Consider the following 51575-nt stretch of genomic DNA (forward strand, 5'->3'; position numbering starts at 1 on the left):
CGCCCAGCGCAACGGCCGCCTGCACGCAACCGCCGAGCACACACCGGTCACGGCGGAAACCCTGCGCGTACCGTTCCCGCGCAACTGGCCACCGGACACACCGACTTGAGCGGGAAAGTCGGAGGACGGCGGGGGTGAAACGGGCGTGGCGGTGCGTACACCCGGCGGTCGTGTTCGGCGGGTCGCACGCACAGCTTCTTCACGCAAATGAGGGCCGTAAGATGTCTAAAAATTCAAGCAGTTGGGCGTAGGGTCCGATCATGCACGGCCCGAACGACTCCAGTTCGTCCCCCCGCCTCGCCGATCTGGCGAACCTGCTCCGCCTGCCCGCAGCCCTCAGCGTCCCCGGCGACGTCCTCGCCGGAGCCGTCGCGAGCGCCGGGACACCGCGGCCCCGCATCCTCGCCACGATGGCCTCGTCGGTCGCCCTCTACTGGGCGGGCATGGCGCTCAACGACTACGCGGACGCGACCGTGGACGCGGTGGAGCGGCCCGAGCGACCCATACCCTCCGGTCGAGTTGCCCGCCGCACCGCGCTGGCCACCGCCTGCGGACTGACCGCCGCGGGTCTCGGCCTCTCGGCCCTGGCCGGCGGGCGCCGGGCGCTCGGCGTTGCACTTCCGCTGACCGGACTGGTCTGGGCGTACGACCTCCGACTGAAATCCACCCCCGCCGGCCCCGCCGCCATGGCGGGCGCACGCGCGCTGAACGTGCTGGCCGGAGCGGAGCCCGGACGCAGGACCTCCGCCCTGCCGGCCGCCCTGCTGACCGGCGCGCACACCTACACCGTCACAGCACTCAGCCGCCACGAGATCTCCGGGGCACCCCGCACACTGCCCGCCGCCACCCTGGCCGGCAGCACCGCAACCGCCGTGGCCGCAGCGGCACTTCCAGGTCTACGGCGCCGTAGCAGAACGGCCCGGATCGGCGCGGCGGCCGGTGCGCTCGGCTATCTCGCCTCCTACGGCACGGCCCAGGCACGCGCGGCGCGGGAGCCCTCCGCGGCGAACGTCCGCACGGCCGTCGGGACCGGCATCCTGTCGCTGATGCCCCTGCAGGCGGCGCTCACCGCGGGCGGCGGAGCGGCCGGCCTGGCCGGGGCCCTGGCCGTGGCGCACCCGCTGGCGCGCAGACTCGCCCGGAAAGTGTCGCCCACATGACCCCGATACCCCCGCCCGCAGGCCGACTTCGCTACGGCTTCGGCACCAACGGCTTCGCCCACCACCGGCTCGACGACGTACTGTCCGTGCTCGCCGACCTCGGCTACGACTCGGTCGGCCTGACCCTCGACCACGGCCATCTCGACCCCTTGGCCGCCGACCTGCCCGCCCAAGTCGCCCACCTGGCCCGGCGGTTGGACCGGCTCGGTCTCGCGGTCATGGTGGAGACCGGGGCGCCGTATCTGCTGGACCCATGGCACAAGCACCTCCCCACCCTGATGTCCGCCGACGGCACCGAGCGGCGCGTCGACCTGCTGGTGCGCGCCGTGCGCATCGCGGCCGACCTGGGCGCCCCGGCCGTCCACCTGTGCAGCGGCCCGGCGCCCGAGGGCGTGCCCGAGGAGGAGGCCTGGAAACGGCTGGCCGCGGGCTGCGAAGAGGTCCTGCCTCTTGCCCAACAACACGGTGTGGCCCTGGGGTTCGAGCCGGAACCGTACATGTTCGTCGACACCGTGCAACGAGTGCTGGAGCTGCGCCACCGGCTCGGCGACCCCGACCTGTTCGGCATCACACTCGACATCGGCCACGCCCACTGCGTCGACGACCTGCCCCTGCTCGACTGCATTGCCCTGACGGCACCGCACCTGGTGAACGTGCAGATCGAGGACATGCGGCGCGGTGTGCACGAACACCTCGAACTCGGCACGGGCGAGATCGACTTCCCGCCCGTCCTGGCCGCGCTGAAGGCCTCCGGCTATCAGGGGCCGGTCTCGGTGGAGATCCAGGGCGCGTCCCTGAACGCCCCCGAAGTCGCCCACCGCTCCCTGGAGTTCCTCAAGGCCGCCGAGCCGTTCTGAGCCTTCGGCCCTTCATCGCCACCGTCAACTTCCCATTCAGTACGGCTGTTGTCGTACATCCATCCCATCAGGAGGTATGTGCCGTGGATCCGCACATCTCCACCGCCCTCAACCGACAGCTCACCGCCGACGCGCAGCGCTGGCTGACGGAGGCCGTCGCCCGCGTCGAAAAGGACCCGGCAGCCGTGCGCTCTCTCTTCCCGGCCGTCGGCCGGCGCTGCGGGCGCGGACCGCTCGCCGCCGGCTGGACGGTGGCGGACGCCGCCCGTGTCCGGCTGCTGGCCGCCCTGCCGCTGCGCGGAGCCGCACTCGCCGAGGAGGTGACCGCCCTCCACCGGTTCGGCGACGCCGGCGAACAGCGGGCGGTGCTGTGCTCGTTGGCCCTGCTGGAGGATGCCGATGCCTCCTTCGGCGACCTCGGGCTGCCGTTGGTGCGCGCCGCGTTGCGGGGCAACGACACGGACCTGATCGAGGCGGCCCTCGGCCCGTACGCCGCACGCCACCTGGACTACGACGGCTACCGGCACGCCGTACTGAAGTGCGTCTTCAGCGGCATCCCGCTGGACCGGGTCGCGGGCCTCGAGGAGCGCGCGGACCGTGAACTCGCCCGGATGCTGGCCGACTTCGCCCATGAGCGGGTCGCCGCCGGTCGTGACGTACCCACCGACGTATGGCCCGTCGTACGCGCCCACCCCGGCACGCTGGAGGCGTCCGGCCTGCCCGCCGAAGCCCACTCACCCGTGCCCGACCGCCGCGCCGCGGCCGTCCGGGCCCTCGCCGTCTTCATCTCCACCGCGCCCGCAGGAGCAGCATGATGCGCATCTTCGACCCCCACATCCACATGACTTCCCGCACCACCGACGACTACGAGGCGATGTACGCAGCCGGCGTCCGGGCCGTGGTGGAGCCGTCGTTCTGGCTCGGCCAGCCGCGCACCTCGGTGGACTGCTTCACCGACTACTTCGACGCGCTGCTCGGCTGGGAGCCCTACCGCGCCGCCCAGTTCGGCATCCAGCACCGCTGCACCATCGCCCTCAACCCCAAGGAGGCCAACGACCCGCGCTGCACAGGGGTGTTGGACGTGCTGCCGCGCTACCTCGCCAAGGACCGGGTGGTGGCCGTCGGTGAGATCGGCTACGACTCCATGACCCCCGAGGAGGACGAGGCGCTGGCCCGCCAGCTCGAACTCGCCGTCGAGCACGAGCTGCCGGTGCTGGTCCACACCCCGCACCGCGACAAGGCGGTCGGCACCCGCCGCACCCTCGACGTGGTCCGCGAGTCCGGCATCCCGCCCGAGCGCGTCCTCGTCGACCACCTCACCGAACTCACCGTCGCCATGGTCGCCGACAGCGGCTGCTGGATGGGCTTCTCCATCTACCCGGACACCAAGATGAGCGAGGACCGCATGGTGCGCATCCTCCAGGAACACGGCACCGAGCGGAAACTCGTCAACTCGGCCGCGGACTGGGGCCGTAGCGACCCCCTGAAGACTCGAAAGACCGCGGACGCGATGCTTGCCGCCGGTTTCGACGACGACACCGTCGACCAGGTCATGTGGCGCAACCCCGTGGACTTCTACGGCCAGAGCGGCCGACTCGACCTCGAGGACGTCAAGGCGGACGACACCACGCTCTACGAGGGCAACTCCATCAAACGCGGCGGGGAGTGATCCCGCGGTGCGCTTCCGACACCCCGACGGTACGACCGTCCACCTCGCCTACTGCAGCAACGTCCACCAGGCAGAGGACCTCGACGGAGTGGTCGCCCAACTCGCCGCCTACGCCCAGCCCGTACGCGAATCGCTCGGCGCCGACCTGCTCGGCATCGGCCTGTGGCTCGCCCGCGACGTGGTCACCGAACTCTGCGCCCGGCCCGATGCCGTACACCGCCTGCGCACCGAACTGACCGCACGCGGCCTGGAGACCGTCACCCTCAACGCCTTCCCCTACGGCGGATTCCACCGCGAGGTGGTCAAGAAGGACGTCTACCTGCCCGACTGGACCGACCCCGCCCGGCTGCGCTACACCCTCGACTGCGCCCGGGTGCTGGCGGGTCTGCTGCCGGACGACGCCCGGCGCGGCAGCGTCTCGACCCTGCCGCTGGCCTGGCGGGCACCCTGGCCGACCGCCCAACGTGACGTCGCCCGCCGGGCCTTGGACCAACTCGCCGTAGAACTCGCCGACTTGGAGCGCGAGACGGGCCGTACGATCAGGGTCGGCTTCGAACCCGAACCCGGTTGCGTGGTCGAAAACACCGTCCAGGCAGTGCGGGAACTCGAGGGAGTGGACCCCGAGCGGCTCGGGATCTGCCTGGACACCTGCCATCTCGCCGTGCAGTTCGAGGAACCGGCCGCGGCACTGCGCCGCCTCACGGACGTCGGCCTTCCGGTCGTCAAGGTGCAGGCCTCCAGCGCCCTCCAGGCCGACGACCCCGCCGACCCGAAGGCGCGCCGCGCGCTCGCCCGGTTCGCCGAACCCCGCTTCCTGCACCAGACCAGGACGGCGCACGACGGCGAGATCATCGGCGTGGACGACCTCCCGGACGCGCTGGCCGGAGGACTGGACGCGGGCTCCCCCTGGCGGGTGCACTTCCACGCACCGCTGCACGCCGAGCCCGACCCTCCCCTGCGCACCACCGCACCCGAACTGACCACCGTACTGGGCGAGTTGCTCGGCGGCCCGCAGGCACTCTGCGACCACATCGAGGTCGAGACCTACACCTGGTCCGTCCTGCCCGAACAACTGCGGCCGCACGATCGCGAGGGCCTCGTCGCGGGCCTGGCCGCCGAACTGGCCTGGACCCGCGACCGGTTCGAGGAACTCGGCCTCAAACCCCACTCACGAACGGAACCCGTCTCATGACAAGACTGGTCGTCCTCGACATCGTCGGCCTCACCCCCCGCATGCTCCGCCACATGCCCGCCGTCTCGGCGGTCGCCGGACAGGGCTTCCAGGCCCGCCTGAACACCGTGCTGCCCGCCGTGACCTGCTCCGTACAGTCCACCCTCCTGACCGGTGCACCGCCCTCCGAGCACGGCGTCGTGGGCAACGGCTGGTACTTCCGCGACCTGGGCGAGGTCCTCCTGTGGCGCCAGCACAACGCCCTGGTCGGCGGTGAGAAGCTGTGGCACACCGCCCGCAGGAGCAGGCCAGGCTTCAAGGTCGCCAACGTCTGCTGGTGGTACGCCATGGGCGCCGACGTCGACCTCACCGTCACCCCGCGCCCGATCTACTACTCCGACGGTCGCAAGGAACCCGACTGCTACACGTGGCCACCGTCCCTCCACGACGAACTCACCGACCGGCTCGGCCCGTTCCCCCTGTTCACCTACTGGGGTCCCAATGCGGGCATGCCCTCCAGCCAGTGGATCCTCGCCGCCGCCCGCCAGATCTTCGACGAGCACCACCCCGACCTGACCCTGGTCTACGTACCGCACCTGGACTACGAACCCCAGCGCTCCGGCCCGGACTCCCCGCAGTCCGCCCGCGAGGCCCGCCGGCTCGACGACGCCCTGCGCCCCCTCCTCGACCACTTCCGGCGCGAGGACGCCACGGTCGTGATCCTCAGCGAGTACGGCATCGCACCCGCCTCCCGCCCGGTCGACATCAACCGCGCCCTGCGCCGCGCCGGACTGCTCGAGGTCCACACGCAGGACGGCATGGAGTACCTCGACCCGTGGACCTCCCGCGCCTTCGCCGTTGCCGACCATCAGATCGCCCACGTCTACGTCCGCGATCCCGCCGACACGGACGCGGTTGCCAAGGTCATCGCCGAACTCCCGGGCGTGGACCAGGTGTTGGACGCCGGAGGCAAGGCGGCCCACGGGCTGGACCACGAACGCTCGGGAGAGCTGGTCGCCGTGGCCGACTCCGACGCCTGGTTCACGTACTACTACTGGCTGGACGACGACCGCGCCCCCGACTTCGCCCGCCAGGTCGAGATCCACCGTAAGCCCGGCTACGACCCCGCCGAGCTCCTCTACGACCCCACCGTGCCCGGCGTGAAGGCGCGCGCCGCCGCCCAGGTCGCCCGCAAGAAGCTCGGTCTGCGCTACCGCATTCAGACCGTCCCGCTGGACCCCTCCGGCGTCCGCGGCAGCCACGGCAGGCTGCCGGACGACCTGCAGGACAGCCCCGTGCTGCTGTGCTCGCGCCCCGGCCCCGCACGCGACCAGATCGACGCGACCGACGTCAAGGACCTCCTCCTCGACCTGGCCGGCATCACCACCCCCTGACCGTCTGACCCCGTAACTCGCACTACTGGAGCCCCCCACATGCACGCGACCGACCCCTCGCCTCCGCCCCTGCCCAGCCACCGCCCCCCTCCTCGATCCGGCCGCCGAGTACGGGCGTTGGACGGCGCGGCCGGAATCGCCGACGCGGTCACGGCCGGCGTGGACGGGATCGAACACTGCACCTTCATCACCCGCTCCGGGGTGCGCCCCGATCCGCGAACCATCGACGCCATGGCCGAGGCGGGCGTCTTCGTCGGCTGTACCGTCGTCGAACCGATGGACGGGATGCCCGCCGAGGTGCTGGCGGTTCTCGAACCCATGTGGCAGAACATGGCGGCCATGCACGCGCGCGGCGTGCGCGTCGTCTGCTGCACCGACGCCGGGGTCGGCCCCTTCAAGCCGCACGACGTCCTGCCCAGGGACCTCGTCCACTTCGCCTCGCGGGTCACCACCAACACCGCCGCACTCGCCTCCGTGACCTCACCGGCGGCCGACTCCTGCGGCCTGGGGCACCGCAAGGGACGGCTCGCACCCGGATACGACGCCGACCTACTGGCCGCGCCAACCCGGGGCACGACATCACCGCGATACGGGACGTCCGGGCGGTGTACCGGGCCGGCCGTCGAGTCGACCGGTCGCAACCGGCCACCTGAACCAGGCGGCCGGACAGAGCCAGGCCCGCAGGACGCACCGTAGGGCCGCCGCTCGGCACAGACCGACCTGCGCGTCCCGTACGCTGCCCCCTGTCGGTGTGCGCAGACCTTGCAGCCATGCCGGTTCTCCGGATCGTGGCTCGGCACCCGTTCCTACATCCGGCTCGGCCAGGGTGCCGTCTGCGCCGTCATCGCCCTCGCTGCATACCTCGTCCGCATCCCGCTGGACAGGCTCAACGTGCACGGTGGGGCCATCGCACTGGGGCATCCGTTCGGTGCGACCGGCCCACGCATCATGACCAACCTGATCAACGGGCTGCGCACGCGCGACGCACAGTGGTGCGTGGAGACCATGCGCGTCGGAGGCGGGCAGGGCATGGCCATGGTGCTGGAACGCCTCAGCAGCAGCCCGTCGCCTACCTGGGGTCACCTGTCAGTCGGACGGCCTCAGTCGGACGCAGAAGCAGACGCAGACGGGCGCAGCTTGCCGCACCCGCCCGCACGATCCTCGCGTGGAGCTCCAAAGGGAGGGCCCGGGGAACGCACCATCCACCCCTTCATACCCGACGAGACGAACCGGTCCTGCCGCCCGGCTGCTGTGCCGGGCCGGGAGGCGCGACATCGGTCGGCAGCGTCTGTACGGCCCGGGCGACGTCCGCGCGGAGGTCGTCGAGGCTGTAGTCAGGGCCGAGGACCATGCGCCGCAGCTGGGGCATGGCGATGCTCCAGCCGGCCAGAGCGAGGGTGAAGAACACCCGCGTGCGAGCGTCACCGCCAGGACCGGCGGACGCGGCGGCGTCGACCTTGTCCTGGTAGTGGCGGGTGCGGGCCTCTTCCGCGGCAACGGGCTGGTCACCGATCTCCAGGGCCTCCCACATGACCAGGCGCAGGGCCTCGGGGTGGGCGCGATGGTAGTCGAAGAGACGCTCGGCGTAGCCGGGCAGGTCGTCGCTCGGCGGGACGGCCTCGGCAAGGTCGGCCAGCACGCGTTCGAGGACGACGGCGAAGAGCTTGTTCTTGTCGCCGAAGTAGTCATAGATCGCACGCTTGTTGGCCTTGGCCTCGGCGGCGATACGGTCCACCCGGGCACCGGCGACCCCATGCGCGGCGTACTCCGCCGTCGCCGCCGCGAGGATGCGTTCTTTGGTCGCAGTGGAGTCGTATGCCATGCGTCCCAGGGTAACGAACTGGTTCGTTTGACCAATCCAAGGCCGACATGCCAGCCTCGTAATCGAACCATCCAGTTCGTTCGGTTGGAGAGGAACGATGTCCCGCAAGCTGCCCCTGCTGATGGCGCTGGCCTGTGGTGTCGGCGTCGCGAACGTCTACTTCCCCCAGGCCCTCACCCCGCTCATCGCCGACGGCCTGGGTGTCGCCCCGGCCACCGCGGCGATCGTGGCCACGGTGACACAACTCGGCTACGCCGCCGGGATCTTCCTGCTGGTGCCCCTCGGCGACCGTCTGCCCCGCCGTCCGCTGATCACCGGGCTGCTCGCCACGACCGGCCTCGCCCTCCTGGTCGCCGGTCTCGCCCCGGCCACCGGCCCGCTGCTCGCGGCCGGGGCCGTGGTGGGCATCGCGACGGTGGTCCCGCAACTCCTGCTGCCCATGGCGGCCGGTCTGGTCGAGCCCGATCGACGGGGCAGCGTGATCGGCACCCTGCAGGCCGGCCTCATCGGCGGCATCCTGCTGGCCCGCACCTTCGGCGGCGTACTGGGTGAGCACCTGGGCTGGCGTGCACCGTACCTGGTCGCCGCCGTGCTGACCGGGCTGCTCGCCGTCGTCCTCCGCCTCGCCCTGCCCAACGACGCCCCGGCCGTGCACGATCGCTATCCGACCCTGCTCGCCGACACCCTGCGGATGCTGCGCACCGAGAAGGAGCTGCAGCGCTCCGTGCTCTTCCAGGTCACCGTCTTCGGCGGGTTCAGTGCCGCCTGGACCGCACTGGCCCTTCTGGTGACCGGCCCCCGGTACGGCATGGGCACCCAGGCGGTGGGACTGCTGGCCCTGGTCGGGGCGGGCAGCGTGTTCTGCGCGCCCGCGGCCGGACGCTGGGTGGACCGGCTCGGCGCCGACCGGGTGAACCTGTGGTGCATCCTGGCCGCCCTCACCGCGGCGGCGGTGCTCACCGCGGGCTCGATGGGCGGAGCGGCGGGCCTCGTGGCGCTGGCCGCCGGCCTGCTCCTGCTGGACGTGGCGGTGCAGTGCGGTCAGGTCGCCAACCAGGCCCGCATCTTCGCCCTGCGGCCCGAGGCCCGCAGCCGTCTGAACACCGGCTACATGACCTGCACGTTCCTCGGCGGCAGTGCCGGATCGTGGCTCGGCACCCGCGCCTACGTCCAGTTCGGCTGGGGTGCCGTCTGCGGCCTCATCGCCCTTGCTGCACTCCTCGCCATCGCCGCATACCTGGTCGGCCGTCACGGTCGGCAGGACGTCCGGGACGCCCATCCCGAGCCGATCGGAACAGCGCGGTGAACACCCTTGCTTCCGGTTCCCTTCCGCGCGACTCACACAGAAGGGAACCTGTCAGATCACGCGTTGAAGCGGTACGAGCCCGCCCGGGCCCGGTAGACCTTGTAGGGCGCGCTGCCGGAGGTGTCGTCCCGGACGAAGGCGGCACCCCGTGGCGCGGTGACCGGCTGGTCCTGGGTCGGGACCCAGATCTCGGCCTCGGTGTTGTACGGGACGGTGACCGCGAGGTCGATCCGGCCGTCCGGGCGGCGGTGCCACGACGAGGACACTCTTCCGCGCACGGTGTCGATCGAAGCGCTGACGTGGTCGAGGGTCGCGGGCGCCAGGTCGGTGTCCTCGGTGTTCTTCGGGACTCGGCTGTTGACCGCGGCAGAGGGGATGTACGGGCGGATGCGCAGCGATTCGTAGGCGGTTGAGGTCGGCTTGATGCCGGCCAGGCTCTGGTAGAACCAGGTGGCCACGTTGGAGCGGTAGTGGTGGTCGACCGAGAGGCGGTCGGTCCACTGCTCCCACAGGGACGTGGCGCCCTTGGCGATCTGGTAGACGTAGCCGGGCACGCCGGTCCGGGTGACGGCCTTCAACGCGACATCCGTATAGCCGTACTCGCTGAGGATGTTGAACTCGTAGCGCGAGCCGTACATGTCGTTCTGGATGTGCTGGTCCGCGGCCACGATGCGGTCGGCGAGCAGCTTCGCGAGGACCTTCTTGTTCTCCGCGAGCGTCTTCGTGCCGGACAGGTGGCGGGGGTCGTCGGGTCCCAGGTCCGAGCCGGGGACCAGGTCGAAGGCGATCGCCAGGGCGTTCTCGCTGGAGATGCTGCCCTGGGTGAAGTGGCCCTGTGCAGCGTCCCAGTAGTTCGCGATGAACGCCTTGCGGAGGGTGCGCGCCAACTTCGCGTAGTGGGCGGCGCGTTCGGTGCGGCCGAGGCTGCGGCCCACCTCGTCCATGTAGTCGCAGAAGTGGATGTAGAAGGCGAGGCTGATGACGGCATTGCTGCCGGGGCTCTCCGCGCCGGAGTAGGCGCCGAGGGAGGCCTCGAACTTGTAGTCGTTCTCGGGGGTGAACAGGGTCTCGTAGTACTTCAGGAGCGTGTCCTGGTGGTCGTACAGCTCGGCGAACAGGCTGCTGTTGCCGTAGTACGTGTACAGCTCCCTCGGGATGACGAAGAACGCCGAGTCCCAGGCCGGCACCGCCTTCCACGCGGCGTTCCAGCCGGGGGTGTGGTCGTAGCCGTAACCGCCCTTGGCGACGGGGACGAACATGGGCAGTTGGCCGGTGGAGATCTGGGTGTCGGGGAAGTGGCGCAGGTAGTTGGTGAGGACCGCGTTGACGTCCCAGGTGAGGGACTGCGACTCGGAGCTGGCCATGGCGTCGCCGGTCCAGCCGTTCTTCTCGCGGGACGGGGTGTCGGTGGGCTTCTGGACGAGGTTGTTGCGCTCGGCCCATTCCAGGTTGCGCTGAAGGCGGTTGAGCAGGGCGTTGTCGGTGGTGAAGGTGCCGGTGCGGGCGAAGCCGGTGCGGGCCACGTCGACGGTCAGGACGTCCGCGTCCTGTTCCACGTCCGGGGCTCGGCCGAGGGCCGTCTCGAGGTTCATCACTTCCAGGTAGCGGAAGCCGAAGTGGCTGAACTGCTGTTGCCAGGTCTGCGTCGACCGTCTGCCGAGGGTGTAGTAGTGCGTCTGGAGGTTGGCGTCGTGCTGGAAGTTCTCCTCCTCGACGGAGAGCGGGGAGGCGGCCGAGCCGTCACCGGCGGCGATCCGGTTGCCGCCGCGGATGCGGAGGGTGAGGCCCTCCTTGTCGGGGCGTATGCCGGTGAGTTGCAGGCGGACGAGGCCCGTCAGGATCTGGCCGTAGTCCAGGACCCAGGTCCCCGAGCCGGGCGCCGTCTCGGTGATCGAGACCGGGCGCAGCGTCTGGCCGACCAGCACCGGCTCCGCCTCGTGGGCGCGCAGGGCGGCGGGCTCGAAGCCGTCGGGAATCATCGTGGCGGGCAGCGCGCCGTGGTACTTCGGTGAAGGGCCCGAGCAACTGCCCGGTGGTATCAGTACGGTGGCCGGGCGCCACTCGCGGCCGGTGCGGTAGCCGACCGAGCGCCACTCCCCCAACTCCTCGGCACGCCGGGCGTCGTACTTCTCACCCGAGTACACGGAGTCGAACGTCGTGGGCCCGTCCACGCCGAGCCAGTCCTTGTCCGTGATCAGCGTGGTGGCGGAGCCGTCGGTGTGGGTGACGACGAGCTTCGCGCGCAGGCGGGGCTGGCCGGCGTAGGGGGCGAGCTGCCAGTACCACTCCTGAGGGGTCGTCACCCCGTACCAGCCGCGCCCCAGTTCGGCGGCGAGCACGTTCCGCCCGCCGGCCTCCAGCAATTCGGTGACGTCGAAGGTGTCGTACAGGACGGTGCGGTCGTAGGTGCTCTGGTCGGTGAGCAGCCGGGGCACGTTGGTCCGGCCGCGGTTCGGCTGCTTGCCGTCGACGGTGATCGGGGCGCCGTTGACGGTGAAGGTGACGTTGCCCGCGGCGCTCAGGTGCAGGCGGGCTTTCGCGATGCGGCGCCCGCGGGGCAGGGTGAACGCGCGGCGCAGCAGCGGGGCCGGGTTGGCGATCGGGAGCACGCTGTTCTTGGACGGGATGTAGGGGTTCTTCGGCGGGAAGGTCAGACCGGCGAGGGTGGCGATGCCGTTCTCGAACGGGTTGCCGCCCGTGGTCAGGTCGGCGGCGAAGTCGCGGGCGCCGGTGCCGGTCACCTTGACGCTGCGGACGGTGGCGGAGGTGCCGCCGGCGAAGCCGAAGCTGCCGTGGCGGCGGATCTGGTCGCCGGTGAGCGTACGGCTGTCGACCTCGACGCCGTTGACGGTGGTGGTCACGGTGAGCCCGACGGCCGCGACCTGCACGGTGTGGTCGCGGGTGGCCCACGTGTCCTTGGTCAGGCCGGCGGCGGCGGGGAGGGTGACCGTGCCGACCGGCACGCTGCGGGTGCCCGCGGTGGTGGGGTTGGTTTCGCTCTGTGGGTCGTAGAAGTCGACGCCCCAGTCGGGCTCGGACGTGCCGTCGTCCACCCAGGTGTTGCCGGCGTAGTGACTGGTCTTCATGACCAGCTGCATCTCCTCGCCCGCCTGCTTGACGGTCCAGTTGAGGCCCTCGCCCCAGGTCTTGCCGATCGGTTCGGCGCGCAGCAGCAGGGACAGCCCCCCGGCGGTGTCGGGGCCGCCGCGGAAGACGACGGTCGCGGTCAGGTCCTTCCAGTCGTGGTCCTGCGCCTCGCGTCCACCGATCCACCGCGCACCCGACCAGTCCTTCTCACCCTTCAGCAGGCCGGTCTCCCACGTCGCGGGTGCGCTCCAGGGGCCGGGTGCGTCTGTCTCGTCCCAGGTCCGCACCCGCCAGGAGTAGGCACGCCCCGAGTGCAGCGGCCCGCCCTTGTAGGCCACCTCGGTGCTGTTCGAACTCGCCACCTTGCCGCTGCGCCAGACGTCGGCCCTGCCCGGACCGGAACCGACCTGGATCTCATACGCCGTCTGCCGGGCCACCGGAGGCACCCAGCTGAACGCCGGTGCGGTCTCCGTGCCCAAGGGGGCCACCCGCGAGTTGACCTGCAGGTCCGCCGGTGCAGCGCGGTGCCCGTCCGCTGCCGCCGTGCTCGCCGCCTCGGCGTCGGGCGCTGCGGCGAGCGGGAGCGAGGCCCCGGCCGCCGCGGCCGTCATGATGCCGAGCACGTGTCGGCGGCTCAGCGCACGTCTGTTCTCCTCGGTCACGGCTCAGATTCCCTTCGTAAGCGCACAGCGCCGGAACAGGGGTGTCCCTTCCCCCGCAAGTTATTGAAACGTTTCAATACCTTCCATGTGGAAAGCTTACGAACAGGTTCGGCCAAAGCACAATGGTCTGGCGCGATGGCTCACGGTGCGGAAGCCGGTCAGTGCGTCGGCTCGGTCAACTCGGCCTTGGACGCCCACGCTGTCTCCACCGCGTCCGCGAGGGCCTCCCCCTTGGCGAAGCCGTAATACGCGGCGAACTGCAGCACGATCTCGTCCATCTCCTCCTTGCCGAGGTCTCCGGAGTGGAGCGCGGCCCTGACATGCGTCTGCAGGAGGACAGGCGAGTCGTCGAGGGCGACACTGGCGACCGTGATGATCCGGCGCTCGCGCCGGTTCAGCCCGGGGCGCTGCCAGACGTGCCCGAACACGAAGTTGAGAATGCCGGCGTGCTGGTACGGCGAGTTCATGGGCGGTGCGGGCGTGAGGTTGAGTCGATGAACTCCTCCACGCCGCGTTCGAGCCGTTCCGTCCCAGGCGGCGGGACGGAGGGCGTCGTTGCCCAACTGCGGCCAGGCAGTGGTCTGTTCGCCGCGTTCGCGGTGGATGCGGTCCCACTGCCGGGCGATGGCCCCCTCCACATGGGACGCCTTGGGCCAGCCGCAGTACACCGCGAAGTGCAGGACGAACTCCAGCATGGCCTCAAGGCCGATGTCGCCGCTCGCGAGTGCCGCGTGGACGTGGTCCTCGATGGGCTGGGGCGAGTCGGCGGCGGCCACGCAAGTGAGCGTTACCCAGCGGCGATCCCGGCGGCTCAGGCCGGGGCGTGACCAGACCTCGCCGTAGAGGAAGTCTCGTGCGGCGCGGCCGAACGGGGTGGCAGCCGAGGGTGCTTCGTGGGCGGGCAGGACCTCTGCCAGGGTGCGGACCGCCTGGGTGACGTCCATGAGGCCTCCGTAGGTTGTTGGGTGGCCCGGGCGGGCCGGATGTGGCTCCGGATGTGGCTGACGAGGTCCTGCCTTCAGTGACCGTCCGGTTCTTTGGGGCGCCCCGACTGCTGATGGAGATGTGCGCGGCATGTGCGGTCGCTGATCACGGAGATGGCAGCGGGGTGTTCCCCCGGGACGACGGCACGCTGTGCGGAACGAGGAGGGGGGGAGTGAGTCGCTGAGAGGCCGTTGCCAGAACGACGAGTCGGCGATCCTGACCTCTTGGGGCCGCATGGGCGTGCCGCTTACGCGCGGATGAAGACGTTCTTGGTCTGGAGGAACTCGTACAGGCCCTCCTTACCGCCTTCGCGCCCGTAGCCACTCTGCTTGTAGCCCCCGAACGGAGCGCCCGGTGGCTGGCCCAAGGCGCCGTTGACGAGCACGGTGCCCGACTGGAGGTGTGGGACGATGCGCTGGACGCGGGACACATCGTGGGGGTGTATGGCGGTGCCGAGGCCGTAGGGCGTGGAGTTGGCCAGTTCGACCGCCTCGTCCTCGGTCTCGAAGGGGATCAGGGACAGCACGGGGCCGAAGACCTCGTGCTGGCCGACCTCGCTGTACGGGTCGACGTCGGCGAGGACAGTGGGGTCGATGAAGTAGCCGTCACGGTTGTCCGGGGGCAGCGTGGACGGGTCGGTGGCGCGGCCGCCGGCGACGACACGGCTGTCCTTGGCGGCGCGTTCGATCATGCCGAGGATGCGTTCGTGGGCCGCCTTGCCGACGACCGGACCGAGGGCGGTCGTCTGGTCGAAGGGATCGCCGACGCGCAGGGTGGCGGCCGCCGCGGCGGTGACCATCTGGTCGTACACCTCGCGGTGGACCAGCATCCGGGTGGTGAGGTTGCAGCCCTGGCCGGACAGGGTGCAGCAGGAGCGGACGGTCTCGGCGACGGCCGCGTCGAGGTCGGCGTCGGGGAGCTCAAGGAGGGGTACGCCGCGGTGGGCGTCCGGCGGGTGGCCCGCGAGGCCGAGGTCGCGCCCGCGCTGGTGCTGTACTACTTCCGCACCCTCGACGACCTCTTCCTCGCGGTGCTGCGACGACGGGGCGACGAGAAGTTGGAGCAGGTGGTCCGTCGACTGGACGGCCCCCAGCCGATACGCGCCCTATGGCAGGACACCAGTCACCCGGGGAACGCGCTGACCACGGAGTTCAACGCGCTGGCCAATCACCGCAAGGCGATCCGCGCCGAGCGCTACCGCGAGGTACAGCTGGAGGCGCTCACGTGACGGCTCACGGAGACGGGCGTCGAACTGCCGTCGGAGGTGTCCCCCGCCGTGCTGCTCATGCTGGCCAACGCCCTCGGCCGGATCCTCATGATGGGCATGACCACACGGCACGCGGAGGCCCTTGAGTTCGTGGAACAGTTCCTCCAGCGCTACGAGGGCGCCCCCGGCGACGACTGAAGGGCACGGCTGGCTCCACCGGACGGCGCAGAAGTCGCTGTCTTCACCCGTGCGGTGCCGTGGCCGCACTCCGAGGGCCCCAGGGGCGGTTTGAGCCATCGCCGGCTCCCCTGTTCGACGGGCGGGGGCGAGACGGACATCGGCGGCCGGAGGGACGACTGCCGCCACGCCGCCACGCCGCGCGACAGTCCGCCGACCGGGTCGGCGACCGGGTCGGCGACCGGGCCAACGACCAACTCTTACCGCGCGGTTGGTTTCTATTCAGACGTTAGACCCGTGCGGCAGGCAGGGGAAGGGGGCGATCGGCCTTCGCGGCCGGCGCGTCGTCCGTCGACCGCTCACAACTGGACCAGGGCGCAGACGCGAATCCTGACCATATGGGAAGCTTTAAGGGCTCAGCAGCCGCATAGGACCCTCCCGGACCGGGCTTCATCGAGGAGAGTGAACGCACCGTGGGCCAGGCCAAAGCGCGTGGACCGTACGCCAAGACACCGGCCCGCAGGACGGAGATCGTACGAGCGGCACGCGACAGTTTCGCCGAGAACGGCTACGCCAAGGCCTCCCTGCGCGATATCGCGGAACGAGCCGGCATCACCCACGCCGGTCTCCTGCACCACTTCCGGAACAAGGACGAACTCCTCGCCGAGGTGCTCGCCGAACGCGACGCGGAGGAATGGCAGCAGGGCCTGGAAGCAGTGGACAGCCTGGACCAGCTCGCCCCCTATCTCGGCGAGCTCATCCGCCACCACCAGAAGGCGCCCGAACTGATGCGCCTGTGGATCGAGCTCGCCGCCGCGGCCTCACGGCCGGATCATCCCGCCCACGCCCATTTCGTCGAACGCTACGAACGCGGGCGCACCCAGTTCGCCGAGGGACTCGACAGCGAGGCCGCGCGCAGCAGGCTGCCCGAGGGCGTCAGTCCAGAGAGCGCGGCGGTCCTCTTCCATGCGGTGCTCAACGGGCTCCAGTTGCAGTGGGTACTGGACCAGGACCTGGACATCGTCGGGCCCGTCACCGACTTCGTCCGTCTGCTCTTCGATCACGACCGCGCCGGCCGGTGAACGGGTCGCCGAGCAGCGCACGTCGCACATCCTGAAGGCGCGCTCGCACACGGGGGCGGCGCAAGGGCCTCACTCAGGCTGCCGGCAGCCCTCGCCCACCGTGATGCGGCGCGCTTCTTTCGCGCGCGAACTGCGCACCCCGGGCTTGAGATCCCCATCGCATGTCCCCGATGGCGAGCCCCTTCCGTACGCCGCCGCCCCGCGCCCGCCGTCTCGCGCCCGCCTTGGGCGAAGCACCCTCACGGTCTACCGCCTCGGCATATGGACTGCTCGTTCACGCCTTGCCCACCGCGCACCCAGTCCCCGCCAACCGGGACCTCACCACATAACGTTCTGATCACGAAGCCGAACGACATCCTTCCCGCCCTTGCGATCCCGGTTTACGGTCCCAACGAAAACTAACCACGCGGTAAGAGTTGGTTGGTCGGACACCTCGCACTCACAAACCGACGAACCAGCAAAGGTCGCAACCCGCCCGGCCCTCGTTCATCACCCTCCGCACTCAGGACGCTACCTGCCGCGTCCGAACGGCCGGACCGTGGCGCGAGTGCCACGAGGCCCGCACCACCGACACTCAGGAAAGCAGTCGACGATGACCGAATTCCCGCCCAGGTTCCTCTGGGGCGCCTCCACCGCACCGCACCAGATCGAGGGCAACAACCTCAACAGCGACTTCTGGGCGAACGAGGGACGCATCCCCGGCATGGAGCGCAGCGGCGACGCCTGCGACAGCTACCACCGGTACCGCGAGGACATGCAGTTGCTCGCGGACGCCGGTCTGGGCGCCTACCGCTTCGGCATCGAATGGGCCCGTATCGAGCCCGTCCCCGGCATGGTGTCGCGCGCCGAACTCGCCCACTACCGGCGCATGATCGACACGGCCTTCGAACTCGGCCTGACCCCGGTCGTGACCCTCCACCACTTCACCAGCCCGCTCTGGTTCGCCCAGGAAGGCGGCTGGCTCGGCGAGCGGGCGGTCGACCGGTTCCGGACCTACGTCGAGACGGTCGCGCCGATCCTTGACGGCGTCGAGTGGGTCGTCACCATGAACGAGCCCAACATGCTGGCCATCATGGTCGGCATGGCCCGCGCGATGCAGAGCGCGCAAGCCTCCGGCGAGTGGCAGAGCCCCACCCTCGACAACGAGGGGCCCCGGCCGGCCCTGCCCGCCCCCGACGCGGCCATCGGCGCGCGGCTCGTCGAGGCACACCACGCCGCGCGGGAGGTGCTGCGCGAGCGCACCGGCGCCAAGGTCGGCTGGACGGTCGCCAACCGCGCCTTCGCGGCCCGCCCCGGGGCGGAGGAGAAGAAGCGGGAACTGGAGCGGGTCTGGGAGGACCTCTACCTGGAAGGGTCGCGCGGCGACGACTTCGTGGGCGTGCAGTCGTACTCCAGCCAGTGGGTCGGCGAGGACGGCATCGAGCCCTACCCGCCGCACCCGGACAACACGCTCGTGGGGACCGCCTACCGGCCCGACGCCCTCGGCATCGCCGTACGGCACACCGCGGAGGTCACCGGCGGCCTGCCGATCCTGATCACCGAGAACGGCATCGCCACCGGCGACGACACCCGCCGTATCGCCTACACCGGCGAGGCCCTGGAGCACCTCGGCAAGGCGATCGCCGACGGGGTGGACGTACGCGGCTATCTGCACTGGAGCCTGCTCGACAACTACGAGTGGGGCCACTGGGCGCCGACGTTCGGCCTGGTGGCGGTCGACCGCGAGACGTTCGAGCGCCGCCCCAAGCCCTCGCTGGCCTGGCTGGGCGAGACCGCCCGCCGCGGCCGGATCTGACCGCACTTCCACCGGAGGGACACACCGTGCAGGTATCCGTACCCGACGTCTCGTCGAAGTCCCTGGCCGAACTCGTCTCGCTGGCCGGACGGCGCGCCGTCGTGACCGGCGCGGGCCGGGGGCTCGGCCGGGCCGTCGCCGAGCGGCTGGCCGAGGCGGGAGCCGATGTGCTCGTCGCGGACATCCAGGGCGAGCTCGCCACCGCCGTCGCCGAGGAGCTCGGCGCGCAAGGCCCCGGCCGCGCCCTTGCCGCCCATCTGGACGTCACCGATCCCGACAGCGTCGTGGCCGCCGCCGACCTCGCGGTCCGGGAACTCGGCGGCATCGACATCTGGGTGAACAACGCCGGGATCTTCCCCAGCGTGCCCGCGCTGGAGATGTCCGACAAAGCCTTCGACGAGGTGTTCGCGGTCAACACGCGCGGCGTCTTCCTCGGCTCCCGGGAGGCCGCGCGCCGGATGAGCGAAGCCAGCGGCGGGGGCGTCATCGTCAACGTCGTCTCCACGGCCGGGTTCCGCGGGACGGCCCCCGGTCTCGCCGCGTACGTCGGCTCCAAGCACGCGGCACGCGGCCTCACCCGGCAACTGGCCCTGGAGTTCGCCCCGTTCGGCATCCGCGTACTGGGCGTCGCACCGACGTTCGTACCGACCGAGGGGAACATGGCGGCGGCCGGGGTCCCCCTGGACTCCGAAGCGCTCATGTCCGTGATGCGGCCCGGCCCGCTCGGCCGGCTCGGCGTGCCCGACGACATCGCCCGGGTGGTGCTGTTCTGCGCCAGCGACCTGGCGGCCTTCATGACGGGCAGCACGCTCCTCGCCGACGCCGGCGAGACCTCGTAACCGCGCATCGCCCCCACCACCCCGACCACCCGGTAGGAACCCCATGCTCTCGCCCCGCACCACCCCCACCCGCGACCTCGTCGGCCTCGACGGCCTGTGGCGGTTCGCTCTCGGCACCCGGGCCGGCGCCACCCCGTGGGCCTCGCGTCTCGCCCCGCCGCTCGAAGTCCCCGTGCCCGCCAGCTACAACGACCTGTTCGTGGACCCGGAGATCCGTGACCACGTCGGAGTCGTCTGGTACCAGCGCGACGTGCGCGTGCCGCGTGGCTGGACCGGCGAACGCGTGGTCCTGCGCTTCGGGTCCGTCACCCACGCCGCGCAGGTCTACGTGGACCAGCGGCTCGTGGCGGAGCACAGCGGCGGCTACACCCCGTTCGAGGCGGACCTGACCGGTGTCGTCGAGCCCGGCGCCGAGTTCAGGCTGACGGTCTGCGTCGACAACCGGCTGACGAACGTGACGATCCCGCCCGGCACCGTCACGACCGGCCCCGACGGCCGCGAACGGCAGTCGTATCTGCACGACTTCTACAACTACGCGGGCATCGCGCGCCCGGTCCGCCTGTACAGCACACCGAAGACCTTCGTCGAGGACGTCACCGTCGTCACCGGACGGGACGGCACGGCCGGCACCGTCGAATACCGCGTGGAGACCGTCGGTGAGCACGCCGACACGGTCACCGTGCGGGTGCGCGCGATGGACGAGGCCGGCCGGACTGTCGCGGAGGGAGAAGGCCCCGAGGGCATCCTGCGCATCGAGGACGTCACGCTCTGGCAGCCGGGCGCCGCCTACCTCTACGACCTCGTCGTAGAACTGGCCGTCGACGGCGAGACCGTCGACAGCTACACCCAGCCCTTCGGTGTCCGTACCATCGAGGTGCGCGGCACCGACTTCCTCATCAACGGCGAACCCTTCTACTTCACCGGCTTCGGCAAGCACGAGGACACCCCGGTCCGCGGCAAGGGCCACGACGACGCCTACCTCGTCCACGACTTCCAGCTGATGCAGTGGACCGGCGCCAACTCCTTCCGCACCTCCCATTACCCCTACGCCGAAGAGGTCCTCGACTTCGCCGACCGGCAGGGCATCGTCGTCATCGACGAGACCGCCGCCGTCGGCCTCAACCTGGGCGTCCAGGGCGGGCTCACCGGCATTCCGCCGACCCCCACCTTCGCGCCGGAGAACTTCGGCGGGACCACGCGCGACGTCCACGCCCAGCACCTGCGGGAGCTGATCGAACGGGACAAGAACCACCCGAGCGTGGTGATGTGGTGCCTCGCCAACGAGCCGGCGTCCAACGAGGACGGGGCCCGCGACTACTTCGAGCCGCTGGTCGAACTGGCCCGCAAGCTCGACCCGACCCGGCCCCTCACCTACGCCGCCGTCATGTTCGCGACCCCGCAGAACGACCAGATCGGCGATCTGTTCGACGTGCTCAGCATCAACCGCTACTACGGCTGGTACCTGTTCACGGGCGACCTCGCGACCGCCGAGGGGTATCTGGAGCAGGACCTGCGCGGGTGGGTCCAGCGCTTCGGCAAGCCCGTCATGATGTCCGAGTACGGCGCCGACACCCAGCCGGGTCTGCACTCGGTCTGGGACGCCCCGTGGAGCGAGGAGTACCAGAGCGACTTCCTCGCCATGTACCACCGCGTCTTCGACCGCATCCCCGAGTTCGTCGGCGAACACGTCTGGAACTTCGCCGACTTCCAGACCTCGCCGGGCATCCACCGCGTCGACGGCAACAAGAAGGGCGTGTTCACCCGCGACCGAAAGCCGAAGTCGGCCGCGTTCGCCCTGCGCCGACGCTGGCACGGCCTGGACGGCGGCAAGCCCGGCCAGGCCGCGGCTGACTGACACCCGCGGTGTCACGCGGCACCGCGCCTCCGTTACGCAGCACTTCGCTTCCGCTACGCAGCACTGGGCTTCCGTTTCGCCGCGCGACCGAGAAGGCGGCCCATGCCTCGACCCCGCCGCCCCCCATGGCGCACAGCCGAACCACACCGGCACTCTGCGCCGACCGAGCCGCTCACGGGCCCGGCACCCGTCGGCGCAGGGCCACAGCCGCCGCTGTGCATTCACCGCAGCCCCGGGCCGACCCTCACCGGCGTCGCCAGAGCCGGAATCCCGGCCCCGACGGTCATGTGACAAAGGAGTCTTCATGCCTCACGCCGACCGAGACGTCAGCGTGGTGGTGCCCCCTGTGCCGGTGTCGCCGCAGGACGCCGCCGGGGTTTCCACCGAGCCGCCCGCCAAGCCCGAGATCGAGGCAACGCCACTGCAGAAGGTCGGTAGGGACTACCTCCTCTGGCTGATGATCGCCAGCTTCGGCGGCTCCTTGGCCCTGATGGTCCCCCTCTCCTACTCGCTCGCGGTGCGGATCTCCGACCTGGCGCCCGGGCACGAGGAACAGCTCGGATACGTCACCGGGTCCGCCCAGTTCGTCTACCTGGTCCTCAGCCCCCTGATCGGCCTCTGGAGCGACCGGACCCGTTCCCGGCTCGGCCGCCGGACCCCCTTCATGATCGGCGGCGCCCTGCTCGGCACCGTCGCGCTCGTCGGGGTCGCCCTGGCACCGTCGGTCCTCCTGCTGGGCCTGGCGTGGATCGTCGGCATGATCGGCTGGTCCACGACCGGGCAGGCCGTCCAGAACGTCCAGGCGGACCGGGTGCCCGAGGAGCAGCGCGGCCGGGTCTCGGCGCTGACCAGTGTCACGACCCAGATCGCCCCCGTGATCGGGATCGGTCTCGCGTACGGGGTGGCCTCCAGCACGTTCCTGGTCTTCCTGGTCCCGGGCGTACTGGGCGCGGCCCTGGTGATCCTGTTCCCGGTGTTCAAGCCCGAGGGCGACTCCCGCGCACTCGTGCACACCGGCGGTGTGACCCTGCGGAGCATGGTCGCCAGCTACGGCTTCAACCCGCGCAAGTACCCGGACTTCGGCTGGAACTGGCTCAGCCGCTTCGTCTTCTTCATGGGCCTGTACTTCAACACGACCTTCGGCACCTTCTTCTACGCACAGCGGCTCGACCTGCCGGTCAAGGAGGTCGCCGGGATCGTGGCGGTCATCGGGACCGTGGGCGTGGTGGCCGCCGCCGGCGGCGCCATCGGGGGCGGTTTCCTCTCCGACAAGCTCGGCCGGCGCAAGCTGTTCGCCCTGATAGGTTCCGCGGTGTTCGTCGCCGGGGCCGTCACCGAGGCGTTCGCCCACTCGCTGCCCCAGCTGGTCGTCGGCGCGGTGCTGATGCAGTTCGCCATCGCGGTGTTCAGCGCCGTCGACCAGGCGATCGTGTTCGCCGTCCTGCCGGACCGGGCCGAGGCCGGCCGCTACCTCGCCGTCGTCGCCTTCGCGCAGAAGATCCCCAGCGCCGTCGCCCCGCTGATCGCCCCACTCGTCATCACCCTCGGCGTCAGCGGCGGCGAGAAGAACTACACCCAGCTCTACCTGATCGGCGCGGTGCTGGCCCTGGTCGGCGGCCTCATCGTCAAGCTCAAGATCAAGTCTGTCCGGTAGCACCGCCCCCGCCGGCCTCCCGAGAAGCATCCCGTTCCACCGAGTTCCGAGAAGGCACACCATGCACAACGCACCGTACGACCTGGGCATCGACAGCGGCGGTGACACCTTCCCCGTGTCGGGGCCCACGCCCCGGCTGTCGTGGAAGCCGCCGTCGGACGCGGTACGCCCGGTGACGTACGAGGTGGAGTGCACCGTCGACGGCGAGGCGCGGCCCGCTGTGACCACTGCCGTGGGCGGGCACCGGTTCCTCCCCTGGCCGTGGGCGGCGCTGGACAGCGGTCGCCGGGTGGCCTGGCGGGTCCGGGCGCTCGGCGGCAGCAGCGACTCGCCGTGGTCACGGTGGCACGCGTTCGAGACGGGCCTTCTCGACGCGGACTGGCGGGCGCGCTGGATCAGTCCCGCCGAGTCCGACGACGCCGGCTACGGCAGACGGCCCGCGTACGTCCTGTCGACCCGGTTCGAGGCGCGGGCCGCAGTGCGCTCGGCACGGCTGTACGCGACGGCCCTCGGCGTGTACGAGGCGTATGTCAACGGCGCGCGGGCCGGCACCGCCGAACTCTCGCCCGGCTCCACCTCCTACGACCGCACGCTCTACGCCCAGGCGTCCGACGTCACGGCCGCCGTCGAGGCGGGCGCCAACCGGTTCGAGATCCTGCTGTCCGACGGCTGGTACCGGGGTCAGGTCGGGGCCTTTCGCCTGCCCGCCGGCTGGGGCACCGTGCTCGGCGCGCGGGCCGAGCTGCACATCGTCTACAAGGACGGCACACGCCAGGTCGTCCGCACCGACGGGACGTGGACGAGCGCAGAGTCGGCCATGACCCGGGCCGACCTCATGGACGGGCAGACCACCGACTTCCGGCTGCGGCCCGGGGCCGGCGGGCCCGTCCTCGTCGACCAGGTGGAGGCACCCGCGATCGACTGGTCGCCGGCACCACCGGTGCGCGTGGTCGAGTCACGCCCCGCGCACTCCGTCGCACGGCTCGAAGACGGTGTCTGGATCGCCGACTTCGGCCAGAACGCCCCCGGCCGCATCGCCCTGAGTGACCTCGGCCCGGACGGCACCCGCACGGTCGTCGACCACGGCGAGCACCTCGGCCCCGACGGCGACCTGACGACCGCCCATCTGGACGCCACACGTCCCGGCCAGGCCCCGCTCCCCTTCGTCCAGCGCGACGAGACCGTGTCCGCGGGCGGTGACGAGACGTTCGAGCCGCGCCACACGGTGCACGGTTTCCGGTACGTCCGGGTCCGCCGCGACGGCGCCCCGCTCGACCCGGCAGGCCTCGTCATGCGGGTCGTCCACTCCGACCTGCGCCGCACCGGCACCTTCGCCTGCGGCCACGAGGATCTCAACCGCCTGCACGAGATCGCCGAGTGGAGCTTCCGCGGCAACGCCGTCGACGTGCCCACCGACTGCCCGACCCGTGAACGCCTCGCCTGGACCGGCGACTACCAGGTCTTCGCCCCCACCGCGACCCGCCTGTACGACGTCCTGGGCTTCAGCCGCAAATGGCTGCGCTCCGTCCGCGACGACCAGCTGCCCGACGGCCGGATCGCCAACTTCTCGCCCGACGGCCGCCGTATCAAACACCACCTCGACGACCAGTTCGCCCTCATGACCGGCTCGGCCGGCTGGGGCGACGCCATCGTCGCCGTCCCGTGGGAGCTGTACGAGGCGTACGGCGACCGGGAGGTGCTGGCGGAGAACTGGGAGGCGATGGTGGGCTGGGTGGAGTGGGCGCTCATGACCGCCCGCACCCTCCGGCACGGGTCCCGGACCGAGCGCTCGGCCGAGCCGCTGCCGCACGAGCAGTACCTGTGGGACGGCTCCTTCCACTGGGGCGAATGGACCGAGCCCAGGGCGAAGGCAGCCGACGGCACCCGCGTCGACCCGGTCAAGGACGATCCCGTCGCCTGGTTCCTGGCCGACAAGGGCGAGATCGGCACGTCATTCCTGTACCGCTCGACGGCGACCCTGGCCCGCATGGCACGGGTGCTGGACCGTACCGAGGACGCGGACCGCTATACCGAGATCACCGAGCGCGTCCGTGACGCGTGGCGCACCGAGTTCCTCTCCCCCGACGGGCGCACCGCCGGCGACACCCAGGCCGGTTATGTGCGGGCGCTGTCCCTCGGGCTCGTCCCCGGTGACCTGCGCGAGGCCGCCGCCGCGCGCCTGGTCGAGCTGATCCGCGCGGCCGGCACCCATCTCGGCACCGGCTTTCTCGCGACCGGCGATCTGCTCCCCGTCCTCGCCGACACCGGACACTCCGACGTCGCCTACGAGTTGCTCCTCCAGCGCACCGCGCCGTCCTGGCTGTACATGCTCGACCGCGGCGCGACCACCATCTGGGAGGACTGGGAGGGCGTCGACGACACCGGCACCGCGCACGACTCCCTGAACCACTACAGCAAGGGCGCGGTGGTCTGCTTCATGCACACCCACGTCCTGGGGCTGCGGCAGACGCCGGGGTCGGTCGCCTGGGAGTCCTTCGAGGTCGCGCCGGTCCCGCACCCGTCCGTGCCGTGGGCCCGGGGCACGCATGAGTCGCCGCAGGGCACGATCGCCGTCGAGTGGCGAACGACGGGGGATCTGCTCACCGTCACGGTCGACGTCCCGCCGGCCACCACCGCACGCGTCGTCTTCCCCGACGGCACGACCGTGGAGCCCCTCCGCTGCGGCAGGTTCAGCGCGTCCCGCCGGGTGGGGAAGGGGGATTGAGACGACGGGAGAGCGAATCCGGCGGCGGTGACGCCTTGTGCCGTCCGCTCGCTCCTGCCGACGCCCGTATCGAGGCCTGACAACCCCCTGCGCACAATGAGGTTCACCCCGCGACGCGGCGACGATGACCAGCCGCGCCGAGCGCCGCTCGAAGGGGTGTCAGGCGATGGTCAGGCCACCCGCCAGGAGCGCTTGCCGGTTGGCGGCGAGGAGTTCGAAGCGGTCGGCTTCGGTCCGGTCGATCTCCGTGATGTGCCAGCGCAGATGGGTCCCGGCGCGCGACGCAGCCGGGATGTCGATATCCCCGGTGCCGATGGGCGTCTGCGGTGTGTCCAGTTCGGCGGGCCCGTCCTTGAGGTGGGCGGTCACGGCGCGTTCTCCGAGACGTTTCAGGACTTCGGCCGGGTCCTGGCCTGCCACGGCGGCCCAGTAGACGTCGACCTCGGCGAGGACCTCGGGGTCGAGCAGATCCCACAGCGCGTCGAAGGCGTGGGCGCCGCCCGGCAGCCGGGCCCACTCGAAGTGGTGGTTGTGGTAGCCGAGCCGGATCCCGGCCCCGGCCATCTCCCGTGCCGCCTCGTTGAGACGGTCGGCGAAGGCGCGTACTCCGTCGTGGCTCTCCAGGGACCGTTCGTCGAAACCGTCGACGAGCCACGGGATCGGCACGAAGGCGGTGTCCGTGCCGAGGATGCGGCAGGTCTCGATCGCGGCTGCCTGGCCGTCGGCCGACACGGCGATGTGCACGGAACTGACACCGAGGCCGGCCTCGTCCAGGTCGGCGCGCAACACACGTGCGGAGGCGGCCAGTTCGTCGGGGGGCGTGTTCCACAGGCCGAGCGCGAACGGCTCGACGTGGCGGAAGCCGAGCGCGGCCAGGAGCGCGAGCGTGCCGGGGCGGTCGGCCGCCAGGGCATCGATCACGCTGTACAGCTGGACGGCGAGGATGCCGGGGCTCATTCTTCGTCCTCCGGTGGTGCGGCCTGCGGGAAGGTCATACGCATGAAGGCCAGGACCGGGCCGACGATGTCGAGTTCCTGGTCGAGCAGCCATTGCAACTGCAGGCCGTTGAGCACGGCTTGGAGCAGGGTGGCGGCGTGTTCGGGGGCGAGCGCCTCGTGCAGTTCTCCGCGGTCCGCCTTGCCGCGCATGCCCCGCGCGAACTGATCGCTGCCCCAGGCGTAGCGCTGCACGAAGTAGCCGTGCGCGGGGTGCTCCGGAAGTGAGGCGGCCGCCGCGAGCTCGATCCACAGGCGCATCAGTTCGGGGGCCTTCTGGTGGTGGCGCAGCATGTCGCCGAGATACGGCGCCAGGTGGTCCATGTCCGGGACCTTCGACTCGGCGTACCGCCGTTCCTCGGTGTCGCGTTCGGCGAGGACGGCGGCGAGCAGGTCGTCCTTGTTGCGGAAGTGGTGCAGCAGACCCGCGTGGGTGATGCCGGCCCGCTCGGCGATGTCCCGCAGCGAAGCCTTCGTGAACCCGTGTTCCGCGAAGCTCTCGCGCGCCGCCCGGACGATCTCCGCCCGCCTCGCCGGGGTCTTGGTGTACGGGCCGCGGGCCTTGGCCTGGGTCACCGTGCGCTTCCTCTTCCCGAATCCCGCATCACCACGCCAAAAACCTTCCAATCCTTAGAATTTCGCAGTCTGCTCGGAGTGTGGACGTCGGCCTCCACGGGCGCAAGGGGCGGGGCGCGGCAATTTCGCGCCAGATAACGCTCTGATTACGAACGCGGCCCTCACTCTTCCCGCACCTTCTGCCGGGGCTTACTTTCCCAATGAAATTCGACCAAGTGGTAACTGTTCGCGTGACAGGGTGCACCGGCGGATCCGCAACCGCCGCAACGGGCCCTGTTCACCACCGCATGCCGACGTCACCAAGGGCTCCGCCGCACACCCCCACGCGTGTATCGGCCCACTCGTGCACCCGTGCATGACCGCACCGACCTACCGACGCACTCACCAAGGCCTCGGCTCCCCAGGTTCCAGGACGAAGGAATCCACCCATGCGCATCCGCTTCTCGCATTCCCGGCCCGGGCCACGGCCGCGACCGCGCTCACAGGCCCTGGCCGCCGTCGCCGCCGTAGCCCTGTTGGCCACGGCCACCTCGGCGTGCGACAGCAGCCCGACCTCCGCGTCGAACTCCGGCGCAGACCAGACCCTCGCGCTGTCCATCCTCGGCACACCGAATTCGTTCGACCCCGCCCAGCTCATCGAGGGCCAGCAGACCTACGTCTGGGACTCGATCTTCGACACCCTCCTTCTCCAGGACAACAAGGGCAACCTCCACCCCGGTGCCGCGCAGAGCTGGTCGTACTCCAAGGACGCCCGCACGCTGACGCTGAAGATCCGCCCGGGCATGAAGTTCAGCTCGGGCGACCCGGTGGACGCGAACGCGGTGAAGGCCACCCTGGAGCGGATCCGGTCGACGCCCGGTCAGAGCCAGCTGTCACTGGCCTCCGTCGCCTCGGTCGAGGCCCCCGACGCCTCGACGGTCCTCATCAAGCTCAAGCAGCCCGACGCCTCACTGCTCGCCGCACTGTCGACGTCGCCCGGTGTGATCGGCGACCCGAAGACGATGGCGAACAAGAGCACCGCCCTGAACCCGGTCGGCTCGGGCCCGTACACCCTGGACCCGAAGACCACGGTCAACGGCTCGGTGTACGTCCTCAACCGGCGCGACGGCTACTGGAACAAGAACGCGTACCCCTTCAAGACGGTCAAGATCCGTGTGATCACCGACCCGACCGCGTCCGCCAACGCCCTCAAGGCGGGCCAGACCAACGCCGGCACCGCCGACGTCTCCCAGCTGCCCGCGCTCAAGGCGGCCGGCTTCCAGATCACGCATGTGCAGGCAACCGCGGGCGCCGTCCTCGTCCTGGCCGATCGTGCGGGCACCAAGCTCAAGCCGCTCGGCGATCTACGCGTCCGCAAGGCCATCAACATGGCCTTCGACCGGCAGAAGATGGTCACTCAGGTGCTGCGCGGCTCCGGCAAGGCCACCGACCAACTGTTCAACCCGAAGGGGAATGCCTACGACGAGGCGCTCAACCAGCTGTACCCCTACGACGTCTCCGGGGCCAAGAAGCTGCTCGCCGAGGCCGGCTACCCGAACGGCTTCAAGGTCACCATGCCGAGCCTCGTCTTCACCAAGTCCTTCGAGCCGCTCTTCACCCAGGCGCTCGCCGACATCGGCATCAAGGTGACCTGGGAACCGGTGCCCGCCCAGCAGACCACCACCGCCGTCGCCTCCGGCAAGTACCCCATGTTCCTGCTGGTGGAGGGCCTCGCCTCCGACGCGGTCATGACCCGCAGCTTCTACACCCCGACCGGCTTCCGCAACGTCTTCCGCTCCACCGACCCGAAGCTGACCAAGCTCCTCGACCAGGCCGCCCGGGAACTCGACCCGGCCAAGGCCGCCGGCATCTACCGGGAGATCAACGAGTTCGGCGTCGAGAACGCGTGGCTGGCGCCCGTCTTCTACCTCGGCAGCGACTGGGCCACCAAGAAGGGCATCACCTACCTCGGCGACGGCTCCTCCACGATGTCCACCGTCCGACAGTTCGGCGTGGCCGACTCGTCGCAGTCCGGAGGGTGAGCGGCCCCCCATGACCGTCTATGTGCTGCGTCGCCTCACCGCGGGCCTCGTGCTCGCGGTCCTGGTGACCATGATCACGTTCCTGCTGCTCAGCACGTCCTTCGACGACGTGGCGAGCAGCGTCCTCGGCAACGGCGCCACCCCGGGGCAGATCGCCGCCCAGAAGGCCCGGATGGGCCTCGACCGGCCGGTGGCGGTGCAGTACGGCGACTGGCTCTCGCACGCCGTCCGCGGGGACCTCGGCGCCTCGTACTTCACCAGCGAACCGGTCCGCTCCGCGATCACCGCCCGGCTCGGCGTCACCCTGTCGATCGTCGTCGTCGCACTGCTGGCCACCTCGGTCATCAGCGTCGCCCTGGGGGTGGCCGCCGCCGCACGCGGCGGCGCCGTCGACCGGTTCGCGCAAGGTGCCGCGATGATCGGCTACCTCGTCCCGAGCCTGCTCGTCGCCATCGCGCTGGTCTATGTGTTCGCGGTCAAGCTGCACGTGTTCCCGGCCACCGGATACACGGACTTCAGCGAGAACCCCGCCCGCTGGGCGAGTTCCATCGCCATTCCCGTGGTCGCCCTGATGATGGGCGGGGCCGCCAGTCTGACGTCCCAGATCCGCGGCGCCATGATCGGCGAACTGCGCAAGGACTACGTCCGCACCCTGCGCACCCGGGGCATCCCCACCCGCTCCATCGTGCTGCGCCACGCCCTGCGCAACGCCGCCGGACCGGCCCTGACGGTCCTGTCCCTGGAGTTCATCCAGATGCTCGGCGGGGCCCTGATCATCGAGCAGATCTTCGCCCTGCCGGGCTTCGGTCAGTACGCGTTCAACGCCTCCTTGCAGGGCGACGTGCCGATCATCATGGGCATCAGCCTCTTCGGTGTGCTGCTCGTCGTGGCCGTCAACCTCGTCGTCGATCTCCTCAACGGATGGCTCAACCCGAAGGCGAGGATCGTCAGTTGACCACACCGAATGCGGACGCGCGGCGCCGCTCCACGCTGCGGCGACTGATCGCCGCCCCCCAGGCCGTCGTCAGCGCGAGCCTGCTCGTCGTCATCGTCCTGCTCGGACTGTTGGCACCGGTCCTCAGCGACCACGGTGCCAACGAGGCGAACCTGGACGCGGTCAACGCCGGCGTCGGCGACCACGGCTATCTCCTCGGAGGCGACAAGAGCGGCCGGGACATCTTCGCCAGGCTGCTGTACTCCATCGACACCAGCGTGGTCTCGGCGCTCATCGGCACGAGCATCGCCCTCGCGATCGGGATCACGTCCGGGCTGATCGGCGGGTACTTCGGGCGGCGCGTGCGCGGAGTCACCGAGTGGCTGTTCAGCCTGATCATGACGTTCCCCGGGCTGCTCCTGCTCATCGTGCTGATGCCGGTGACCAAGGGCGACTACAAGGCCACCATGGTCGTCTTCGGTGTCCTGCTCTCCCCGGGCATCTACCGGCTCGTACGCAATCTCGTCCTCGGCGTGAAGAACGAGCTGTACGTGGACGCCGCCCGGGTCTCCGGACTCCCCGACCGGCGCATCCTGCGACGGCATGTCTTCACCGTGGTACGCGGACCGGTGATCATCGCCACCGCGTTCCTCGCGGGGTCGTCCATCGCCGTCCAGTCGGGGCTCGCCTTCCTCGGCGTCGGCTCGAACACGGTGCCCAGCTTCGGCGCGATGATCTCCGAGGGGTTCGGCAACCTGTACGCGGAGCCGCTGCAGTTCCTATGGCCGAGCCTCGCCCTCGGGATCATCACCGCCTCGCTCGTGCTCCTCGGGAACGCGCTGCGGGACGCCCTGGAGGGCGGGCGCCCGAAGCCTGCCCGGATCGTGACCGCGACCGCGTACCGGCCGCCGGCCACCGAGAGCGCCGTCTCCGGACTGCTCACCGTCGACGGCCTGGCGATCGCCTACCCGACGCCGACCGGCGAACTGAAGGAGGTCGTCAGCGGCGTCACCCTGAGCGTGACGGCCGGGGAGACCCTCGGCCTGGTCGGCGAGTCCGGGTCCGGCAAGACCCAGACCGCGTTCGCCGCACTCGGCGTGCTGCCCGCGGAGGCCGTGGTCACCCGCGGCTCGATCCGCCTCGACGGCCGCGAACTGCTCGGCCTGAGCGAACGCGAACTGCGGGCGGTGCGGGGGACGTCCATCGCGTACGTCCCCCAGGAGCCGATGTCCAACCTGGACCCGTCCTGCACGGTCGGCGCCCAGCTCGTCGAGGGCGTGCGCGCGGCGACGCCCATGTCGAGGAGCGAGGCCCGCGACCGGGTCCTGGCACTCCTCGCCCGGGTCGGCATCCCCGACCCCGAACGCACCTTCCGCTCCTACCCGCACCAGATCTCCGGCGGCATGGCACAGCGCGTCCTCATCGCGGGCGCCGTCGCCAGCCGGCCCCTGCTGCTCATCGCCGACGAGCCGACCACCGCCCTCGACGTCACCGTCCAGGCGGAGATCCTCGACCTGCTGCGCGATCTGCGCAAGGAACTGAACATGGCCGTACTGCTCGTGACCCACAACTTCGGTGTGGTCGCCGACATCTGCGACCGCGTGGCCGTGATGCGGGAGGGGGCGGTCGTCGAGACCGGCACGACGGAAGAACTGTTCGCGTCACCCCGCCACCCCTACACGCGCACGCTCCTCGACTCGATCCTCGACGAGACCACGCTGCGCACCGACCCGCCGTCCACCCCGGCGGGCGCGCTCGAAACGGAGAAGCGATGACCACACTGCTGGAGGTGAGCGATCTGCGCGTCACCTACCCCGGGCGGGGCTTCCGAGCCCGCTCCCACGAGGTCCTCCACGGCGTGTCGCTCACCGTGGGGCAGAGCGAAACCCTCGGCGTCGTCGGCGAGTCGGGCTCCGGGAAGACGACCATCGGCCGGGCCGTGCTCGGCCTGGCCGCGCCCAGCGGCGGCACGGTCCGCTTCCGGGGCAACGACATCACCCGCGCCGGGCGCACGGAACGCCGTTCCCTGGCCCGGGACATCCAGGTCGTCTTCCAGGACCCGTACTCCTCCCTCAACCCTGCCCTCACCATCGGTGACATCCTCGGCGAACCGCTCGTCGTGCAGGGCACCGGGACGAGTGAGGCCCGGCGCCGGGTGACGGAGCTGCTCGACCAGGTGGGTCTGCCGAAGGACGCGTCGCAGCGGCTGCCGCGGGAGTTCAGCGGCGGCCAGCGACAGCGCGTGGCGATCGCCCGCGCCCTCGCACCCGCCCCCCGGCTCATCGTCTGCGACGAGCCCGTCTCCGCACTCGACCTCACCACCCAGGCCCGCGTCCTCGACCTGCTCGTCGACATCCAGCGCCGCACCGGCGTCGCTTACCTGTTCATCTCGCACGATCTGGCTGTCATCCGGCACGTCAGTCACCGCGTGAGCGTGATCCACCGCGGCGACATCGTCGAGACCGGGGCGGCGGGCCAGGTCACCACTGCCCCCGAACACCCCTACACACAACGGCTCCTGCTCGCCGCGCCGGTCGCGGACCCGGCCGAACAGCGTCGGCGGCGCGAGGCGCGACAACGCCTGTGACCTGTTCGCCGTACCGCATCAGGCGAACACGTCAGAACCCGTTGGTAGGTAGCCATCTCGGGCCACGGCGCTTTCAGCAGCATTGTGTCGCGGGCTGCAAGGCAGCGTGATGCCGAGCCGCTCCGCGAGTTCGCGGGCGCTGACGCCGTACGTCCCCCGGATGCGTACGCCGTCGGGGCCGACGTCGACGACCTCGTGGTCGGTGCAGACGCGGCTGACGCAGCCGACGCCGGTGAGGGGGTAGGTGCACCCCGCGGTACGAGCTTGGGCTCGCCGGAGCGGGTGAAGAGGGTCATCATCACGTAGACGTCCTTGGCGCCGATGGCCAGGCCCATGGCGCCGCCGACGGCGGGGATGTCGTCGGGCTTGCCGTTGTGCCACTTGGCGAGGTCGCCGTCGAAGGCGACCTGGTAGGCCCCGAGGACGCAGAGGTCGAGGTGACCGCCGCGCATCAGCTGCGCCTTGGCCAGCGTCGCGAGGATTCTTCTCGTCTCCGGGGTGGCGGCGAGCAGCCGACCCACCAGGGACTCGAAGGACACGACGGCCAGGCTGTCGCGGGCCTGGGCAACCGACGCGGCGTTCAGGGCTTCGGACAGCGCCGCGGGTCCGTCGGCCAGGTCGTGGACGGCGCTCAGCCCGGCCCAGGTGCGTGACCTGAGCCGGTCCCGTGCGCCGTCCGTAACTGTCTGTGCCGTGACCGCGTGGCCGGCCGGCAGCAGCACCGCCAGGCACCCGCCGTGTCCGCGGCCGAACAGGGGCAGGCCGCGCTCGGCCAGCTCCGTCCCCACGGCCTGAAGGGCCCGTCGGGGCTGCCGCACCGCAGGACGAGGACACGGGCGCCGTCGCGGACGGGAAAGCCCGCCTCGGTGAGGTGGTCCAGGGCGGCAGATGCGGTGACCGAGCCGTCCAGCAGCAACCGCAGGAACAGCGCGTTGACGCGGTTCTGCTCCTCGCGCAGCCGCAGGGGCTTCTCCGACTCGAGGGCTGTCAGTGAGGCGGCGTGCCCGAGCAGGAGGTGGTCGACCGGTGTGAGGGTCCGGTCGGCGGCCACTACCAGACGGCCGTGGGCACGCGGCCCCACGCGGACCTGCTGTACGGCCACCACTCCGTCCCGGCCGCTGCTGACCGAGGCCGCTGCCTGCTCCGGGGAGCGGAGTGCGGCCTCGGGCGCCGCGGCGTCGAGCTGATGGGCCGCGCGCACCTTGCCGTCGTGGTCCAGGAGGACAACGGACGTGCCGGTGGAGACTTGGTGACGGCCACGAACGGTGTGGGTAGCGCCACTTCCGGGAGTGGCAGCCCTGCCTCCTCGGCCGCGTCGACGAGCGCCTCGGGCACCTGCTCGTGCGACAGTCCGACCCCGAAGCCGACGGCGGCCACCCCGGCCTTCACCAGACGGCCGACATAGTACTCGCAGGCGGCCGAGTCCGCCGTCAGCCGGAGCCCGGTGGTGAGCAGCAGCTCACCACCGGCCAACCACAGCGCCGGGTCGACGAGTTCGATGCTGTGCGCCCAGACCACGTCCCGGTCCAGACCGCCGCGGCCGGCCAGCACCCGCAGACGCAGATCACCCACCGCGCTCGCCGTCCATGACATTCAGAAGTAGAGGTAAAGCGTAGTCGGCTCAGGTCGGTCAGCGCTCCACCGCGAACGTGAAGTCGTAGGCACTTCCCTTGGCGTCGCGGGCGTGCAGATGCATCTGTCCGCGCGCCGTGCGCCACTTGCCCGTTCCGCCGGTGATCGCGGGCGTGGAGTCCGCCGCGTCGTAGAACGGCCCCTGGACAACGATCGATCCGCCGTTCAGCGTCGTCGTCCAGCTGCACTCCCACGCGGTGCCGACCTTGGTGCGCACGCAGGAGCCCTGGGAGCCGCCGACCTTGGTTCCGGCCGTGTCGTAGACGGGGTTTCCGAAAGCCAGCGTGTCCCCGATGCTGTCACCCCGCGGTCCGAGGTCGACGACCGTGTCGGTGTCGGCGTGCTCGATCACGGTGAACTCGGCGGGCCCGCCACGGTGACCTGCTGTTCTGTCGCCGGCCTGCGCCACGGAGACACCGGCGACGAGGACCGCGCAGGTGGCGGCCGCGAGCACGCCGGCGAGACGGGACTTCCTCATGGTCACCAACCCCCTTCGGCACGGCGGTCGTTGCGCAGCTCGCCGTCTCCCAGGTCGAAGACGAGCAGCTTGGCCTCGGTGAAGGTGTCGAGGAACCAGCCGGAGAGTTCGCGGCCGACACCACTCTTGCCGGTGCCGCCGAAGGGGGCCAGCTGGTCCCAGTAGTTGCTGGTCTCGTTGATGTTGACCGTGCCGTGCTGCAGGGCCTCCCCGACGCGCCAGGCGGTGGCGAGGTCCCGGGTCCACAGGGAGGCGATCAGGCCGAGGTCGCTGGAGTTGGCGATCTCCACGGCCTCCTGCACCGAGGAGACCTTGATGACGGGGGCGACCGGGCCGAAGGTCTCCTCCTGTGCGATGCGCATCTCGGGCGTGACGCCGGTGAGGATCGTGGCCGGGAAGAACAGGCCTTCCTCCTTGCCGAACTGGACGACGTCCGCTCCCCTGTCGCGGGCGTCAGACACATGTTCGGCGATGCGCCGCAAGGTGGCCTCGTTGCGGACGGGGCCCATGTCGGTGTCTTCCAACGCCGGGTCGCCGACGCGGAGTTGGGCGGCGCGGGCGGTCAGCTTGGTGACGAACTCGTCGTGGACGTCCTCGTGGACCAGTAGCCGTTCCGCCGAGGTACAGACCTGTCCGGCGAAGTAGAAGCAGCCGTTGACCGCTGCCTCGACGGCGGCGTCGATGTCGGCGTCGGGGAGGATGATGAAGGGGCCGTCGCCGCCGAGCTCGAGCAGGTGCGGGCGCAGGGCCGCGGCGCGGGCGATGCGTTCGCCGGTGGCGGTGGAGCCGGTGAAGAACAGGCCGTCCACGCCCGGGTGTTCGACGAGGGCGGCGCCGACGTCGCCGAGCCCGTGCACGACGTTGATCACGCCGTCGGGCAGGCCGGCCTCGGTGAAGATCTCCGCCACGAGGTTGCAGCTGATCGGGGCGTACTCCGAGGGCTTCCAGACGGCCGTGTTGCCGGCCGCGACGATGTGCGCCAGCGCGATCGAGGAGATGTCGGTGGGGAAGTTGTACGGGGTCACGACGCCGACGACGCCGAGCGGGCGGTAGTTCATGACCAGCCGCTTGTTGTTGGTCTGCTCCTGCGTGGAGGGGAACGACAGGCCCCGGTGACGCAGAACCTCCTCACCGGCCTTCTGCCAGGCGGGGGCCGCGTACTCGATGACCTCCTCGCGGGCCTCCGCGACGGTCTTGCCGATCTCCAGCGTCAGCGCCCGGGCGACGTCCTCCGCGCGCTCGGCGAAGAGCGCATGGACCCTGCGCAGGATCTTGACCCGCTCGATGAGGGGCGTCGCGGCCCACTGCGGCTGGGCGCGGCGGGCGGCGGACACGGCGCGGGCGACGTCCTGGGCGTCGCAGCGGGTCACGTCCGCGATCAGCTCACCGGACTGCGGGGAGTGCACCGGGAAGCTGCCCGCGCCGCCGTCCAGCCACGAGCCGTCGACGAGCGCCTTCGTGGGCAGGGTTGGGGACATGTTCGTTCCACCTTCGGATCTCGGCGTCGCGTCGCGCGCGACGGCAGAAAGGGAAAGCCGGGGATCTACGTGGTCAGACGGAGGCGGGCGACGAGGACGGCTCCTGCGCGGCCGGCGCGGCCAGCGCGTCCCCCGCCGGGGCGTCTCCCCGCTCGTGCGGCTTGGCGATGGCCATGTACAGGGCGCCTACGCCCACCACGACGGCGCCGCTGACCAGCACGATGTAGTTGTCGTACCAGGGCGTGCCGGGCGTGCGCGGCCAGCTGATGTTGACGAGCGCGACAATGCCGTAGACCAGGGAGCCGATCGTGACCGGAAGCCCCCACCTCTCCAGCCGGTACTTGCCGGACGGCCGCCAGCCGCGCAGCCGCGCCCGCAGGGAGGCCAGGACGACCATCTGGAAGGCCAGGTAGATGCCGAGGGTGGAGAAGGAGATGATCTTCACCAGGGCACCGGCGGAGTACGCGGAACCCACGATGATCAGCCCGGGAAGGAGCGCCGCGAGCAGCAGGGCGTACGGCGGCACCCTGAGCCGCTCGGAGAACGCCGACAGCACGCGGCTGCCGACGATCATCCGGTCGCGGGCAAAGGAGTATGTCAGTCGGCTGGCGGCGGCCTGCAGGCTCATCGCACAGGAGATGAAGGAGAGCAGGACGACGACGAGGACGGCGCGGGCGCCGCCGCTGCCGAAGGCGTCGGTGAGCACCGTGGTCACCGGGTCGGCGTCCTTGCCCGAGATCACCGCACCGAAGTCGCTGACGGAGAGGATGAGCGCCAGACACACGGCCGTCGCGGCGGCACCGCCGATGTAGATGGTGCGCCGCATCGAGGTCGGGATGCGCCGCCCGGGGTTGGGCACCTCCTCGGCGACGTCGCCACACGCCTCGAAGCCGTAGTACTGGAAGACGCCGATGAGCGACGCGGCCGCGAAGGCGTAGAGGTACGAGTGGCTGCCCTGGGACCCGAAGCTGTCGAACAGCACGCCCAACCCATGATGTCGGTGCGCGATCAGCAGCCAGGCGCCCACCACTACGGCCCCGATGATCTCGGCCACGAACCCGAACACGGCGACGGCGGAAAGCACCTTCGTGCCGCCGAAGTTGATGACCGTGGCGAGCAGGAGGAGGCCCAGCGCGCACAGGATCGTCGTCGTGGTGCTGGAGGCGAAGCCGAACACCGCGGCCACGTACGGCCCAGCGCCGTAGGCGACCGCGGAGATGGTGGACAGCAGCGCCAGGAGATAGATCCAGCCGGTCATCCACCCCCACTTGCGCCCCCACAGCCGCCGGGCCCACGGATACACCCCGCCGGCCACCGGGAACTCGGCCACGACCTCGCTGAAGACCAGGGCCACCAGCAACTGGCCGACGCCCGCGATCACGAAGGCCCAGATCATCGGCGGACCGCCGGACATCAGGGAGGCCGCGAACAGGGTGTACACGCCGACGACCGGCGAGAGATAGGTGAACCCCAGCGAGAAGTTCGCCCACAGACTCATGTCCCGCTTGAACTCGGACTCGTAACCGAGAGCGGCAAGTCGCTGGGCGTCGGCATCTGCGGGCGATGGCGGGGACTGCGTGGCGTCGTTCATCGACGGGCTCCTTGAGGGAAACACGCTGCTGAGCGGGATGTCGGCAGGACCGGGGCCGTGGGGGAGGCCGACGAGGACCGGGAGGTGTCCGGTATGTCGAATGCGCGAAAACCTACTACATTGAAGTTCAAAGGACAACGGTTTGGCTGTTACCCTGGCAACGATCTCTCGTTGCGGATCTTTGACCTTTGAGGAGGGGCCGTGGCGGCAGTTGACGGCCGCTCGCCGGTGATGAGCGCCGCCTTCGCGCCCCTGAGCGACTCCGGCCGGGCGGACATGGTGGTGCGCAGGGTTGCCGAAGCGGTCACCATCGGGCTGATGGCGGAGGGGGAACAGCTCCCCAGCGAAAGCGACCTCGCCTGTCAGCTGGGGGTCGCCAACGGCACCGTCCGCGAAGCTCTGGCCATCCTGCGCGAGCAGGGACTCATCGAGACGCGGCGTGGTCGCAACGGCGGGAGCTTCATCCGCAGCCCGGAAGAGGGTCTCACCAGGATCCACCAGGCCCGTCTGAGGGAACTGGGCATCTCGGAGCTGCGCGACCTCGGCGACGAGCAGTTCGCCGTCTCGGGCACCGCGGCCCGCTTCGCCGCCGAACGAGCCCCCTCGGACCTGGCGAAGAGCCTGGATCGCCTGGTCACTGTCCTGCGCAAGGCCGAGTCCCCCGCCGAACGCCGCAAGGCCGACGCCCGCTTCCACATCGAGGTGGCCGTCGCCACGCAGTCCGTCCGGCTGACACGCCTGGAGGTCCGGCTGCAGGCGGAACTCGGGCCGCTGCTGTGGCTGCCGGGCGGCGACGGGCCCGACGCATCGGCCTTCGCCGACCAGCATCACGAGATCCTGGTGGCCATCATGGCCGGAGACGCCGCGGAGGCGCGCCGCCTCGCCGAGGAACACACGATCGCCGGCGCTCGCCATCTGGTACGCACGCACCTACGGTTGACCGATGCCTGACCCGGCGGCGCACCCCCGCGCCGCCCTCCTTGACGGAGCACAGTGATGACCAGCACCCCAGCCACCGGCATCGTCCGGTGCAGCGAATCCATCCGGGACGCGGTGGAATCCGTCTTCTCGGCGCTGGCCGTCCTGGAGGCCGAAGCCCGAGAGAGTCTGAGCGCGGTCATCCGGAAGGGCGGGCGTCCCGGGACGAGGGACCTCGGCGCCCTGCGGCCGACGATCCGGAACCTGCTGCGCGAGCAGGGCGACAGGTTCAACGGAACGGGTGTGGTCATGGCACCCGACGCGCTCTCTGACGCCGCCTTCCACCTCGAGTGGTGGCAGCGGGCCGGAGGCCAGGACTCTCGGCCCCTGCGGCTGAACCTGGATCAGCGGAGTGAGAGTTTCTACGACTACACCCTCAAGCCGTGGTTCGTGATCCCCCGCGACAAGGGCCACGGCACGGTCATGGGGCCCTACGTCGACCTGCACTGCGCCGGCCTCTACATCCTCACCTTCACACGGCCGTTGACGGTGGACGGTGAATTCATCGGCGTCGTCGGGGCCGACGTCCCGGTGGCCGCCTTCGAGCAGATCGTCATCCCCTCGCTCAAGCACCTCGGCGGCGAAGCCGTGGTGATCACCAGCGAGGGCCGGGTCCTGGCCGCGAACACACCCACATGGGCCGTCGGGGAAATGGCCCGAGACCTGCTGGGCCACGAGGCCTCAGTGGAGCGGGCAGCGGTGCGAGCCCCAGAAGTCGACTGGAGCGTGATCCGAGTGCAGTCCACGCCTGCCGGCTGAGAGAGCACAACGGAGGCCGCAAGCAGCCGGTCTGTCCACGTTCCGAGCAAAGGCTACCCACCCGATCCCGAACCCTCTCGTCCGTGACCGGCGTCCTGCAAGTCGGCGGCTACGAACGAGGGCCATGCCCAGACTGTCGCGAGCTCCTCGGCAGTCCCGCGAGACGATCGATCAGGACGGGGGCATGGACCTTCGCGGTGCTGGGGCTGAAGTGTTTCAGGTCCCCAAGGTCCCGGTAGGCGGCACGATCGGCAAGCCTCAGGTCGACGGAGTCCTCGTTCAGGGACATGCGCGCGTGAGACACGTATGTATCGCACAAGAGGTGAGTCGACACGTCTCACACGCCGCCGAAAAAGAGGTGTTCCGATGTCCCGGACCAACGACGACCCCCGCGCCCTGCGCAGCCGCGCCGCCGCCCTGGTCTCCGCCACCGAACTCCTGGTCGACGGCGGCCCCGAAAAGGTCACCCACGCCGCCGTCGCCGGACGAGCCGGAATCGGCCGCGCCACCGTCTACCGGCACTGACCCGACCAGCAGACCCTCCTCATCGACGCCCTCGCCAACGACATCCGCCCCCTGCTCACTTCGACGACACCCCCGTACACGACCAGTTGGTGCAGCAGCTGGAACAGATGACTCATCGGCTCAACCAGCCAAGCGCCGTGTCCGTCCTCGCCACGGTCATCCAGCGGGCCGAGCGGGACGAGGACGCGCGGCGCATCCGAGAGAGATGTTCGGCCGGGCCGACGAGGGCTTCGCCCGCGCGCCGGCTGCCGCTGTCGAACGCGGTGAACTGCGCCCCGGCGTCCAGGAGCACGCCACGGATCTCATCGCCCGCATCGTCGGACCGCTGCTCTTCGAGCGCTTCCTGCTCGGCGTACGCCTTGAGAAGGACCTGGTGGTCAGCCTGATCGACGCCGCGCTCGCGCCCTGGCTGCCGGGCGCCTGACCGCCCGACTCGATCCGATGCCATCGGCCGCCGAGCCGCGCACCGCTTCCGCCGCCTCATCCGAGACCGCGGAACCGGACGGCGCGCCGTCGGCGAACGGTATGTGCCGGACAGCGCGCCACACACACTGCTCACATACCCAGCTCGAACCGCTGCGTGACCGGCTCTCCGCATCGACAAGGACCAGGTACGCATCCGCAGCTACACCGCGCTCGAGGACGGCCTGGACGTCACCACCCACCTGGTCGAGACGCCGTCATGGATCATCGCCGTCGACGCCCAATTCGTCCTGGCCTACGCCGACGAGGTCGCCGCCCTCGTGGGCACCCAGGACCCATCACCGGGATCCACCACAGCGTGTGGGACTTCCTCGCCGAGCGCAGGCAGGACCCCCTCAAGCCGTACTCAGAGGTGAGGCGGCACCCCAGCCACGGGTGCCCCACGCGCAGAAGTGCGTGAGCACCCGGACATCGGAGGTGGTCGGCCGCGACGAAGGCAATACAGAGAGGAGCAGGCCTCGGCGATCACATAGGAGAGCTGCCCCCAACGCCGCACCAAGTCCGTGCCGCGCACAGGCACCCATGCCCATTCACGGCAACCTTCACCGCCGCCGGGGGTTCAGCCCGGCGCGTCCAACGACACCCGAGAGGGCGCCATTGGCAGCTGCCTCGACATGCCGCGCGAGCAATGTCACCTACCCCGGCTCGGGCACACGGCTCGCTGGAGGATGCGCCATCGGTGCTCAAGTTCAACCAGCGCGGCGCGTTGCCGAGGCGGCTCGCTGGCGCCAGGCCAGCGGGCCCGCCTGGTGTCCATCGGGTGATACGTCCGGCACGGCGCCGTGGCACCGGTCGACCCGCAGACGGAGCCGCCCCTGCGAGTACGAAACTGTTTCGTTTTGATGGCGGGAGGGGTAGGGTCGCAGGCAAAAGGACAGGATGTACGAAACCGTATCGTTCACCCGAGGAAGGCGAGGAAATGACTGAGGTGACGGCTTCACGCCGCAGTCGGTTCACGCCCGAGCGCGAGGCCAAGTTGTACGCGGCCGTGCTCGACCTGCTCGGGGAGGTCGGCTACGACGCCCTCACCATGGACGCCGTGGCCGCCCGCACCCGGTCCGGGAAGGCGACGCTCTACCGCCAGTGGGGCGGGAAGGTCGGGTTGGTCATCGCCGCGATGCGGCACAACCGGCACAGTGGCATCGCCGGTGTCGACACCGGCTCGCTGCGGGGCGACCTGGACGCCCTGCTGGCTCACGAGGACGACGCCGCCCTGGAACGGACGTCCTCGCTCATGCGCGGTCTGGCCATGGCGGCGCATCACCACCCGGATCTGGGGCGCGCGTTCCGGGAACAGCTCGTCGAAGCGGAGCTGGACGAGTTGCGCCAGGCCTTGCGGCGCGCTGTGAAGCGGGGCGAGATCCGTGCGGACAATCCCGCGCTGGACCATGTGGCGCACATGCTGGTCGGCGCGCTCCTCGTCCTCGGCCTGCTCGAGGACGCGCCGCCGACGCGGGCGTTCCTTCGTGGATACGTCGACGCCGTGGTCCTCCCCGCCCTCGTCACCCGACCCACGCCCCGCACCGGCGCTCCCCCGACCTGAGCACTTGAGAGGCACCGACCATGACCACCACCCCAGCAGGCGGCCTGCGGGCCCGGATCCGTACCAAGGACGGCTGGGCCGTCCCGCATGCGGTACTGACAGTCACCGACATGGCGGGACAGCAGACGCTGCGCCAGGAGGCCTCGCCGGACGGCCTCGTGGCGACCGACGCCCTCGCGCCGGGCACGTACACCGCGATCGTCACGGCGGTCGGCTACGGTCCCCTCGCCGCCACCGCCGTCGTGACCGCCTCCGGCGGGGCCGACCTCGGCTCGCTCGTGTTGGCCCGCGCCGGGAGCGTGGAGCTTCCGCCGCCCGGGCCGTGGACGATCGACCCGGCGCACTCCACGGTGAGCGCGGTCGCCCAGCACCTGGGGCTGACCAGCGTGCACGGCCGGTTCAAGGAGTTCGGGGGCCGCATTGAGGTCGCCGAGAACCCGCTGTCGTCAAGCGTGGAAGCGGTCATCGAGGCCGCCTCGATTGACACGGGCAACGCGATGCGCGACGGCCATCTGCGCTCCGCGGACTTTCTCGACGTGGACGTCCACCCCAAGATCACCTACCGCAGCACGGGCATCGCGCCGGCGGGCGAGGCCCGTTGGACCATCCGCGGCGAACTCGCCCTGCACGGAGTGGCTCGGTCCGTCGATCTGGACCTGTCCTACCTGGGCACAGGCCCGGACCCGTGGGGCGGTGTGCGGGCGTCGTTCCGCGCGACCACCGAACTGCGGCGCGAGGACTTCGCCATGAATTACAACCAGGTCGTCCAGGCAGGCATCGCCGCCATCGGCGCCACCCTGCGCGTGGAGCTCGACATCCAGGCCGTCCAGGGCGAGCAACTGCCGTCCCTCGGCTGAGGGTTGGGACGCGGACAGGGACAGCGACGCGGATACGACAGCGTCCGCCGCCGGGATCTCCCGGGTGGCGGACGCTGTCGTATGGGGGTCTGTCGGCCGTCGGTAACAGCCGTGTCTCTAGTCCTCCTTGTGGCCCAGCCGGATGTCCACGGCCTCCTGGCCGCCGTTCAGCGTGACCTGGGTGGCCACCGGCGGGTAGCCGCTGGCGATCACGGTGTACGGCTCGCTGGAGAGGTCGGCGAAGGCGTAGCTGCCGTCGACACTCGTGGTACGGGTGCCCACGACGTTGCCGGCGGCGTCGATCAGGGTGACCCGGGCGTCGTCCAGCGCCCGCCCGTCCGGAGCGTGCACCGTGCCGCGCAGGGTCGCCGCGACGGAGAGGTGGATGTCGCAGCGGGCGGTCTCGGTGGAGACCGTGGCCGGTACGGCGGTCGGGCGGTGGCCGGGCGCGCTGACGCTGAGCGTGTAGTCGCCGGGCTGCAGGTCGCCGATCCGGTAACCGCCGTCCATCCCGGCCGTGACGGAGGCCGTCACGTCGCCGCGCTGGTCGGTGGCCACCACGAGTGCGCCGGGCAGCGCCTCGCCGTTGCCGGCGTGCACTGTACCGGCCAGGCCGCCCGGGCTGGGCAGGATCACGAGGTCGTGGGAGACGGGCGCGCCGTTCAGGGCCAGCGTCACGACCTGGGGCTGGTAGCCGGGCGCCGAGCCGATGAGGACGAGGCTGCCGCGCTCGGCGGTGTCCAGGGCGTAGGTGCCGTCCTCGCGGGAGGTGGCACGGGCCAGCTGGCGGCCCGCGTTGTCCAGCAGGGTGATCGCGGTGCGGGGCACGGGGGCGCCCGTACCGTTGCGCACCTGTCCGCGGAGGACGGCCGCACCGACTGCGGGAAGCGTGCCCGTGGGGGCGGTGCGCCCGGCGGCGGAGGCGTCCGGAGCCATGGCTTCGATCTGCGCCTCGGCTTCCTCCTCGACCGCGCCGCGCTTCTTCGCCCGGAACAGCAGCGCCGTGACGATCAGGGCGAAGGCGAAGAACCCGGCCGACCACCAGTAGGCCACCTCATAGCTGTGCAGGGCCGCGTTCGCCTTGACCAGCGGGTCGCTGAGGTGGTCCTTGGCATAGTTGGTGGCGGCGGTGGCGGCCAGGGTGTTCAGCAGCGCCGTACTGATCGAACCGCCCACCTGCTGCGTGGTGTTGACGGCCGCCGACGCCACTCCCTGGTCACTCGTTTCCACGCCGAGGGTGGCGTAGCTCATCCCCACGGGCATCGCCATGCCGAGCCCTGCACCGAGCAGCAGCAACGGGCCCAGCACATCCGCGGCGTAGCCACTGTCGAGGCCCAGTCGGGTGAGCCAGACCATGCCGCCCACGGCCAGCAGCATGCCAGCCGGCACGACGATCTTGGGTCCGATCTTCGGCACCAGCGTGTTGGTGGACAGCTGCGCCATCACCATCAGCGCGGCCACCATCGGCAGGAAGGCCACACCGTTCTTCACCGGCGAGTAGCCCAGCGTCGACTGGAGGTAGTAGGTGAGGAAAAGGAAGACGCCGAACATCCCTGCGGACGAGATGAGGATGGTCGACAGGGCGGCGGCGCGGTCGCGGTCGGCCAGCACGCGCAGCGGCAGCACGGGGTGCTTGGCCCGGGCCTGCCAGAGGAAGAACGCCAGCAGCAGTACGGCGCCCCCGGCCAGGAAGCCCCAGGTCATCCAGTTGTCCCAGTCGTGCGTCTCGGCGTTTGCGAAGCCGTACACGATGCCGAACAGACCACCAGAGACCAGGACGACACCAAGAACGTCCAGCTTCGGGCGCTCGACGGGGACGGAGCGGCCGATGAAGACGATCGCGCCGATCAGCGCCGGAATCGCGATGACGTCGTTGACGTAGAGCGTCCAGCGCCAGTCCAGGTACTCGGTGAGCAGACCGCCCAGGACCAGGCCGACGGCCGCGCCGGAGCCGGCGATGGCACCGAATATGCCGAACGCCCGGGCGCGTTCCTTGGCCTCGGTGAACGTCGTGGTCAGCAGGGAGAGCGCGGCCGGTGCGAGCAGCGCGCCGAACAGGCCCTGCACGGCGCGGGCGACGACCAGCATGGTGAAGCCGTTGGCCGCGCCACCGAGCGCGGAGGCGGCGGCGAAGCCGACGATGCCGATGATGAAGGTGGTCTTGCGGCCGACGAGGTCGGCGAGCCGGCCGCCGAGGAGCAGCAGACTGCCAAAGGCCAGGGAGTAGGCGGTGACGATCCACTGCCGGCCGTTGTTGTCGAAGCCCAGGTCCTGCTGGGCGGACGGCAGCGCGATGTTCACGATGGTGGCGTCGAGTACGACCATGAGCTGGGCGAGGCCGATCACGGCCAGTGCCCACCAGCGGTGCTTCGACGGGGCTTGAGTGTGGCCCGGCGGCCCTGCCTGGGCGATGGTGGCGGCCGGAATAGCTTCCACGATGGTGCTCCCCTCAGAGGGGTCGGATTGCCCGGCACCCCGCATCGGTCCGAAACAGTTTCGTACAGTAAACCTAGGCGCTCCCACAGCGAAACTCAAACGTTTCGATCGGGCGTCGCGGGGACTGTGCGACAGGTCACAAGCGGCGGCTCACCGCGCGTACGAACGCCCCTGCGCCACAAGTAGGCCACGACGTCTTCGAACCCGTCACCGAAGAACAGGCATAGCGCCGGCACGGAGTACACCACACCCCGGGCCGGGAGCAGTTGCACACCTTCCTCACGGCGCCCGGCCCTGTCCATGACCACGTCGACCAGCCCTCTGGGGACCAGTTCCGTGAGCACCCCGATCGCGACGTGATCAGTCAACCTGCCATCGGCAACAGGTCGTTGACGCCGCGAACTCCCACCCCGATATCCAGTAGCCCATCCCGCCCGGCCTCGCTAACGACGTCGTGCACCGTTGGCCGTGACGCGTCGAGGTCTGCGGCGCTGACTGTGTTCATGAGCGACTGCCGCGCGAGAGAGCCGCGGTCTGCTGATGTGAGAGCGCGCGCGCACCAGGTCGGCACGGCGTAGATGTGGCGGTGTGGCCCGGACCCCTCCGATCGAGCCGATGCTCGCCGAGTCCCGACGGGAGCTGCCGCCCGATGGTGCACTGCCGGGCATTCTTCAGTTCGAACCCAAGTTACGGATGGGGTTTCGTTCTGTCCGTTGTCCGCTGCGGGCATGGCTCAGGGCCCTCCGGTGTGAAGGGCCCTGGACCAGTGGTGACGTCGGTTGGGGAGCCGTTAACGAGGGGCGGATCAGGTGCCTCGTAACTCGTGAACCGCCTCCGAGGTCGCCGCCGCAAAATTTCAGCTGGACGGCGAAGCCCAGCCCGGTGGCGCCGCTTTTGATCCGTAACCAGCCCGCCTCGTCGCAGGGCAGGGTGAAGTGGTCCACCACCCCGTCCAGATCCCGCCCCACCGACAGCCCCTTTCGTCACCCCCGTTCCCAGCGTTCGGGCTGGACGGTATGGGCGCCGGTGTACAGCGGGGACGGATATCGGCGAAGGACTCCCCTACGGAAGGCGGACCTGGTGGATGGGCCGCCGCCGGAGAACTGCCATAGGCGTCAGCTGTGGCCGACGGCCGCCGCGGTGGCCACGCACGAGAGCGATGTGCTCGACGAGGTCACCGAACGCAGGCTGCTGACGAGGAACCTGCGGACCCTCAACGCCCTGACGGACCCGACGGTCCTCGAGCCGGTGATAGCCGGTGTGACCGCGGGCTCAAAGGGGCGGGCACAGTGTCGCCGGTCGGGCGCCTGTCCATGTGTGAGTGGGGCTGCCGCATGGACAGGCGTGATCGTGGGCCTCAAGCCGCTTCGAGGAAGGGGTAGTCGGTGTAGCCTTCCGCGCCCGGCCCGTAGAACAGTTCCGGCCGCGGCTCGTTCTCCGGGTGGCCACCCTGCCAGCGCTCGACCAGGTCGGGGTTGGAGATGAGGGCCCGGCCCACGACCACGGCGTCGGCGTGGTCGGCCTCGATCTGCTGGAGCGCCTGCTCGCGGGTGGTCTGCCCCCCGAAGGGGCCGTTGTTGACGATCAGCTTGCCGTCGAAGCGCCGCCGCAGCTCCTGTACAAGGTCGCCGCCCGGCTCGGTGTGCAGTACGGAGAGGTAGGCCATACCCAGCGGGCGCAGTTGGTCCACCAGGGTGCCGTAGGTGGCCAGGACGTCGTCCCGGTCGGTCTCGAAGACGTCCCCGAGGTCGACCTCCGGCGAGATCCGCAGCCCGACCCGCTCGGCGCCGACGGCCTGGGCGACCGCCGTGACGACCTCGACGACGAAGCGGGCGCGGTTGTGCGGCGAGCCGCCGTATCCATCGGTGCGCTGGTTGGCCGCCGGGGAGAGGAACTCCTGGAGCAGGTAGCCGTTGGCACCGTGGATTTCCACGCCGTCCGCTCCCGCCTGGATGGCCCGGCGGGCCGCGGTGACGAAGTCCTCCAGGGCTGCCCGGATCTCTGCGGTGGTCATCGCTTCCGGTACGGGGTAGGGCTGCTCGCCCTTCTCGGTGAACGTCTTGCCGTCGATGGCGATCGCGCTGGGGGCGAGGATGCGGCGGCCGCCGTTGATGTCGGGGTGGGTGCCGCGGCCGGCGTGCATGATCTGCAGGACGATGCGGCCGCCCTCGGCGTGCACCGCCTCGAACACCCGCTGCCAGCCGGCCGCCTGCTCGTCGGTGGCGATGCCCGGCTCGCCGACATACCCCTGCGACGCGTGGTCGGGGTAGGTGCCCTCGGTGATGATCAGCCCGACGCTCGCCCGCTGCCGGTAGTACTCGACCATCAGGTCCCCGGGGATGCCGGAGGAGCCGGCCCGGACCCGGGTCATCGGTGCCATGACGATGCGGTTGGCGAGCTCGATCTTCCCGAGGGTTACAGGGAAGAAAAGCGAAGGGGCAGATGAGACTTCTGAAATATTGACAGTCATGGATTTCTTTCTGCAATACGGAGGGAAACGGGATGAAGGGCTGCGACGCAGGGGGTCCACGCTGTCCCGGCGGAGGCGCGGATGCGGTCCTCGGGCAGGCGCGGGCCCTCTGACGGTGACGCGGTTCCATGACCGCGATCGGGGTGTGGGTGGTGTTGGCGGCGAACGCGGTGAGAGCCGCATGCCGTCGGCGTCAGCGTCGACGCCGGTCAAGCGCAACTGCCCGCCGGAGTACGGGCGTTCGCTCCTTGCGCACGATCAGCAGTCAGCCAGGTGACGAAGTCATGGGTGCCGCCGCCGGAGTCGGTACAGATCGGTGTCTGCAGGCCGCTCCGCGACCGACTCCCTCGACGCGCCCCCGCGAAGAGGACCGATACACGGCTTCACCTGGAACGGGCTTCCGGCGGTGGCGGGAACAGCGATCTCAGCGCTCCTCATTCTCACCGGCCTGAGGCACTTCCGCCGGCCGATAGCCCATCGGACAGCCTGCTCCACGAAAGCGCGGGCCTAGTTGAGCGGCACGTCCGCGACGGCCTTGAGGTGGCTGAACGTCTCAAGGGAGTACCGGCCGTGGTAGCGGCCCATGCCGCTTTCGCCGACGCCACCGAAAGGCAGTCCCGGCATGAGCAGCTGCATCACCGGCTGACCCCAGGCGACGCCGCCGGAGGACGTCTCCTTCACGAGGCGCGACTTGGTGGCCTCGGACTCGGTGAAGGCGTAGAGCGCGAGAGGCTTGTCGCGTTCGTTGATGAAGGCGATAGCGGCATCGAGGTCATCGACTTCGACGACGGCGAGGATCGGACCGAAGATCTCCTCCTGCATGACCGGCGATGCGGGGTCGACATCGGTGAGCACGGTCGGTGCGATGAACAGGTCGTCACGGTCGTGCTGGCCTCCCACCGCCGCCCGGCCGGAATCCAGCAGACGGGTGAGCCGGTCGAAATGCCGCTCGTTGATGATCCGGCCGAAGTCGGCTGCGGTCTGCGGGGTGGAGCCGAACTGAGCTTCGACCGCCGCGCGCAGGGCGGGAACCAGTGCGGCGGCGGTGGCCGGATCGGCCAGAACGTAGTCAGGGGCTATGCACTGCTGCCCTGCGTTGCCGAACTTGGCGCCGACCAGCCGCTTCGCGGTCTCGTCCACGTCGGCGTCGGGCGCCACGAAGACCGGCGACTTGCCCCCGAGTTCGAGCGTGACCGGGGTGAGGTTCTTGGCTGCCGCGGCCATGACGATCCGGCCAACCGTGCCATTGCCCGTGTAGAAGATCTGGTCGAAACGCTGAGCCAGGAGGGCCGTGGTCTCTTCGGCGCCTCCCTCGACCACGGTGAGCACATCGGCGTCGAAGTACTCACGCAGGAGTCGTGAAGCGACCGCCGACGTGTGCACCGACATCTCGCTCGGCTTGGCCACCACGGTGTTCCCGGCGGCCAGCGCGCCGATGATGGGGTCGATGAGAAGGTGCAGCGGGAAATTCCACGGAGCGATCACCAGGACGACCCCGAGCGGGTCGTACGTGGTGTAGGCCGTTGTCGTGGGACCGAAGTGGGCGGGAACCTCCACAGGGCGAGGCTGCAGCCAGCTTTCGAGATTCGCCAGTGCCTCGTCGATGTCGGCGACGGTGAAGTCGATCTCCTGCACCTTCGCCTCGGTGGCGTTCTTCCTCAGATCCGCCCAGAGCGCTTCGATCAGCTCCTGCTCGTTCTCGACCAGCAGTGCCCGCAGCCGCTGCAGCTGGCTGACGCGCCAGTCCAGCCCGCGGGTGACGCCGGTGTTGAACGTCGCACGAAGGCGGCCGACCACCTCCGCAGCCGTTTCCGTCCGGTGCGTCCTCGACTCGATCCCCTGTGTTGCGCTCATGGGATGTGCTCCGTTCTTGATGCAAGCCACGCCCCGGCCGCCTTCCGGCCGGGCACGGTGGCCAGCGTCCTGCACGGGCCGGCATCCACCCAGGCCACGGCATTGCGTACGTGCGCGGTGCCTACCACTGGTTGGGTCAGGCTGGTGTGCGTGCGACCGTGGATACTCGAGGCATGGACGAATACCCCCAACCGGTGCACGAGCTGGTCGCCGGCGCTCTGGACCCGCGTGCCGAGCTCAGTGAGTTCCTGCGCACCCGGCGGGCGAGGCTGAAGCCGCAGGATGTGGGGCTGCCGGACTACGGGCGGTACCGGCGGGTGCCGGGGCTGCGCCGCGAGGAGCTGGCGCAGCTGGCCGGGGTGTCGGTGGCCTACTACACGCGGTTGGAACAGGGCAACGGGCGGCACGTGTCGGCGGAGGTCCTCGACGCCATCGCCCGCGCGCTCAGGCTGAGCGACGCCGAGCACGCCCACCTCACGCACCTGGCGAAGCCGAAACAGCACAAGAAGAAGCCGGCCGGCCGCGCCCAGCAGGTGCGGGGCCCCCTGCGGACGCTGCTGGACACCATGGACGGTGTTCCGGCGATCCTCGTGGGGCGGCGCTCGGACATCCTCGTCTGGAACCGGATGGCCGCGGCGGTCTTCGGCGACTGGGCCGAGCTGCCCACGCACGAGCAGAACTGGGCGCGGCTGGTCTTCCTGCGGCCCGAGTACCGCGACCTGTTCGTGGACTGGGAGCACAAAGCCAGCGACGTCGTCTCTCAGCTGCGCATGGACGCCGGCTCCCATCCGAACGACCCCCGGCTGTCCGCGCTGGTGGGCGAACTCTCCGTGAAGAGCGAGGAGTTCAGGCGGCTGTGGGCCACCCACGACGTCAAGGAGAAGTGCCACGGTATCCAGCGCCTGCACCACCCGCTCGTCGGCGAACTCGATCTCCGCCTCGAGTCGTTCCACCAGGCCGACGCCCACGAGCAGATGTTGGTGACCTACCACGCCGAACCGAACTCCCCGTCCGCGGAGGCTCTGCGACTGCTGGCCAGCTGGGGCGCGGATGCGACCCGGGCGGGAACGGGCACGTCGTCGGCACGCAGGGCTTGATGAACTCCCCTTGATCATCGGTAGGTGGCTGCGCGCCACGCCTAACGTCCTTATCCACGCCAGACGCCTCCGGCGATGGTGCCTCCGGGACGGCGGGCGATGAAATGCGCTCGCCAACCGGTGATCGACATGACGCTGGACGATCGTCCCTGGACAGCTCAACAGCGCATAACAGAAGGCGGACGGCTTTCGGGGCGTGGTTTTCGCGCGGGCCGACCTGGTCCGGGTGCAGTCCCGTCAGGGCACGGATCTGACCCCGGCCTTCCCGGACATCGCCGAGGCCGCGGCCCAGCTCGCTGAGGACCTGGTCCTGGACGGCGAGCTTGTGGTGCCCCACGAAGGGCGGCTGCACTTCGGGGAGTTGCAGCGCCGTGCCCGCCGTCGCGGTCGCAGCGGCATCGAGGCCGCCGAGCAACTGCCTGCATACCTGATCGTCTTCAACGTTCTGGAGATTTCCGGGGCGGAGCTCGTGGCCCGGCCCTACCGAGAGCGCCGCGCGGTGCTCGAGGATCTCTTCGCCCGCGATGTGCTCACCGCCCCGTTCACTCTGTGCCCCGCCACCACGGACCGGGCGCTTGCGCGAGACTGGCTGGACCCGGCCTGGGGGCCGGTCGGCATCGAAGGCGCGTGGTGCAAGGGAGTGAGCAGGCCTACGCCATGAACAAGCGCGGCTGGGTGAAGGTGCGCGCCCGCACGACGGCCGAAGCGGTGATTGGCGGGGTCACAGGGACTGTGACGTCGGTCGTGTCCCTCGTCGTGGTGTTGGGGATCAACTGGTGGGCGTGTTGGGGGTGTTGGGTAGCGCGGGGGCGCTTTCGGGGAGTTCGCGGTAGAT

Annotated in this window: 42 protein-coding genes and 2 pseudogenes; 29 read left to right on the forward strand and 15 right to left on the reverse strand. The window is 70.3% G+C overall.

Annotated features, from left to right (window positions below; translation table 11 throughout):
• Positions 1-260 precede the first annotated feature (260 nt).
• The 8 genes and pseudogenes from ACFY1L_RS53945 to ACFY1L_RS53980 all read left to right on the forward strand — a co-directional run.
• Positions 261-1160 (forward strand): SCO3242 family prenyltransferase, encoded by a 900-nt coding sequence (locus ACFY1L_RS53945; RefSeq protein ID WP_388842932.1) that lies wholly within the window; start codon positions 261-263, stop codon positions 1158-1160.
• On the forward strand, positions 1157-2017 hold the full coding sequence (locus ACFY1L_RS53950; protein ID WP_388842933.1) for a sugar phosphate isomerase/epimerase family protein: 861 nt from the start codon (positions 1157-1159) through the stop codon (positions 2015-2017). Before ACFY1L_RS53945 ends, ACFY1L_RS53950 begins: the two co-directional genes overlap by 4 nt.
• An 83-nt stretch (positions 2018-2100) precedes the next feature.
• Complete coding sequence (locus tag ACFY1L_RS53955) at positions 2101-2832, forward strand: EboA domain-containing protein (protein WP_388842934.1); 732 nt, start codon at positions 2101-2103, stop codon at positions 2830-2832.
• The gene (locus tag ACFY1L_RS53960; RefSeq protein ID WP_388842971.1) at positions 2832-3686 is read left to right on the forward strand and encodes a TatD family hydrolase; all 855 of its coding nucleotides are present in this window, start codon (positions 2832-2834) and stop codon (positions 3684-3686) included. The genes ACFY1L_RS53955 and ACFY1L_RS53960 overlap by 1 nt, the downstream gene beginning before the upstream one ends.
• Before the next feature lie 7 nt (positions 3687-3693).
• A complete protein-coding gene (eboE, locus tag ACFY1L_RS53965) occupies positions 3694-4878 on the forward strand; it encodes a metabolite traffic protein EboE (RefSeq protein WP_388842935.1) in 1185 nt (394 codons plus the stop codon).
• Positions 4875-6251 carry an alkaline phosphatase family protein gene (locus tag ACFY1L_RS53970; RefSeq protein WP_388842936.1) on the forward strand — a complete coding sequence of 459 codons (1377 nt, stop codon included), beginning with the start codon at positions 4875-4877 and terminating at the stop codon, positions 6249-6251. Before eboE ends, ACFY1L_RS53970 begins: the two co-directional genes overlap by 4 nt.
• A gap of 39 nt (positions 6252-6290) precedes the next feature.
• Positions 6291-6947 (forward strand): amidohydrolase family protein, encoded by a 657-nt coding sequence (locus ACFY1L_RS53975; protein ID WP_388842937.1) that lies wholly within the window; start codon positions 6291-6293, stop codon positions 6945-6947.
• A 66-nt stretch (positions 6948-7013) separates the two neighbouring features.
• Positions 7014-7307, forward strand: a pseudogene (locus ACFY1L_RS53980) (acetyl-CoA C-acyltransferase); the annotation flags it as partial.
• Positions 7308-7461: 154 nt separating this feature from the next.
• Here the strand turns inward: ACFY1L_RS53980 and ACFY1L_RS53985 are convergent.
• Positions 7462-8073, reverse strand: coding sequence for a TetR family transcriptional regulator (locus ACFY1L_RS53985; protein WP_388842938.1), 612 nt, complete (start codon positions 8071-8073; stop codon positions 7462-7464).
• Positions 8074-8170: 97 nt separating this feature from the next.
• On the opposite strand from ACFY1L_RS53985, the gene ACFY1L_RS53990 reads away from it, so the two are divergent.
• Positions 8171-9379 carry an MFS transporter gene (locus ACFY1L_RS53990; protein ID WP_388842939.1) on the forward strand — a complete coding sequence of 403 codons (1209 nt, stop codon included), beginning with the start codon at positions 8171-8173 and terminating at the stop codon, positions 9377-9379.
• Positions 9380-9435: 56 nt separating this feature from the next.
• On the opposite strand, the gene ACFY1L_RS53995 is transcribed toward ACFY1L_RS53990, so the two are convergent.
• The 3 genes from ACFY1L_RS53995 to ACFY1L_RS54005 form a co-directional block, all read right to left on the reverse strand.
• Positions 9436-13128 carry a family 78 glycoside hydrolase catalytic domain gene (locus ACFY1L_RS53995; protein ID WP_388842940.1) on the reverse strand — a complete coding sequence of 1231 codons (3693 nt, stop codon included), beginning with the start codon at positions 13126-13128 and terminating at the stop codon, positions 9436-9438.
• 158 nt (positions 13129-13286) lie between these two features.
• Positions 13287-14072 carry a carboxymuconolactone decarboxylase family protein gene (locus ACFY1L_RS54000; RefSeq protein WP_388842941.1) on the reverse strand — a complete coding sequence of 262 codons (786 nt, stop codon included), beginning with the start codon at positions 14070-14072 and terminating at the stop codon, positions 13287-13289.
• A gap of 287 nt (positions 14073-14359) precedes the next feature.
• A complete protein-coding gene (locus ACFY1L_RS54005) occupies positions 14360-14974 on the reverse strand; it encodes an aldehyde dehydrogenase family protein (RefSeq protein WP_388842972.1) in 615 nt (204 codons plus the stop codon).
• Between ACFY1L_RS54005 and ACFY1L_RS54010 the strand changes: the two genes are divergently transcribed.
• The 8 genes from ACFY1L_RS54010 (at position 14930) to ACFY1L_RS54045 (ending at position 25446) form a co-directional block, all read left to right on the forward strand.
• Complete coding sequence (locus ACFY1L_RS54010; protein WP_388842942.1) at positions 14930-15340, forward strand: TetR/AcrR family transcriptional regulator; 411 nt, start codon at positions 14930-14932, stop codon at positions 15338-15340. The genes ACFY1L_RS54005 and ACFY1L_RS54010 overlap by 45 nt on opposite strands.
• A 48-nt stretch (positions 15341-15388) precedes the next feature.
• Positions 15389-15517 (forward strand): hypothetical protein, encoded by a 129-nt coding sequence (locus tag ACFY1L_RS54015; protein ID WP_388842943.1) that lies wholly within the window; start codon positions 15389-15391, stop codon positions 15515-15517.
• A gap of 452 nt (positions 15518-15969) precedes the next feature.
• Positions 15970-16578, forward strand: a complete 609-nt coding sequence (locus tag ACFY1L_RS54020) for a TetR/AcrR family transcriptional regulator (protein WP_388842944.1) — start codon at positions 15970-15972, stop codon at positions 16576-16578.
• Between the two features lie 592 nt (positions 16579-17170).
• A complete protein-coding gene (locus tag ACFY1L_RS54025; RefSeq protein ID WP_388842945.1) occupies positions 17171-18373 on the forward strand; it encodes a glycoside hydrolase family 1 protein in 1203 nt (400 codons plus the stop codon).
• 26 nt (positions 18374-18399) lie between these two features.
• On the forward strand, positions 18400-19212 hold the full coding sequence (locus ACFY1L_RS54030; protein WP_388842946.1) for an SDR family NAD(P)-dependent oxidoreductase: 813 nt from the start codon (positions 18400-18402) through the stop codon (positions 19210-19212).
• 43 nt (positions 19213-19255) lie between these two features.
• Complete coding sequence (uidA, locus tag ACFY1L_RS54035) at positions 19256-21067, forward strand: beta-glucuronidase (protein WP_388842947.1); 1812 nt, start codon at positions 19256-19258, stop codon at positions 21065-21067.
• Between the two features lie 304 nt (positions 21068-21371).
• A complete protein-coding gene (locus ACFY1L_RS54040) occupies positions 21372-22721 on the forward strand; it encodes an MFS transporter (protein WP_388842948.1) in 1350 nt (449 codons plus the stop codon).
• 61 nt (positions 22722-22782) lie between these two features.
• Entirely contained in the window at positions 22783-25446 is a 2664-nt protein-coding gene (locus ACFY1L_RS54045) for a family 78 glycoside hydrolase catalytic domain (RefSeq protein WP_388842949.1), read from the forward strand.
• A gap of 159 nt (positions 25447-25605) precedes the next feature.
• Here ACFY1L_RS54045 and ACFY1L_RS54050 read toward each other — a convergent pair whose 3' ends face one another.
• Together ACFY1L_RS54050 and ACFY1L_RS54055 are read right to left on the reverse strand one after the other, a co-directional pair.
• Positions 25606-26403, reverse strand: a complete 798-nt coding sequence (locus tag ACFY1L_RS54050) for a sugar phosphate isomerase/epimerase family protein (RefSeq protein WP_388842950.1) — start codon at positions 26401-26403, stop codon at positions 25606-25608.
• Positions 26400-27017 (reverse strand): TetR/AcrR family transcriptional regulator, encoded by a 618-nt coding sequence (locus ACFY1L_RS54055; RefSeq protein WP_388842951.1) that lies wholly within the window; start codon positions 27015-27017, stop codon positions 26400-26402. The genes ACFY1L_RS54050 and ACFY1L_RS54055 overlap by 4 nt, the downstream gene beginning before the upstream one ends.
• A gap of 428 nt (positions 27018-27445) precedes the next feature.
• Here ACFY1L_RS54055 and ACFY1L_RS54060 point away from each other — a divergent pair, with 428 nt between their 5' ends.
• The 4 genes from ACFY1L_RS54060 to ACFY1L_RS54075 are packed head-to-tail and all read left to right on the forward strand — an operon-like array spanning position 27446 to position 32559.
• Positions 27446-29038 (forward strand): ABC transporter substrate-binding protein, encoded by a 1593-nt coding sequence (locus ACFY1L_RS54060; RefSeq protein ID WP_388842952.1) that lies wholly within the window; start codon positions 27446-27448, stop codon positions 29036-29038.
• Positions 29039-29048: 10 nt separating this feature from the next.
• Entirely contained in the window at positions 29049-29993 is a 945-nt protein-coding gene (locus tag ACFY1L_RS54065; protein ID WP_388842953.1) for an ABC transporter permease, read from the forward strand.
• A complete protein-coding gene (locus tag ACFY1L_RS54070) occupies positions 29990-31747 on the forward strand; it encodes an ATP-binding cassette domain-containing protein (protein ID WP_388842954.1) in 1758 nt (585 codons plus the stop codon). The genes ACFY1L_RS54065 and ACFY1L_RS54070 overlap by 4 nt, the downstream gene beginning before the upstream one ends.
• The gene (locus tag ACFY1L_RS54075) at positions 31744-32559 is read left to right on the forward strand and encodes an ATP-binding cassette domain-containing protein (protein ID WP_388842955.1); all 816 of its coding nucleotides are present in this window, start codon (positions 31744-31746) and stop codon (positions 32557-32559) included. Before ACFY1L_RS54070 ends, ACFY1L_RS54075 begins: the two co-directional genes overlap by 4 nt.
• 102 nt (positions 32560-32661) lie before the next feature.
• On the opposite strand, the pseudogene ACFY1L_RS54080 reads toward ACFY1L_RS54075, so the two are convergent.
• The 5 genes and pseudogenes from ACFY1L_RS54080 to ACFY1L_RS54100 all read right to left on the reverse strand — a co-directional run.
• A pseudogene (locus ACFY1L_RS54080) lies at positions 32662-33014 on the reverse strand (CoA-transferase); the annotation flags it as partial.
• A 595-nt stretch (positions 33015-33609) separates the two neighbouring features.
• Positions 33610-34131, reverse strand: a complete 522-nt coding sequence (locus tag ACFY1L_RS54085; protein ID WP_388842956.1) for a PucR family transcriptional regulator ligand-binding domain-containing protein — start codon at positions 34129-34131, stop codon at positions 33610-33612.
• 58 nt (positions 34132-34189) lie between these two features.
• Positions 34190-34669 carry a dirigent protein gene (locus ACFY1L_RS54090; RefSeq protein ID WP_388842957.1) on the reverse strand — a complete coding sequence of 160 codons (480 nt, stop codon included), beginning with the start codon at positions 34667-34669 and terminating at the stop codon, positions 34190-34192.
• A 2-nt stretch (positions 34670-34671) separates the two neighbouring features.
• Entirely contained in the window at positions 34672-36147 is a 1476-nt protein-coding gene (locus tag ACFY1L_RS54095; protein WP_388842958.1) for an aldehyde dehydrogenase family protein, read from the reverse strand.
• 73 nt (positions 36148-36220) lie between these two features.
• Complete coding sequence (locus tag ACFY1L_RS54100; RefSeq protein ID WP_388842959.1) at positions 36221-37738, reverse strand: APC family permease; 1518 nt, start codon at positions 37736-37738, stop codon at positions 36221-36223.
• A gap of 201 nt (positions 37739-37939) precedes the next feature.
• Here ACFY1L_RS54100 and ACFY1L_RS54105 point away from each other — a divergent pair, with 201 nt between their 5' ends.
• The 6 genes from ACFY1L_RS54105 (at position 37940) to ACFY1L_RS54130 (ending at position 42883) form a co-directional block, all read left to right on the forward strand.
• The gene (locus ACFY1L_RS54105; RefSeq protein WP_388842960.1) at positions 37940-38689 is read left to right on the forward strand and encodes a FadR/GntR family transcriptional regulator; all 750 of its coding nucleotides are present in this window, start codon (positions 37940-37942) and stop codon (positions 38687-38689) included.
• Positions 38690-38734: 45 nt separating this feature from the next.
• Positions 38735-39475, forward strand: coding sequence for a cache domain-containing protein (locus tag ACFY1L_RS54110; RefSeq protein ID WP_388842961.1), 741 nt, complete (start codon positions 38735-38737; stop codon positions 39473-39475).
• A gap of 366 nt (positions 39476-39841) precedes the next feature.
• Positions 39842-40000, forward strand: coding sequence for a TetR family transcriptional regulator (locus ACFY1L_RS54115; RefSeq protein WP_388842962.1), 159 nt, complete (start codon positions 39842-39844; stop codon positions 39998-40000).
• Between the two features lie 205 nt (positions 40001-40205).
• On the forward strand, positions 40206-40424 hold the full coding sequence (locus ACFY1L_RS54120) for a hypothetical protein (protein WP_388842963.1): 219 nt from the start codon (positions 40206-40208) through the stop codon (positions 40422-40424).
• Positions 40425-41402: 978 nt separating this feature from the next.
• Positions 41403-42026 (forward strand): TetR/AcrR family transcriptional regulator, encoded by a 624-nt coding sequence (locus tag ACFY1L_RS54125; RefSeq protein WP_388842964.1) that lies wholly within the window; start codon positions 41403-41405, stop codon positions 42024-42026.
• 20 nt (positions 42027-42046) lie between these two features.
• The gene (locus ACFY1L_RS54130; RefSeq protein WP_388842965.1) at positions 42047-42883 is read left to right on the forward strand and encodes a YceI family protein; all 837 of its coding nucleotides are present in this window, start codon (positions 42047-42049) and stop codon (positions 42881-42883) included.
• A 117-nt stretch (positions 42884-43000) separates the two neighbouring features.
• On the opposite strand, the gene ACFY1L_RS54135 is transcribed toward ACFY1L_RS54130, so the two are convergent.
• The 4 genes from ACFY1L_RS54135 to ACFY1L_RS54150 form a co-directional block, all read right to left on the reverse strand.
• Positions 43001-45319 carry an MFS transporter gene (locus tag ACFY1L_RS54135; RefSeq protein ID WP_388842966.1) on the reverse strand — a complete coding sequence of 773 codons (2319 nt, stop codon included), beginning with the start codon at positions 45317-45319 and terminating at the stop codon, positions 43001-43003.
• A 95-nt stretch (positions 45320-45414) separates the two neighbouring features.
• A complete protein-coding gene (locus ACFY1L_RS54140) occupies positions 45415-45663 on the reverse strand; it encodes a transposase domain-containing protein (protein ID WP_388842973.1) in 249 nt (82 codons plus the stop codon).
• 1013 nt (positions 45664-46676) lie between these two features.
• Positions 46677-47789, reverse strand: coding sequence for an alkene reductase (locus ACFY1L_RS54145; protein ID WP_388842967.1), 1113 nt, complete (start codon positions 47787-47789; stop codon positions 46677-46679).
• A gap of 507 nt (positions 47790-48296) precedes the next feature.
• Positions 48297-49643, reverse strand: coding sequence for an aldehyde dehydrogenase family protein (locus tag ACFY1L_RS54150; RefSeq protein ID WP_388842968.1), 1347 nt, complete (start codon positions 49641-49643; stop codon positions 48297-48299).
• 173 nt (positions 49644-49816) lie between these two features.
• On the opposite strand from ACFY1L_RS54150, the gene ACFY1L_RS54155 reads away from it, so the two are divergent.
• Complete coding sequence (locus ACFY1L_RS54155) at positions 49817-50740, forward strand: helix-turn-helix domain-containing protein (protein ID WP_388842969.1); 924 nt, start codon at positions 49817-49819, stop codon at positions 50738-50740.
• A 196-nt stretch (positions 50741-50936) separates the two neighbouring features.
• Complete coding sequence (locus tag ACFY1L_RS54160; protein WP_388842970.1) at positions 50937-51401, forward strand: hypothetical protein; 465 nt, start codon at positions 50937-50939, stop codon at positions 51399-51401.
• The last annotated feature ends 174 nt before the right edge of the window (positions 51402-51575 follow it).

Origin of the sequence: Streptomyces sp. NPDC001663 (assembly GCF_042893105.1) — a bacterium.
In the GTDB taxonomy this organism is placed as follows: Bacteria; Actinomycetota; Actinomycetes; order Streptomycetales; family Streptomycetaceae; genus Streptomyces.

Coding starts and splice junctions, on each gene's coding strand:
- ACFY1L_RS54060 (WP_388842952.1), top strand. CDS start 27,446: ATGCGCATCCGCTTCTCGCATTCCCGGCCCGGGCCACGGCCGCGACCG.
- ACFY1L_RS53975 (WP_388842937.1), top strand. CDS start 6,291: ATGCACGCGACCGACCCCTCGCCTCCGCCCCTGCCCAGCCACCGCCCC.
- ACFY1L_RS54090 (WP_388842957.1), bottom strand. CDS start 34,669: ATGAGGAAGTCCCGTCTCGCCGGCGTGCTCGCGGCCGCCACCTGCGCG.
- ACFY1L_RS54145 (WP_388842967.1), bottom strand. CDS start 47,789: ATGACTGTCAATATTTCAGAAGTCTCATCTGCCCCTTCGCTTTTCTTC.
- ACFY1L_RS54120 (WP_388842963.1), top strand. CDS start 40,206: ATGTTCGGCCGGGCCGACGAGGGCTTCGCCCGCGCGCCGGCTGCCGCT.
- ACFY1L_RS54150 (WP_388842968.1), bottom strand. CDS start 49,643: ATGAGCGCAACACAGGGGATCGAGTCGAGGACGCACCGGACGGAAACG.
- ACFY1L_RS53950 (WP_388842933.1), top strand. CDS start 1,157: ATGACCCCGATACCCCCGCCCGCAGGCCGACTTCGCTACGGCTTCGGC.
- ACFY1L_RS54130 (WP_388842965.1), top strand. CDS start 42,047: ATGACCACCACCCCAGCAGGCGGCCTGCGGGCCCGGATCCGTACCAAG.
- ACFY1L_RS53985 (WP_388842938.1), bottom strand. CDS start 8,073: ATGGCATACGACTCCACTGCGACCAAAGAACGCATCCTCGCGGCGGCG.
- ACFY1L_RS54075 (WP_388842955.1), top strand. CDS start 31,744: ATGACCACACTGCTGGAGGTGAGCGATCTGCGCGTCACCTACCCCGGG.
- ACFY1L_RS54115 (WP_388842962.1), top strand. CDS start 39,842: ATGTCCCGGACCAACGACGACCCCCGCGCCCTGCGCAGCCGCGCCGCC.
- ACFY1L_RS53990 (WP_388842939.1), top strand. CDS start 8,171: ATGTCCCGCAAGCTGCCCCTGCTGATGGCGCTGGCCTGTGGTGTCGGC.
- ACFY1L_RS53970 (WP_388842936.1), top strand. CDS start 4,875: ATGACAAGACTGGTCGTCCTCGACATCGTCGGCCTCACCCCCCGCATG.
- uidA (WP_388842947.1), top strand. CDS start 19,256: ATGCTCTCGCCCCGCACCACCCCCACCCGCGACCTCGTCGGCCTCGAC.
- ACFY1L_RS54155 (WP_388842969.1), top strand. CDS start 49,817: ATGGACGAATACCCCCAACCGGTGCACGAGCTGGTCGCCGGCGCTCTG.
- ACFY1L_RS54125 (WP_388842964.1), top strand. CDS start 41,403: ATGACTGAGGTGACGGCTTCACGCCGCAGTCGGTTCACGCCCGAGCGC.
- ACFY1L_RS54000 (WP_388842941.1), bottom strand. CDS start 14,072: ATGGACGTCACCCAGGCGGTCCGCACCCTGGCAGAGGTCCTGCCCGCC.
- ACFY1L_RS54040 (WP_388842948.1), top strand. CDS start 21,372: ATGCCTCACGCCGACCGAGACGTCAGCGTGGTGGTGCCCCCTGTGCCG.
- ACFY1L_RS54050 (WP_388842950.1), bottom strand. CDS start 26,403: ATGAGCCCCGGCATCCTCGCCGTCCAGCTGTACAGCGTGATCGATGCC.
- ACFY1L_RS54025 (WP_388842945.1), top strand. CDS start 17,171: ATGACCGAATTCCCGCCCAGGTTCCTCTGGGGCGCCTCCACCGCACCG.
- ACFY1L_RS54095 (WP_388842958.1), bottom strand. CDS start 36,147: ATGTCCCCAACCCTGCCCACGAAGGCGCTCGTCGACGGCTCGTGGCTG.
- ACFY1L_RS54045 (WP_388842949.1), top strand. CDS start 22,783: ATGCACAACGCACCGTACGACCTGGGCATCGACAGCGGCGGTGACACC.
- ACFY1L_RS54065 (WP_388842953.1), top strand. CDS start 29,049: ATGACCGTCTATGTGCTGCGTCGCCTCACCGCGGGCCTCGTGCTCGCG.
- ACFY1L_RS53945 (WP_388842932.1), top strand. CDS start 261: ATGCACGGCCCGAACGACTCCAGTTCGTCCCCCCGCCTCGCCGATCTG.
- ACFY1L_RS53960 (WP_388842971.1), top strand. CDS start 2,832: ATGCGCATCTTCGACCCCCACATCCACATGACTTCCCGCACCACCGAC.
- ACFY1L_RS54110 (WP_388842961.1), top strand. CDS start 38,735: ATGACCAGCACCCCAGCCACCGGCATCGTCCGGTGCAGCGAATCCATC.
- ACFY1L_RS54100 (WP_388842959.1), bottom strand. CDS start 37,738: ATGAACGACGCCACGCAGTCCCCGCCATCGCCCGCAGATGCCGACGCC.